This is a genomic window from Rahnella variigena, from assembly GCF_003610915.1.
GTDB classification, from domain to species: domain Bacteria; phylum Pseudomonadota; class Gammaproteobacteria; order Enterobacterales; family Enterobacteriaceae; genus Rahnella; species Rahnella variigena.
The window spans coordinates 2016550-2073566 of the sequence record NZ_NSDJ01000001.1 but is presented as its reverse complement, the minus strand read 5'-3'; the positions used below and the strand labels follow the sequence as shown (position 1 = coordinate 2073566).

At 52.6% G+C, this 57017-nt stretch carries 59 protein-coding genes and 1 tRNA gene (2 of these 60 only partly in view); 33 read left to right on the top strand and 27 right to left on the bottom strand.

Annotated elements, in window-relative coordinates; genetic code table 11:
- The 9 genes from rsfS to lipA all read left to right on the top strand — a co-directional run.
- Window positions 1-75, top strand: the end of a protein-coding gene (rsfS, locus tag CKQ54_RS09530; protein WP_015698163.1) for a ribosome silencing factor. Its footprint begins 243 nt before the window's first position; 75 of the gene's 318 nt are visible here — the last part of the coding sequence; its start codon lies beyond the left edge, outside the window; the stop codon is at window positions 73-75.
- Between the two features lie 3 nt (window positions 76-78).
- Window positions 79-549: a 23S rRNA (pseudouridine(1915)-N(3))-methyltransferase RlmH gene (rlmH, locus tag CKQ54_RS09525; protein ID WP_112287631.1), complete on the top strand. Its 471-nt coding sequence runs from the start codon at window positions 79-81 to the stop codon at window positions 547-549.
- A 38-nt stretch (window positions 550-587) separates the two neighbouring features.
- Window positions 588-2492 (top strand): peptidoglycan DD-transpeptidase MrdA, encoded by a 1905-nt coding sequence (mrdA, locus tag CKQ54_RS09520; RefSeq protein WP_113876061.1) that lies wholly within the window; start codon window positions 588-590, stop codon window positions 2490-2492.
- 6 nt (window positions 2493-2498) lie between these two features.
- Window positions 2499-3611, top strand: coding sequence for a peptidoglycan glycosyltransferase MrdB (mrdB, locus tag CKQ54_RS09515; protein WP_112287630.1), 1113 nt, complete (start codon window positions 2499-2501; stop codon window positions 3609-3611).
- A gap of 9 nt (window positions 3612-3620) precedes the next feature.
- Window positions 3621-4772, top strand: coding sequence for an endolytic peptidoglycan transglycosylase RlpA (rlpA, locus tag CKQ54_RS09510; RefSeq protein WP_120160334.1), 1152 nt, complete (start codon window positions 3621-3623; stop codon window positions 4770-4772).
- A 172-nt stretch (window positions 4773-4944) separates the two neighbouring features.
- Window positions 4945-6153 (top strand): D-alanyl-D-alanine carboxypeptidase DacA, encoded by a 1209-nt coding sequence (gene dacA / locus CKQ54_RS09505; RefSeq protein WP_112287628.1) that lies wholly within the window; start codon window positions 4945-4947, stop codon window positions 6151-6153.
- Window positions 6154-6277: 124 nt separating this feature from the next.
- Window positions 6278-6541: a DUF493 family protein YbeD gene (gene ybeD, locus CKQ54_RS09500; RefSeq protein WP_013576500.1), complete on the top strand. Its 264-nt coding sequence runs from the start codon at window positions 6278-6280 to the stop codon at window positions 6539-6541.
- Window positions 6542-6617: 76 nt separating this feature from the next.
- Window positions 6618-7301: a lipoyl(octanoyl) transferase LipB gene (gene lipB, locus CKQ54_RS09495; protein WP_120160332.1), complete on the top strand. Its 684-nt coding sequence runs from the start codon at window positions 6618-6620 to the stop codon at window positions 7299-7301.
- Window positions 7302-7635: 334 nt separating this feature from the next.
- Window positions 7636-8601, top strand: coding sequence for a lipoyl synthase (gene lipA, locus CKQ54_RS09490; RefSeq protein WP_095921145.1), 966 nt, complete (start codon window positions 7636-7638; stop codon window positions 8599-8601).
- A 121-nt stretch (window positions 8602-8722) separates the two neighbouring features.
- Here the strand turns inward: lipA and tatA are convergent, their stop codons facing one another.
- The 6 genes from tatA to CKQ54_RS09460 all read right to left on the bottom strand — a co-directional run bounded on the left by tatA (window position 8723) and on the right by CKQ54_RS09460 (window position 13976).
- Window positions 8723-8929 carry a Sec-independent protein translocase subunit TatA gene (gene tatA / locus CKQ54_RS09485; protein WP_112287626.1) on the bottom strand — a complete coding sequence of 69 codons (207 nt, stop codon included), beginning with the start codon at window positions 8927-8929 and terminating at the stop codon, window positions 8723-8725.
- Between the two features lie 336 nt (window positions 8930-9265).
- On the bottom strand, window positions 9266-10063 hold the full coding sequence (locus tag CKQ54_RS09480; protein ID WP_112287625.1) for an amino acid ABC transporter ATP-binding protein: 798 nt from the start codon (window positions 10061-10063) through the stop codon (window positions 9266-9268).
- Complete coding sequence (locus CKQ54_RS09475; RefSeq protein ID WP_120160330.1) at window positions 10060-11043, bottom strand: amino acid ABC transporter permease; 984 nt, start codon at window positions 11041-11043, stop codon at window positions 10060-10062. The genes CKQ54_RS09480 and CKQ54_RS09475 overlap by 4 nt, the downstream gene beginning before the upstream one ends.
- Window positions 11040-11948 (bottom strand): ABC transporter substrate-binding protein, encoded by a 909-nt coding sequence (locus tag CKQ54_RS09470; RefSeq protein ID WP_120160328.1) that lies wholly within the window; start codon window positions 11946-11948, stop codon window positions 11040-11042. Before CKQ54_RS09470 ends, CKQ54_RS09475 begins: the two co-directional genes overlap by 4 nt.
- Window positions 11949-12181: 233 nt before the next feature.
- Complete coding sequence (locus CKQ54_RS09465; RefSeq protein WP_120160326.1) at window positions 12182-12976, bottom strand: deaminated glutathione amidase; 795 nt, start codon at window positions 12974-12976, stop codon at window positions 12182-12184.
- 37 nt (window positions 12977-13013) lie between these two features.
- Window positions 13014-13976, bottom strand: a complete 963-nt coding sequence (locus tag CKQ54_RS09460; RefSeq protein WP_112287666.1) for a substrate-binding domain-containing protein — start codon at window positions 13974-13976, stop codon at window positions 13014-13016.
- Between the two features lie 210 nt (window positions 13977-14186).
- Between CKQ54_RS09460 and CKQ54_RS09455 the strand changes: the two genes are divergently transcribed.
- Complete coding sequence (locus CKQ54_RS09455; RefSeq protein WP_120160324.1) at window positions 14187-15533, top strand: aminotransferase class I/II-fold pyridoxal phosphate-dependent enzyme; 1347 nt, start codon at window positions 14187-14189, stop codon at window positions 15531-15533.
- Between the two features lie 4 nt (window positions 15534-15537).
- Here CKQ54_RS09455 and CKQ54_RS09450 read toward each other — a convergent pair whose 3' ends face one another.
- Window positions 15538-15960 (bottom strand): GNAT family N-acetyltransferase, encoded by a 423-nt coding sequence (locus tag CKQ54_RS09450; protein ID WP_120160322.1) that lies wholly within the window; start codon window positions 15958-15960, stop codon window positions 15538-15540.
- 114 nt (window positions 15961-16074) lie between these two features.
- Between CKQ54_RS09450 and crcB the strand changes: the two genes are divergently transcribed.
- The 3 genes from crcB to CKQ54_RS09435 all read left to right on the top strand — a co-directional run bounded on the left by crcB (window position 16075) and on the right by CKQ54_RS09435 (window position 18782).
- Window positions 16075-16458, top strand: coding sequence for a fluoride efflux transporter CrcB (crcB, locus tag CKQ54_RS09445; RefSeq protein WP_112287619.1), 384 nt, complete (start codon window positions 16075-16077; stop codon window positions 16456-16458).
- Window positions 16459-16928: 470 nt separating this feature from the next.
- A complete protein-coding gene (locus tag CKQ54_RS09440) occupies window positions 16929-17585 on the top strand; it encodes a TetR family transcriptional regulator (protein ID WP_120160320.1) in 657 nt (218 codons plus the stop codon).
- 9 nt (window positions 17586-17594) lie between these two features.
- A complete protein-coding gene (locus tag CKQ54_RS09435) occupies window positions 17595-18782 on the top strand; it encodes a multidrug effflux MFS transporter (RefSeq protein ID WP_120160319.1) in 1188 nt (395 codons plus the stop codon).
- Window positions 18783-18846: 64 nt separating this feature from the next.
- Here the strand turns inward: CKQ54_RS09435 and cspE are convergent, their stop codons facing one another.
- The 4 genes from cspE to CKQ54_RS09415 all read right to left on the bottom strand — a co-directional run bounded on the left by cspE (window position 18847) and on the right by CKQ54_RS09415 (window position 23617).
- Complete coding sequence (gene cspE / locus CKQ54_RS09430) at window positions 18847-19056, bottom strand: transcription antiterminator/RNA stability regulator CspE (protein WP_009636912.1); 210 nt, start codon at window positions 19054-19056, stop codon at window positions 18847-18849.
- 177 nt (window positions 19057-19233) lie between these two features.
- Window positions 19234-19977, bottom strand: coding sequence for a DUF2076 domain-containing protein (locus CKQ54_RS09425; RefSeq protein WP_120160317.1), 744 nt, complete (start codon window positions 19975-19977; stop codon window positions 19234-19236).
- Between the two features lie 215 nt (window positions 19978-20192).
- On the bottom strand, window positions 20193-21323 hold the full coding sequence (locus tag CKQ54_RS09420) for an ABC transporter substrate-binding protein (protein WP_120160315.1): 1131 nt from the start codon (window positions 21321-21323) through the stop codon (window positions 20193-20195).
- Window positions 21324-21526: 203 nt separating this feature from the next.
- Window positions 21527-23617, bottom strand: coding sequence for a prolyl oligopeptidase family serine peptidase (locus CKQ54_RS09415; RefSeq protein WP_120160314.1), 2091 nt, complete (start codon window positions 23615-23617; stop codon window positions 21527-21529).
- Between the two features lie 310 nt (window positions 23618-23927).
- Here CKQ54_RS09415 and CKQ54_RS09410 point away from each other — a divergent pair, with 310 nt between their 5' ends.
- A complete protein-coding gene (locus CKQ54_RS09410) occupies window positions 23928-24173 on the top strand; it encodes a hypothetical protein (protein ID WP_112287613.1) in 246 nt (81 codons plus the stop codon).
- Window positions 24174-24212: 39 nt separating this feature from the next.
- Here CKQ54_RS09410 and CKQ54_RS09405 read toward each other — a convergent pair whose 3' ends face one another.
- The 5 genes from CKQ54_RS09405 to CKQ54_RS09385 form a co-directional block, all read right to left on the bottom strand.
- Window positions 24213-24731, bottom strand: coding sequence for a cupin domain-containing protein (locus CKQ54_RS09405; RefSeq protein ID WP_120160312.1), 519 nt, complete (start codon window positions 24729-24731; stop codon window positions 24213-24215).
- Between the two features lie 24 nt (window positions 24732-24755).
- Window positions 24756-25109 (bottom strand): hypothetical protein, encoded by a 354-nt coding sequence (locus CKQ54_RS09400; RefSeq protein ID WP_120160310.1) that lies wholly within the window; start codon window positions 25107-25109, stop codon window positions 24756-24758.
- Window positions 25110-25177: 68 nt separating this feature from the next.
- Complete coding sequence (locus CKQ54_RS09395) at window positions 25178-26245, bottom strand: diguanylate cyclase (protein WP_120160308.1); 1068 nt, start codon at window positions 26243-26245, stop codon at window positions 25178-25180.
- Window positions 26246-26477: 232 nt separating this feature from the next.
- Window positions 26478-26873, bottom strand: a complete 396-nt coding sequence (locus CKQ54_RS09390) for a (R)-mandelonitrile lyase (protein ID WP_113876250.1) — start codon at window positions 26871-26873, stop codon at window positions 26478-26480.
- 209 nt (window positions 26874-27082) lie between these two features.
- Complete coding sequence (locus CKQ54_RS09385) at window positions 27083-27667, bottom strand: winged helix-turn-helix transcriptional regulator (RefSeq protein WP_120160306.1); 585 nt, start codon at window positions 27665-27667, stop codon at window positions 27083-27085.
- A gap of 440 nt (window positions 27668-28107) precedes the next feature.
- On the opposite strand from CKQ54_RS09385, the gene CKQ54_RS09380 reads away from it, so the two are divergent.
- The 6 genes from CKQ54_RS09380 to CKQ54_RS09355 all read left to right on the top strand — a co-directional run bounded on the left by CKQ54_RS09380 (window position 28108) and on the right by CKQ54_RS09355 (window position 34384).
- Window positions 28108-28635 carry a fimbrial protein gene (locus CKQ54_RS09380; RefSeq protein WP_112287608.1) on the top strand — a complete coding sequence of 176 codons (528 nt, stop codon included), beginning with the start codon at window positions 28108-28110 and terminating at the stop codon, window positions 28633-28635.
- 89 nt (window positions 28636-28724) lie between these two features.
- Window positions 28725-29402 carry a fimbrial biogenesis chaperone gene (locus CKQ54_RS09375; protein WP_120160304.1) on the top strand — a complete coding sequence of 226 codons (678 nt, stop codon included), beginning with the start codon at window positions 28725-28727 and terminating at the stop codon, window positions 29400-29402.
- A gap of 101 nt (window positions 29403-29503) precedes the next feature.
- Window positions 29504-32086 carry a fimbria/pilus outer membrane usher protein gene (locus CKQ54_RS09370; RefSeq protein ID WP_120160302.1) on the top strand — a complete coding sequence of 861 codons (2583 nt, stop codon included), beginning with the start codon at window positions 29504-29506 and terminating at the stop codon, window positions 32084-32086.
- Window positions 32087-32100: 14 nt separating this feature from the next.
- Entirely contained in the window at window positions 32101-33111 is a 1011-nt protein-coding gene (locus CKQ54_RS09365; RefSeq protein ID WP_244220190.1) for a fimbrial protein, read from the top strand.
- 95 nt (window positions 33112-33206) lie between these two features.
- The gene (locus tag CKQ54_RS09360; protein ID WP_147412479.1) at window positions 33207-33653 is read left to right on the top strand and encodes a fimbrial protein; all 447 of its coding nucleotides are present in this window, start codon (window positions 33207-33209) and stop codon (window positions 33651-33653) included.
- 23 nt (window positions 33654-33676) lie between these two features.
- Entirely contained in the window at window positions 33677-34384 is a 708-nt protein-coding gene (locus CKQ54_RS09355) for a helix-turn-helix domain-containing protein (RefSeq protein WP_232829824.1), read from the top strand.
- An 8-nt stretch (window positions 34385-34392) separates the two neighbouring features.
- Here CKQ54_RS09355 and CKQ54_RS09350 read toward each other — a convergent pair whose 3' ends face one another.
- The gene (locus tag CKQ54_RS09350) at window positions 34393-34956 is read right to left on the bottom strand and encodes a sugar O-acetyltransferase (RefSeq protein WP_120160296.1); all 564 of its coding nucleotides are present in this window, start codon (window positions 34954-34956) and stop codon (window positions 34393-34395) included.
- Between the two features lie 315 nt (window positions 34957-35271).
- On the opposite strand from CKQ54_RS09350, the gene CKQ54_RS09345 reads away from it, so the two are divergent.
- From CKQ54_RS09345 to CKQ54_RS09335, 3 genes are all read left to right on the top strand, one after another.
- Window positions 35272-35985, top strand: a complete 714-nt coding sequence (locus CKQ54_RS09345) for a DUF2461 domain-containing protein (RefSeq protein WP_120160294.1) — start codon at window positions 35272-35274, stop codon at window positions 35983-35985.
- 154 nt (window positions 35986-36139) lie between these two features.
- Entirely contained in the window at window positions 36140-36769 is a 630-nt protein-coding gene (locus CKQ54_RS09340; RefSeq protein WP_120160292.1) for an ECs1377 family protein, read from the top strand.
- 16 nt (window positions 36770-36785) lie between these two features.
- The gene (locus tag CKQ54_RS09335) at window positions 36786-37130 is read left to right on the top strand and encodes a DUF1294 domain-containing protein (RefSeq protein ID WP_120160290.1); all 345 of its coding nucleotides are present in this window, start codon (window positions 36786-36788) and stop codon (window positions 37128-37130) included.
- Window positions 37131-37132: 2 nt separating this feature from the next.
- Here the strand turns inward: CKQ54_RS09335 and CKQ54_RS09330 are convergent.
- Both CKQ54_RS09330 and CKQ54_RS09325 read right to left on the bottom strand, forming a co-directional pair.
- Window positions 37133-37209 (bottom strand) — tRNA-Arg (locus CKQ54_RS09330).
- A gap of 146 nt (window positions 37210-37355) precedes the next feature.
- The gene (locus CKQ54_RS09325) at window positions 37356-38267 is read right to left on the bottom strand and encodes an L-lactate dehydrogenase (protein WP_120160289.1); all 912 of its coding nucleotides are present in this window, start codon (window positions 38265-38267) and stop codon (window positions 37356-37358) included.
- Between the two features lie 197 nt (window positions 38268-38464).
- Here CKQ54_RS09325 and folD point away from each other — a divergent pair, with 197 nt between their 5' ends.
- Window positions 38465-39337, top strand: coding sequence for a bifunctional methylenetetrahydrofolate dehydrogenase/methenyltetrahydrofolate cyclohydrolase FolD (gene folD, locus CKQ54_RS09320; RefSeq protein WP_095925051.1), 873 nt, complete (start codon window positions 38465-38467; stop codon window positions 39335-39337).
- 31 nt (window positions 39338-39368) lie between these two features.
- On the top strand, window positions 39369-39587 hold the full coding sequence (gene ybcJ / locus CKQ54_RS09315; RefSeq protein ID WP_112287597.1) for a ribosome-associated protein YbcJ: 219 nt from the start codon (window positions 39369-39371) through the stop codon (window positions 39585-39587).
- Between the two features lie 87 nt (window positions 39588-39674).
- On the opposite strand, the gene CKQ54_RS09310 is transcribed toward ybcJ, so the two are convergent.
- Window positions 39675-40742 carry a DUF1176 domain-containing protein gene (locus CKQ54_RS09310; protein ID WP_120160287.1) on the bottom strand — a complete coding sequence of 356 codons (1068 nt, stop codon included), beginning with the start codon at window positions 40740-40742 and terminating at the stop codon, window positions 39675-39677.
- Window positions 40743-40997: 255 nt separating this feature from the next.
- On the opposite strand from CKQ54_RS09310, the gene CKQ54_RS09305 reads away from it, so the two are divergent.
- A complete protein-coding gene (locus CKQ54_RS09305) occupies window positions 40998-42173 on the top strand; it encodes a DUF3298 domain-containing protein (protein WP_120160285.1) in 1176 nt (391 codons plus the stop codon).
- Window positions 42174-42257: 84 nt separating this feature from the next.
- Here the strand turns inward: CKQ54_RS09305 and nudK are convergent, their stop codons facing one another.
- Both nudK and CKQ54_RS09295 read right to left on the bottom strand, forming a co-directional pair.
- Window positions 42258-42848 (bottom strand): GDP-mannose pyrophosphatase NudK, encoded by a 591-nt coding sequence (gene nudK / locus CKQ54_RS09300; RefSeq protein ID WP_120160283.1) that lies wholly within the window; start codon window positions 42846-42848, stop codon window positions 42258-42260.
- 72 nt (window positions 42849-42920) lie between these two features.
- The gene (locus CKQ54_RS09295; RefSeq protein ID WP_208644615.1) at window positions 42921-43205 is read right to left on the bottom strand and encodes a winged helix-turn-helix domain-containing protein; all 285 of its coding nucleotides are present in this window, start codon (window positions 43203-43205) and stop codon (window positions 42921-42923) included.
- Between the two features lie 351 nt (window positions 43206-43556).
- On the opposite strand from CKQ54_RS09295, the gene acrD reads away from it, so the two are divergent.
- The 7 genes from acrD (at window position 43557) to CKQ54_RS09260 (ending at window position 52053) form a co-directional block, all read left to right on the top strand.
- Entirely contained in the window at window positions 43557-46712 is a 3156-nt protein-coding gene (gene acrD / locus CKQ54_RS09290; protein ID WP_112287592.1) for a multidrug efflux RND transporter permease AcrD, read from the top strand.
- Between the two features lie 447 nt (window positions 46713-47159).
- A complete protein-coding gene (locus CKQ54_RS09285; RefSeq protein WP_120160279.1) occupies window positions 47160-47543 on the top strand; it encodes an ArsC family reductase in 384 nt (127 codons plus the stop codon).
- 1 nt (window position 47544) lies between these two features.
- The gene (gene dapE, locus CKQ54_RS09280; protein WP_120160277.1) at window positions 47545-48672 is read left to right on the top strand and encodes a succinyl-diaminopimelate desuccinylase; all 1128 of its coding nucleotides are present in this window, start codon (window positions 47545-47547) and stop codon (window positions 48670-48672) included.
- 11 nt (window positions 48673-48683) lie between these two features.
- Window positions 48684-49367: a M15 family metallopeptidase gene (locus CKQ54_RS09275; RefSeq protein ID WP_207914753.1), complete on the top strand. Its 684-nt coding sequence runs from the start codon at window positions 48684-48686 to the stop codon at window positions 49365-49367.
- Entirely contained in the window at window positions 49354-49539 is a 186-nt protein-coding gene (locus CKQ54_RS09270) for a YpfN family protein (protein WP_112287588.1), read from the top strand. The genes CKQ54_RS09275 and CKQ54_RS09270 overlap by 14 nt, the downstream gene beginning before the upstream one ends.
- Window positions 49540-49669: 130 nt before the next feature.
- Window positions 49670-50950, top strand: coding sequence for an ATP-grasp domain-containing protein (locus tag CKQ54_RS09265; protein ID WP_120160273.1), 1281 nt, complete (start codon window positions 49670-49672; stop codon window positions 50948-50950).
- A gap of 2 nt (window positions 50951-50952) precedes the next feature.
- Window positions 50953-52053, top strand: a complete 1101-nt coding sequence (locus CKQ54_RS09260) for a phosphoserine transaminase (protein WP_120160272.1) — start codon at window positions 50953-50955, stop codon at window positions 52051-52053.
- A gap of 77 nt (window positions 52054-52130) precedes the next feature.
- Here the strand turns inward: CKQ54_RS09260 and ypfH are convergent, their stop codons facing one another.
- From ypfH to purC, 5 genes are all read right to left on the bottom strand, one after another.
- The gene (ypfH, locus tag CKQ54_RS09255) at window positions 52131-52781 is read right to left on the bottom strand and encodes an esterase (protein WP_120160270.1); all 651 of its coding nucleotides are present in this window, start codon (window positions 52779-52781) and stop codon (window positions 52131-52133) included.
- Between the two features lie 108 nt (window positions 52782-52889).
- Complete coding sequence (locus CKQ54_RS09250; protein ID WP_120160268.1) at window positions 52890-54875, bottom strand: tRNA(Met) cytidine acetyltransferase TmcA; 1986 nt, start codon at window positions 54873-54875, stop codon at window positions 52890-52892.
- A gap of 1 nt (window position 54876) precedes the next feature.
- On the bottom strand, window positions 54877-55329 hold the full coding sequence (locus CKQ54_RS09245; RefSeq protein WP_112287584.1) for a DUF441 domain-containing protein: 453 nt from the start codon (window positions 55327-55329) through the stop codon (window positions 54877-54879).
- A 114-nt stretch (window positions 55330-55443) separates the two neighbouring features.
- The gene (gene ypfJ, locus CKQ54_RS09240; protein ID WP_120160266.1) at window positions 55444-56322 is read right to left on the bottom strand and encodes a KPN_02809 family neutral zinc metallopeptidase; all 879 of its coding nucleotides are present in this window, start codon (window positions 56320-56322) and stop codon (window positions 55444-55446) included.
- Window positions 56323-56541: 219 nt separating this feature from the next.
- Window positions 56542-57017 carry the 3' portion of a phosphoribosylaminoimidazolesuccinocarboxamide synthase gene (gene purC / locus CKQ54_RS09235; RefSeq protein WP_015698209.1) on the bottom strand. The gene runs 238 nt beyond the window's last position, so the window shows 476 of its 714 coding nt (coding positions 239-714); its start codon lies beyond the right edge, outside the window — the gene reads right to left on this strand; the stop codon is at window positions 56542-56544.

Genomic DNA, 57017 nt, shown 5'->3' with positions numbered 1-57017 from the left:
CTGGGCGAAGTGATCGTTCATGTTATGCAGGAAGAAAGCCGTCAGTTGTATGAGCTTGAGAAACTCTGGGGCTGATGCGTGAAGCTGCAACTTGTCGCCGTCGGCACTAAAATGCCTGACTGGGTACAAACCGGTTTTAACGATTATCTGCACCGCTTTCCTAAAGACATGCCGTTTGAACTGACTGAGGTTCCGGCAGGGAAGCGCGGGAAGAACGCAGATATCAAACGCATTCTTGAGAAAGAAGGCGAGCTGATGCTGGCCGCGGTCGGCAAAGGGAATCGCATCGTGACGCTGGATATTCCAGGGACACCGTGGGAAACCCCGCAACTGGCGCAGCAACTGGAACGCTGGAAACAGGACGGACGTAATGTCAGTCTGCTGATCGGCGGTCCGGAAGGGTTAGCTCCGGCCTGCAAGGCGGCGGCGGAACAGAGCTGGTCGCTCTCTCCGTTGACACTTCCTCACCCGCTGGTTCGGGTTCTGGTCGCGGAAAGTCTTTACCGTGCCTGGAGTATTACCACTAATCATCCATACCACCGCGAATAACGGGTGGTGAATGTCAGCAACATGAATTAAGTAGTGGGATGAAAATAGATCGTAACCCTTTTCGCGACTATACGGCTGAATCAGCCCTCTTTGTGCGCCGTGCACTGGTGGCGTTCATCGGCATTCTGCTACTTAGCGGTGTCCTGGCCTTCAATCTCTATAACCTGCAAATCGTCCGGTTTCAGGATTACCAAACCCGTTCCAACGATAACCGCATCAAGCTGGTGCCGATTGCGCCAAGCCGCGGGATTATCTATGACCGCAACGGCACCCCGCTGGCGCTGAACCGAACTATTTATCAGCTGGAACTGGTGCCGGAAAAGGTTGACGATTTGCAGGCTACGCTCGAAGGCCTCAGACCGATTGTTGATCTCACCGATGAAGATATCGAAAACTTCAAGAAAGAACGTCAGCGCTCGCGGCGTTTCACTTCAATTGCGGTAAAAACAGCCCTGACAGAAGTTCAGGTCGCGCGTTTCTCCGTGAACCAGTTCCATTTCCCCGGCGTTGAAGTCAAAGGCTATCAGCGTCGCTATTACCCTTACGGCTCTGCACTGACGCACGTGATCGGCTACGTGTCGAAAATTAACGACCGCGACGTAGAACGTCTGGATAAAGACGGCATTCTCGCCAACTACGCGGCGACGCACGACATTGGTAAGCTCGGCATTGAGCGTTATTACGAAGATACCCTGCACGGCAAAACCGGCTACGAAGAGGTAGAAGTTAATAACCGCGGCCGCGTTATCCGCCAGCTTCACGAAGAACCGCCTCAGGCGGGGAAAGATATTTACCTGACTATCGACCTGCCTTTGCAGCAATACATTGAAGTATTGCTGACCGGCAGCCGCGCCGCCGTGGTGGTGACCGATCCACGCGATGGGGCGATCCGCGCGCTGGTGTCCAACCCAAGTTATGATCCGAACCTGTTTGTAGATGGCATCTCCAGCAAGGATTACAGCGGTCTTCTTAACGACCCGAACAAACCGCTGATTAACCGTACCACGCAGGGTGTTTACCCGCCGGCCTCGACCGTGAAACCATACATTTCGGTTTCAGCACTGACCTCTGGCGTAATCACTAAAAACACGTCGTTGTTCGATCCGGGCTGGTGGCAGTTGCCGGGATCTGACAAGCGTTATCGCGACTGGAAACACTGGGGGCATGGTCGTCTGAATGTCACCAAAGCACTTGAGGAATCGGCTGATACCTTCTTCTATCAGGTGGCTTATGATATGGGGATCGACCGCCTTTCCGAGTGGATGGGTAAATTTGGTTACGGGCACTACAGCGGCATTGATTTATCGGAAGAACGCAGCGGTAATATGCCAAACCGTGACTGGAAGTTTAAACGCTTCAAAAAACCGTGGTATCAGGGCGACACCATTCCGGTCGGTATCGGTCAGGGCTACTGGACAGCAACTCCGGTTCAAATCATGAAGGCCATGACCACACTGATTAATGACGGCAATGTCAAAACACCGCATTTACTGCTGAGTACCAAAGTTGACGGGCAGCTCGTGCCTTATAAGCAACAGGAAACCACGCAAATTGGTGATATCCATTCCGGCTATTGGGAAATTGCCAAAGACGGGATGTACGGCGTAGCTAACCGTCCAAACGGGACTGCGCGCAAATATTTTGCTGATGCGCCTTACAAAGCAGCGGCCAAATCCGGGACAGCACAAGTTTACGGTTTGAAAGCCAATGAAATCTATAATGCGCATAAAATCGCTGAGCATCTGCGTGACCATAAGCTGATGACCTCTTTCGCACCGTACGATAAACCGACCGTGGCCGTGGCCGTGGTGCTGGAGAATGGCGGTGCAGGTCCGGCAGTGGGGACCATTTCCCGCCAGATACTCGACCATATTTTACTGGGCGACAATACGACACAATTACCGGCTGACGCGCCAGCGCCGCCGGGAACCGAAGGTGATTAACCGTCAATGACTGAGAACCAACAGAAAAGATCATTGTGGTCGAAAATGCATATCGACCTGACGATGTTGCTGATCATACTTGCGCTGCTGACATACAGTGCGTTTGTCATGTGGAGCGCCAGCGGTCAGGACATGGGCATGATGGAACGTAAAATCGGCCAGATCCTGATGGGTCTGGTGATCATGCTGGTCATGGCGCAAATCCCGCCGCGCGTTTATGAAAGCTGGGCGCCCTATCTTTATATCTTCTGCGTCTTCCTGTTAGTGCTGGTAGATGCGTTCGGCAGTATCAGTAAAGGTGCACAGCGCTGGCTGGATCTGGGGATTATCAAATTCCAGCCCTCGGAACTGGCGAAGATCGCCGTGCCGCTAATGGTCGCGCGCTTTATTAACCGCGACGTCTGTCCGCCGTCACTGAAAAATACCGCTATCGCACTGGCGCTGATCTTCATCCCTACCCTGCTGGTGGCCGCGCAGCCCGATCTCGGCACCTCGATTCTGATTGCCGCCTCAGGTCTGTTCGTGCTGTTTCTTTCCGGTATGAGCTGGAAACTGATCGCCGTCGCCGCCATTCTGGTTGCCGCGTTTATCCCGATTTTGTGGTTCTTCCTGATGCACGATTATCAGCGCGACCGCGTTATGATGCTCCTCGATCCGGAAAGCGATCCGCTGGGAGCCGGCTATCATATTATTCAGTCGAAAATTGCTATCGGTTCGGGCGGACTATCCGGTAAAGGCTGGCTGCACGGTACGCAGTCACAGCTGGAATTCCTGCCGGAACGACACACCGACTTTATCTTTGCCGTACTGGCCGAAGAACTGGGCCTGATTGGCGTGCTGGTGCTGCTGGGGCTGTACCTGTGCCTGATCATGCGTGGTCTGGTGATCGCCGCCAATGCGCAAACAACTTTCGGGCGTGTCATGTCCGGCGGACTGATGCTGATTCTGTTCGTTTATGTCTTTGTTAACATCGGCATGGTCAGTGGTATTGTCCCGGTAGTTGGGGTACCTTTGCCTCTGGTCAGCTATGGCGGGTCAGCACTCATCGTGCTAATGGCAGGGTTTGGTATCGTCATGTCGATACATACTCATCGAAAAATGTTGTCAAAAAATTTATAGAGGTGAGCAATGCGTAAGGAGTGGCTTGGAGCTGTCATTATCGGTTTGCTGTTAAGTGGTTGCGCCACTGAAGATACTCAGCAACAACAACCGGCACCGCAACAAGCCTATAACGGCCCTGTGGTGGAAATCGGCGGGGCTGATCCGCGTTACGAACCTTATAATCAGGGCACGATGCAGGATTATACCGTTAACGGTAAAACCTATAAGATCATCAAAGACCCGTCTAACTTCTCTCAGGTCGGTCAGGCTGCCTGGTACGGTCAGGAAAATGGCGGCAACACCACGGCAATCGGTGAAGAATTCGACCCGAGTGCCATGACCGCTGCGCACCCGACACTGCCGATCCCAAGCTATGTTCGCGTCACCAACATGGCAACAGGCCGTATGCTGGTTGTGCGTGTTAACGACCGTGGTCCTTATGTGCCGGGCAAAATCATTGACCTGTCACAGGCGGCCGCAGATCGCCTGAATCTGACCAACAGCACTAAAGTCCGTATCGATTTCATTAATGTGGCACAAGACGGCACATTGTCCGGACCGGGTACGATTGGTACGACTGTCGCTAAACAATCTTACGCCCTGCCGTCACGTCCAAGTTTAGGTGCCAGCAGCATGGGCACGCCAACGCTGAGCGCTCAACCGGTCGATACGTCAGATGTGCGTCCGATCAGCAACAGCACCCTGAGTAATCCGAATGCTGCGCCATTAACCAATGAAGAAGATAACAACGCCGCCGTAGCCTCTGCACCAGCAGCGACCACGATGTCCGGTAACAGCAGCGGCGGCGGATTTCTGAGTGCGCCAACACCTCTGCGTCAGGGAGTGTTAGAAGGCAGCGAACCGGTGGCAGCACCGGTTGCTGTCGCCAGTGCCGCGCCGGTAGCAGCAACTGCTGCCTCCGCAGCGCCTGCGCATACCACTGCCGTTCCTTCCTCGGGATTTATGGTACAGGTTGGCGCACTGAGTAATCCTCAGAATGCGCAACTGTGGCAAAAAAGCCTCAGCCAGCGTTTCTCTGTACCCGGTAAAGTCCAGGCCAATGGCAGCACCTATCGCGTGCAGCTTGGTCCGTTCAGCACCCGCCAGCAGGCCGAACAGCTGAAACAGCGACTGGCCAGCGAAGCCCAGCAGCAGTCTTTCGTCACTGCCAGTATGTAATTTAGAAATACGGGGCTGCGGCCCCGTTTTTATAAGTGCTCTGTCTAATAAGAGCTCTGTCTTATAAGTAAAAATCAGTAAGCGCCGGTAATCGAAGATGTCTGACTTATGACTCTTCTGCTATAGTGGCGCACGTTTATCACTTACTCCCACGGATGTTGTTGTCCCGATCATGAAACTTGTAAATACTTCACGTTTAGTCAAAAGCCTCGCATTTGGCACCGTAATCACTTTAAGTGCAGCGTCCGCCTATGCCGACGATGTTAATTTAAAAACAATGATCCCTGGCGTTCCGCAAATTGATGCTGAAGCCTATGTCCTGATCGACTACAACTCCGGTAAAGTTTTGGCAGAAATGAATGCCGACGCACGCCGCGACCCTGCCAGCCTGACAAAAATGATGACCAGTTATGTTATTGGTCAGTCTATTAAAGCCGGCAAAATCTCTCCAACCGATATCGTGACCGTCGGTCAGGACGCCTGGGCAACCGGCAATCCGGTGTTCAAAGGCTCTTCCCTGATGTTCTTAAAACCAGGCGATCGCGTGCCGGTTTCTGAACTGAACCGCGGTATTATCTTGCAATCAGGTAATGACGCCTGTGTGGCGATGGCCGACCATGTTGCCGGCAGCCAGGACGCTTTCGTCGCCATCATGAACAACTACGTGAACGCGCTGGGTCTGAAAAATACCCATTTCGGTACCGTTCATGGTCTTGATGCCGCCGGTCAGTACAGCTCTGCCCGTGATATGGCGCTGATTGGTCAGGCGCTGATCCGTGATGTGCCGGAAGAATACGCCACCTATAAAGAGAAAGAATTCACCTTCAACAATATCCGCCAGATGAACCGTAATGGTTTGCTGTGGGATAACAGTCTGAATGTTGACGGCATTAAAACCGGTCATACCGATTCAGCAGGTTACAACCTGGTGGCTTCCGCGACTGAAGGCCAGATGCGTCTGATCTCTGCCGTCATGGGCGGTCACACCTACAAAGGTCGTGAAGTTGAAAGTAAAAAGCTGCTGACCTGGGGCTTCCGCTTCTTCGAAACGGTTTCTCCGCTGAAAGCCGGGAAAGAGTTTGCCTCTGAGCCAGTCTGGTTTGGCGATACCGACCGTGTCGCGCTGGGTGTCGAAAAAGATGCATACCTGACCATCCCACGTGGCCGTATGAAAGACCTGAAAGCCAGCTACGTGCTGAACACTCCTGAACTGCACGCGCCGTTGCAGAAAAATCAGGTGGTTGGCTCAATCAACTTCCAGCTTGATGGTAAAACCATTGATGAGCGCCCTCTGGTGGTGATGAACGAAGTGAAAGAAGGCGGCTTCTTTGGTCGCATCGTGGATTACATCAAACTGATGTTCCACCACTGGTTCGGTTAAGTGGCTTCTTGAAAAAGTTTGCAACAATCCCCATATAACCGGTATAGATTATGGCTCCCGCTACGGCGGGAGTTATACTTTCAGAGACAAAACTTAATACGCTGTACAACACGCTGGAGTGCACATGAAAACCAAACTGAACGAACTGCTCGAATTCCCTTGTCCCTTTACTTACAAAGTAATGGGCCTGGCACAACCCGAGCTGGTGGACCAGGTTGTGGAAGTCGTGCAACGCCATGCGCCTGGTGACTACAATCCTCAGGTAAAACCGAGCAGTAAAGGGAATTATCACTCCGTTTCTATTACGATCACTGCCACCCACATCGATCAGGTCGAGACCCTGTACGATGAGCTGGGCAATATCGAAATTGTCCGCATGGTGCTGTAAGCCCTTTCTGACCGATACGCGCGGGAGCCACAACACTGTCGCGCGTTCTCCCCTTCCCTGACTGACGATAACTGCCGTGCAACCACATAACCCGCAAGAACGTATCGTACTGCGCCAGCTTGGCCTTCAGCCTTATGAGCCCGTTTCTCTGGCCATGCACCACTTCACTGAACACCGTAACGCTGACTCGCTTGACGAGATCTGGCTGGTTCAGCATCCGCGTGTCTTTACGCAGGGTCAGGCAGGCAAAGCTGAACATGTTCTGATGCCCGGCGATATTCCGGTTATCCAGAGTGATCGCGGCGGTCAGGTGACGTATCACGGTCCCGGCCAGCAGGTGATGTACGTGATGGTGGATCTCAAGCGCAAAAAGCTCGGCGTCCGTCAGCTGGTCACAGCTATCGAACAAACGGTAGTGGATACGCTGGCGCATTTCTCTATCGACGCTTATCCGCGTGCTGACGCGCCGGGTGTCTATGTCGATGGCAAGAAGATTTGTTCGCTTGGTTTGCGCATTCGCAAAGGCTGTTCGTTACACGGTCTGGCGCTGAATATTGATATGGATCTGGAGCCGTTCCACCGGATCAATCCCTGCGGATATGCCGGTCTCGAAATGACTCAGGCCAGTCTGGAAATGCCGGGATTAACAGTCGATCAGGTCATGCCTGTTCTGGTGAAATCCTTTAACTATCGCCTTGATTATCAGCAGGTTGATTATCTGCCGTGGCAGATTGAACACTATTCCTCTTCAGCGGAATGATTTTCATCGATTCAAAACTGCGTCATAAAACCTGCTGCGAAAAAATATTTACACACCATTAACACCCCCTCTCCGGCAGGGGGTGTTTGTAGAAAAAGTTAATATTTTCAATCCACTGGAATCATTACAGGGTTGGTTTTTCGAGAATTATTCTTGTTTAAGGTTAAATAATTGCAGCATTTAGCACTTCAGGCCATGACGAAGGGCTGAACGCAGGGATGCTTCAATGATATAATTTCCGCATTATTTCTACTTTTTTTGATGAATCAGCCAGTTCATTGAATGTCCTGAAAAAACTCGGGTAACGAGTGACAAACCTGGAAGCTGCGAGATTATGAGTAAACCGATTCAGATGGAACGCGGCGTCAAATACCGCGATGCAGACAAGATGGCGTTAATCCCGGTGAAAACCGTGGTCAGTGACCGGCAGGAAATGTTACGTAAGCCGGCATGGATGAAAATCAAATTACCTGCCGACTCAACGAAAATTCAGGGCATTAAATCAGCGCTGCGCAAGAACGGCCTGCATTCTGTCTGTGAAGAAGCGGCTTGTCCTAACCTTTCCGAATGCTTCAACCACGGCACCGCGACCTTCATGATCCTGGGCGCTATTTGTACCCGTCGCTGCCCGTTCTGCGACGTGGCACATGGTCGTCCGACCGCACCAGACACCAATGAGCCAGAAAAACTGGCGCAAACCATCTCGGATATGGGTCTGCGTTATGTGGTTATCACCTCTGTTGACCGTGATGATCTGCGCGACGGCGGTGCTCAGCACTTTGCTGATTGTATTACGGCAATCCGCGCGAAAAACCCGACAATCAAAATCGAAACGCTGGTACCGGATTTCCGTGGCCGTATGGATCGCGCACTGGACATTCTCAATGCCAGCCCGCCGGATGTGTTTAACCACAATCTGGAAAACGTGCCACGCGTTTACCGTCAGGTTCGTCCTGGCGCGAACTACGAATGGTCACTGACCTTGCTGCAACGCTTTAAAGAAGCGCACCCGGAAATCCCAACCAAATCTGGCCTGATGGTCGGTCTGGGTGAAACCAACGAAGAAATCATCGAAGTGATGCGCGACCTGCGTCGCCATGGTGTGACCATGCTGACGCTCGGCCAGTATTTACAGCCAAGCCGTCACCACCTGCCGGTACAGCGTTACGTGAGCCCGGAAGAGTTTGACCAGATGAAAGAAGCGGCGATGGAAATGGGCTTCACCCATGCAGCCTGCGGCCCGTTCGTGCGTTCTTCTTATCACGCCGATCTGCAAGCCAAAGGCTTAGAAGTTAAATAAAGTCTGACGTGGTGCTCCGGCACTGCGTTTAATATTTTGTTACTTCTTATCGCCGAAAACAAAAAAGGTTGTTCGTGAGAACAACCTTTTTTCATGCCCGGAAAACGTAATTGAGTCAGACTCAGTCTTTGTGCTCTACGCGTTCAGCCGGTTTAGCTTCTGCTGTTTTTTCAGCAGCTGCCGGAGCCGGATCATCATTCATGGCTTTCTTGAAGCCACGCAGTGCTGCACCCAGGTCGCCGCCCAGAGAACGCAGTTTGCTGGTACCGAACAACAGGACGATCAGCACGCCGACCACCAACAATTTAGTAATACTTAGACCTTCCATACATACCTTCTTTACACTGAGTGCTGGAAAACAGCAGTGACAATTTGTCGTTATTAATGGCCATTCGCGACGTTAATACAACCCGAAAATGTAACAGAACGGATCCAGAACTGTGCGCATTATGACCATAGTGAGGTATTATGAGCGTGAATAGCCTGCTCATAAAGTAATTCTGTCTTTATTTACAGCAAAACCACTTCGACTTTGATTTCGACCCGTTTTACACGCCCGATTAGCCCGCCCGACCATGTGGTGTTTGAGGCGAAGAAAAACGGGCGGAACCGGGTTGAAATAGCAGAGTAAAACTATCGCTTTCCCGTGTTCTGCCCGCCGTTATCAGATGAAGCGGCTCAGGAATGCCTGCGTGCGAGGATGCTGGGGATTCACCAGCACCTCATCTGCCGCGCCCTGCTCAACCACCACCCCGCGATCCATAAACACCACTCGGTCCGCTGCTTCTTTCGCAAAACCGATTTCATGGGTGACCACAATCATGGTCAGCCCCTGCTGCGCCAGATCGCGCATAGTCGCAAGCACCTCGCCCACCAGTTCAGGGTCAAGCGCTGAAGTCGGTTCATCAAACAACATCAGTTTAGGTTTCACTGCCAGCGCACGGGCAATCGCGACGCGCTGCTGTTGTCCGCCGGAAAGATGGCGCGGATACGCATCGGCCTTATCGCTCAGCCCGACCTTTTGCAGCAACTCACGTGCATATTTCTCTGCGTCCTGACGGCTTTCTTTATGCACGCCGACCGGGGCTTCAATAATGTTTTGCAGCACGGTCATGTGCGGATAAAGATTGAATTGCTGAAACACCATGCCGATATCCCGGCGCTGGCGCGCAATCGCCCGTTCAGGCAATTTATGCAAACGGTCGCCGCGCAGCTCATAACCGATTTGCTCACCGCCCACCATAATAGAGCCGCGATCGATATCTTCCAGATGATTAATACAGCGCAGGAATGTCGATTTACCTGAGCCTGACGGCCCGAGGATCACCACCACTTCGCTGGGTTTCACATCCAGATCAATGCCTTTCAGCACTTCATTATCGCCGTAACTTTTATGTACGTTACGGGCTGTCACCAGCGATGCCGGTTCGGATGACTGTGCGTCGGATAATAGTTGACTCATAAGTCCTCCTTTCGGGCCAGACCCGGCGAGTTAATGATCGGCGCGGTTTTTTCTTCCGCATTACTCTGACGTCGCTTCGCATTAGGCAACGTCCGGCGCGTACCCCGGGAATAATAGCGTTCTATCGCCGACTGTCCGAGATTGAGCAATGACGTGATAAACAGATACCAGATCACGGCCACCATCAGCATCGGTACCACTTCAAAGGTGCGGTTATAGATGGTTTGCACCGAATACAGCAAATCACCCATGGCGATAACACTGACCAGCGACGTCGCTTTAATCATGCTGATCAGCTGATTACCGGTCGGAGGGATAATCGAACGCATCGCCTGCGGAATGATGATCCGGCGCAACGCGCGACCACGGCTCATGCCGAACGCCTGCGCAGTTTCCGCCTGACCGTTATCCACCGATAACAAACCGGCGCGGATGATTTCCGCCATATACGCCGCTTCGTTCAGCGCCAGACCGGCAATCGCTGCCGTCAGCGGCGTGATCAGATCATTGGTATTCCAGCTCAAATATTGCGGACCAAACGGGATACCGATCACCACCCGAGGGAACAGCGTCGACATGTTGTACCAGAACAGCAATTGCACCAGCAGCGGCGTACCGCGGAAGAACCAGATGTACAACCCTGCCAATCTTCGCAGCAGCATGCTGTCGGACAATCGGGCAATCGCCAGCATCAGGCCGATGAAAACACCGAGCACCATTGAGACCACGGTAAGGCCGAGCGTGACGCCCAGGCCTTTGATGACTGTGCCTTCCGTAAACCACTGCGCCACCACATGCCATTCGAAATTGGGATTGTGAGAGACAGCCCAGAGAACATCCGCGGCAATCAGCACCACCACTATCCAGGCAATCCAGCGACCGTAATTCCGCGGTGCATGGGAAAACTCAACGTTACGTCGTGGATCCTGCGTATAGTCGTCCTTGACTGCCGGCTTTGAACTATACGGTTTATCAGTCATTTAGCCTGCGCCTTTGCCAGGTTGATGCCCGGTGCCGGGATCATATTGCCTTCCAGCCCCCATTTTTTCATGATGATGGCGTAAGTGCCGTTATCGAACAATTTCTGATAACCGGCAAGGATCGCATCACGCACTGGGGAATCTTTAGCCACCACAGTGCCTTGGAAGATATCGCCAAATCCGTTGGATTTACCGGTGCCGGTCAGCTCAAGCTGGCCGTTGGCTTTTTCGACGAAATACGTCAGCGGTGCCTGAGAAGAGAAGAACGCGTCGGAACGGTTTGAGCGCACAGCCAGAATTGACGTCGGCTGATCGCTGAAAGATTGCACCGTGACTGCCGGTTTACCGTCTTTCACACACACATCCGATTGCTTGCGGATAACCTGTTCAGCGGACCCGCCCGCCATGACAGCGATGCGTTTACCGCAGGTATCATCAAGAGAAGTGATCTTTTCCGGATTACCTTTGCGTACGCCGAACACCACGTATTCTTTCACAAAATCAATGAAATCATTTTTCGCCTGACGATCCGGATAGTCACCAATCGGGCCGATGCCCATCTGGTAACGACCTGCCGCCATACCGCTGAGGATGCCAGATAAACCGCTCACGGAAGCATGTTCAATTTTCACACCTAACACTTCGGCCAGCGCGTTTGCCAGATCGGCGCTTGCACCATCCAGACCGTTTGCGCCGGTGACGATTTCATACGGAGGGAATGACCCGTTATTCACCGACGTCATCACGCCTGACTTTTGAATATCCGCAGGTAATTTAGCGTGGATCGCCGGATCCATCGTCTGCGTCGGGATGGTCACATTTTCAGCAGCCAGGGCATTCATGGAAGATACGGAAAGTAATGCAGCAGTCAGAACAGCAGCCTGACGTAATTTTTTTGCCATCATTCTCTTATTTCCTCTGTCGAAAAGTCGGTCTGTGAGTTTATGAATGTTGTGTATTTATAGTGAGTGCCTTCCGTGGCGGGATTCCGGATGCTTCTTTTCGAAGCTTTTTCTATGGCTTTTACTATGGCTATTAAAAACAGCTTTAGCCTTTTATTTATAAAACAAACGCATTCCCTGGTGAGGGCGCTGTACTGCATGAAATCAGTGGCCGCCGTTGAGGACCGGCAGCGAAATCAGTCCTGACGCAATTGCGGTAAACCAAAGCGGCGGTTTGCCAGCACCGGTAACACCTTGCGGGCATGTGCCAGACGATCTTTGTCCAGTTCGGCAAACACCAGCGCCGGGGCTTCTGCTGCGCGGGCAATGGCCACACCCAGCGGATCGACCACCATACTGTTGCCGATATTACGCTCGCCACACTCGCCCACTGCCACCATATAAGTGGTGTTTTCCAGTGCGCGCGCCGTGACCAGCACTTCCCAATGCATTTCTTTCAGCGGGCCTTTCACCCACGCGGCAGGCAGAACCAGCACGTCTGCGCCATCCAGCACCAGACGACGCGCCAGTTCCGGGAAACGCACGTCATAACAGGTCATCAGGCCGACGTTAAAACCGGCGACATTGACCAGCGGCGGCACTTCATCGCCAGCCGTAACATTTTTCGATTCCTGCGATGAAAAGGCATCATAAAGATGCAGCTTCTGGTATTCAGAGATAATTTCGCCATTACGGATGGAAATCAGCACGTTATAGGCTCGACCATCCGGTGCGGGCGTGTGCACGCTCATCATGGTGGTCATCTGATTGCCACGGCTGGCGGCGACCAGCTGGCTGACAAACGGGCCATCCAGAGGCTGAGCCGCTTTCAAAACCAGATCCGGATCGGTGATGTCGCGCGCCAGAATGCCTTCCGGCAATACCAGTAAATCCGCGCCCGCTTCCAGCGATTTCGCCATCAGCGAAAGACAAGTTTCGACGTTCGCTTCCCATTCGCGGGAAACGGCAAACTGACCTAATGCAACTTTCATCTTTACTCCCCTGTCGCCTGAGAGTTCAGGCAAGTGGTTAGATAGTATTGGCAAATTGCGGGAACAACTCCTGCGGCGTCAGGCGCTTAGCCGTCAGCCCCTGAGCATGTAATTCATGAGCAAAATCGTCGATCATTTTCTCGTTGGCCGCGTAACCGTTTGCATTCCAGTTCGCGGGTAAATCGATGACCGTACGACGTAAATCGTCCAGCAACCACGGTGTGGTATCGGCATATTTAGCACGCTTATCCATCCAGACCTGATAAGAACGGTCGATAATTTCGCTCAGTGCCTGCGGTAACCACGGGTGTTCTTCGGCCAGTGCGGGTTTGATCGCCAGCAGGTGAATGCCAGGGATGTAACCGACGCGATTAAAATAGGCCAGTTCGGCGGCACGGAAATCCGGCTGGAACTGACGGAAACCGGAGTCAGGCTTGAAGAAACCGTCAGGCATGAAGGGCGTGAAAATCGCGTCCAGCCAGCCTTCCTGCAACAACTCCATCATCGGGCGCTCTTGCGGCACCGCTTCAATACGGCCTTCACGACCAAAACCGGCCAGACGATCCACAACCGGATGCGCTTCGGTCAGACGACCGACATACCAGTTCGCATCTTCAATGCCCACGCCTTCCAGCGCCAGCAACGTGCGGGTCCAGGTATTGCCGGAATCCTGCCAGCCGGTCAGTCCGATACGTTTACCTGCCAGCTGAGAAAGTTCGGTCAGCGGGCTGTCTTCGCGGGTGATAATGCAACGCTGGCGGAAACCGCGCATCAGGAAATGCGGTATTGCCAGCAAATCGGATTCGCCCCGCGCACGCCCTTGTGCGTAGCGGCTGAAAGAGACTTCACCCGCATCGTATTTATCGCTGCTGCCCAGATTATCGACCAGCGTACCCACGCGATCGATTTCAAGATTAAAGCCTTCCGGTTTGAGGTCGCCCAACGCCAGCGGCGTAAAATAATCCCAGTCACGAACTGCCAGCCTGATGGTAATCGTCACATCTGTCCCCTTAAGTGTCAGCATGGTTGATATGCAGAAAAACAACTGTGCGTTTACAAACCTTCCGGCAAACACACCAAATTCTTTTACGAAGGAGACCATCTTCATCGTAATGTGATTATTTTATCGCCTCCTCTGGCTAAGTTTGATACTAATGGCATAAATTAATATGTACAATAGATTCTTTGTTACTGAACAAAAGGCGAGAAAATGGCAGAAAACCCCCTCGAAAAAACGCTGGATGCACAATGGTTAGCGACGCAATTACAGGATCGTTCCATGCGGGGCATTGCAATTGAAACCGCGGCGATGATCCGCTCCGGCGTGATTGAAATCGGAACGCACCTGCCCGCCGTCCGCGAACTGGCACAGGCGCTGGGGGTCAGTCCGGCCACGGTATCCGCCGCCTGGGGGCAACTCCGCAGACAAAAAGTGATCGCCGGTCGCGGGCGTAACGGCGTCTGGGTGTGCGGGGACATGCTGTCGCCGAGACCGGCGCGGTTCGAGAAAATCGGCAATTTTGGCGAACATATCATTGCGGATCTGGCGCTGTCTTCGCCGGATCCTGAACTGCTGCCAAACCTGCTCGAAGCCATGCAACACGGCGTTGGCGCTGATAATCTCAACAGTTATCAGCGTGAGGCCATCGCGCCGTCTTTGCTTGAAGCGGCTAAACACGACTGGCCTTATGACGCGCCGGCGTTTATGTCTGCGGATGGGGGTTTTGACGGGATGAACCTGACGCTGCAAACCTTGCTGATGCAGGGTTCCGTGGTGGCTATCGAAGATCCGACCGCTACCCGTTTGCTGGATATGTTGGACAATCTGGGCGCACAGGTCATTGCAGTGAAATGTGATGAGTTCGGCCCGCTGCCGGAATCCCTGGTTCAGGCGCTGCTGAAAAATCCTTCCGCGTTTATTTATCAGCCCCGTACGCACTCACATTGCGGTCACGCCATCAATGCGGAGCGTTATGCTGCGCTGGCGGAAATTCTCAGCCAGAGCAATACGCTGATCATTGAAGATGACGGCATCGGACAATTGTCCTGTCATCCGCCGCTCAGTATGGGCAGTCGCCTGCCTGACCGGACGGTGCATGTCCGCTCTTATTCCAAAGCTTACGGGCCGGATTTGCGGCTGGCCGTTATTTCAGGATCGAAAGATTTAATCAAACAAATCAAATCATTCCGTAACTTTGGTGCCGGCTGGTCGAGCCGTATTTTACAGGAAGCACTGGCCTGGCTGATTAAAGATCCGAAAACGCAGGAAGGTATTTCGCACGCCAAGAGTGTGTATGCACAGCGCCGTAAAGCCATGTCCGATGCCTTACGCATACGCGGGATTAACATTCCCGAACGCGACGGGCTGGCGATGTGGATCCCGGTGCCATCGGAGCAGTTCGCACTGGTGACAATGGCTGCGCGGGGGATTGCCGTTCTGCCCGGCGAGCGCAGCCGCATCGGACCGGGGCAGTTTATCCGTATCAGTACCAGTCAGGTGAAACCGGAACAGGTTGATTTAATTGCCGATGCTTTGGTTCTGGCAATGGGTGCCTGATGACTTACCGTTTTTTTAGCAAATACTTCGGCGACTCTTCGTACTGCGCCCGCGCATAGAACTGGTGGGCGCGCACGCGGCGGGTATGGCTGTGAACTTCCATACGGTCACAGCCGCGCTCCGCCGCCAGCCGTTCTGCTTCATCCAGCAATTTCTGGCCGATACCGCCGCCACGACACTGGTCACTGACGCATAAATAGCTGATACGGCAGAATTCTCCGGCCAGGGCGATTTGCGGGATATAGTGCAACGAGATTAAACCCACCGCTTTGCCGTCTGCCTCAGCGACCAGCAGACAACTGTCCGGGTTCGTCGCCATTTTTACCACACGTTCTGCTATAGCTTCCGGCGTGTTGGGATAATCCAAATCGCCCAGCAATTGCGCCAGAATCTGCGCGTCTGAAACAACACCTTCTCTGATTAGCATGGCATTTTCCTGGTTACATACTGTTTCTGTATCGTGGCTACACAAGCCTCAGGACGCGAGGTAAACTTAGCGCCAGGCCCTTTCTGAATTCATCTGCTTTTTTAAGGCATTACTATGTTTAGCACCTTACTTGCAGTTTTTATTGGCGGTGGTATTGGCAGCGTGGTTCGCTGGTATGTCAGCCTCAAAATGAACGGGATGAGCCCGGTTCTGCCCGTGGGTACACTGACGGTGAATCTGGTCGGCGCTTTTATTATTGGTCTGTGTATCGCCCTTTTCACCCGTCTGACCCATATTGATCCGGTGTGGAAACTGCTGATCACCACCGGTTTTTGCGGCGGTTTAACCACCTTCTCCACCTTCTCACTGGAAGTCGTGTACATGTTACAGGATGGCCGTTTTGGTGCCGCCCTGCTTAATATGGCGCTCAATCTTGCCGGTTCCCTGGCCATGACGTTACTGGCCTTCATGCTGGTCAGCTGGTTCAGCGCGCACTGATACTATCTTCCGGCGATGCTTTTTTTATGACAAAAGGCATCGCTGCCCTAAATTTGTGACACAGGTTCTTATCCTTCCGACGTTTCTTAATGTTTCCTTCATCTTCTGTACCGATAATAGCGTCAGTTCACTCTGGTCTATTTTCGAGGTATGGCATGTTTTCTGTTCCAAAAACGTCTTCTGAGCTTCTGGTTGTTGCTCTCTGTATTCTGACTGTTGTCGCTTTTTTACAGGCATACTTTGCCTGAATAACAATGCCTTGCCCGTAGTGTTATCACTTCTCCCTTTTCCGTAAGCGGCGCATTCCTCTGGGTTGCGCCGTTTGCATTTCAGCGTCGTGCGTAATGGCGCTGAAACTAAACGTCACTTTTCATTCCATTCATAATACAAATATTTACCTGTTCCTCCTTATTGCCTATACTTGAGAATGATCGTTCACAGTCACTGTCCGCAAAATTCTCAGGTAAATCATGCTTCACCCACAACAATGCAGTAAAGACGCGCGCATCAGCGCACGGCGCGACCAGATTATTGCCGCAGCACGCCTGTGTTTTCGCAAGCACGGCTTTCACGGTGCCGGCATGGCTGAAATCGCTAAAACTTCACTGCTCAGCGTGGGACAGATTTACCGCTATTTCGCGAATAAAGACGCCATCATCGAAGAGATTGTGCGCCGCATCGTGATGAAAAAAATCAGTCTGATGACCGGCAATGCCCATAATCTGCAGCAGGTGGCACACAATCTGGCCTACCGCCGGATTGGCAATCTCAGCGCGCCTTATAAAGAAGAACTGTGCGTGGTTCAGCAAGAACAGGCAGAAATTGACCACGCATTAATGCTGGAAGTGGCCGCAGAAGCCACACGCAATCCTGTCGTGGAAAAAATCTGGCGCGACTCTGAAAAACAATTGTTCAACGAAGCAAAGTCTCTGCTCAGTGCCACTTTCCCGCAATTTTCAGAAGCTGAAATGACGGCCAAAGTGGAAACTTTAGCAGTGATTTGTGAGGGCACCGCATTTCGTCGACTGACGACAATTCACGCCGACGCGGAGCTTCTGGAAGCCATCTACCATCGCTACTTTCAGAGCCTCTTCGAAACGGATTTAATCACCAGCAAACCGGAATAAACCTTTACCATGAGCGCTCATCTGCAAGAAAAACGCCTCGGTTATGCCCTGGTGCTAGGCTCCCTCGCCGCACTGGGTCCCTTATGCACCGATTTATACCTTCCCGCTCTGCCAGAAATGGCAGGCGATCTGAATACCACAACCGCCAGCGCGCAACTTAGTCTGACCGCCGGTTTACTCGGCCTCGGTTTCGGCCAGTTACTGTTTGGCCCGCTGAGTGACCGCTATGGCCGTATGCGACCTTTATTATGGTCACTGGCTTTATTGCTGGCCGCGTCAGTCTGGTGCGCCGTGGCGCAGGATATCAGTCAGCTGATTGTCGCCCGTCTTTTACAAGGGATCGCCGGTGCCGGAGGTGCCGTGTTGTCACGCGCAGTCGCGAGGGATTTATATAACGGACATGAGCTGACACGTTTTTTTGCGTTGCTGATGCTGGTCAACGGGCTGGCACCGATTATCGCGCCGGTACTTGGCGGCGCCTTACTGAACTGGGTGAACTGGCGGGGAATATTCGGCGTACTGGCGTTCATTGCCATCTTACTGTTCAGCTTCTCATCGCTGAAACTGCATGAAACCTTAGCCCCCGAACGCCGTTCGCAGGGCGGCATTTTCAGCATGTTAGGCTCGGTATTTGGACTGCTGAAACACCGTCCGTTTATGGGTTTGTGCCTGACACAGGGCTTTATCATGGCAGGAATGTTTGCGTATATCGGCGCATCACCGTTTGTGCTGCAACAGATTTACCATCTCAGCCCGCAGATGTTCAGCCTGTGCTTTGCGATAAACGGCATCGGGCTGGTGATTTCTGCCCAGGTGTCTACCCGCCTGAGCCGTCGTTTTGGTGAACTGGCTCTGGTGAAAGCCGGTTTATGTATCGCCGCTGTGGCATCCGTTGCACTGGTCATCGCTGCAAGCCTTAACGCGCCGCTGGTGATGCTGCTGATCCCGCTGTTCTTCTCGGTGATGGTGATAGGAATTATCGGCCCGAATGCCGGATCACTGGCGATGCAAAGTCAGGGGAAAAACGCAGGCAGCGCTTCTGCACTGCTCGGGGTTTGTATGTTTGCGCTTGGCGCACTGGCGGTGCCGGTGACCGGTTTTGGCAGCCAGCCCGCGCTGTCGATGGGGCTGACCATTCTTGGCTGCTACGCGATTGCTATCCTGATGTTCGTGCTGCTGGTCCGAAAACCGGCGTAAACATTTCACGAATGACAGGCAAAAAAAAACCCGCTTCGGCGGGTTTTTTAGAATTCGGCTAAAGTCAGATAGCGATAACGTTAGCAGCCGACGGGCCTTTGGCACCATTGGTGATTTCGAACTCTACGCGCTGGCCTTCAGCAAGGGTCTTGAAACCGTTGCTGGAAATAGCAGAGAAATGAACGAAAACATCTTTGCTGCCATCTTCAGGGGTAATGAAACCAAAACCTTTAGATTCATTGAACCACTTAACGCTACCTTTAATCTTAGACATCAAACTTACCTTTACGTGAATGTTGGACACAAAATGTGTGTCAAATACAGTACAGCAACAGATTTCACTTTTGTCCAGAATTCTGATGGTAATAAGCGATAAAGCTCTCACTCCTGGCTTTCTGTTGCTTTGTTCTGCTGTCAAAAAGGCCTTTAATCGCCTTATGACATCAACCGGTTAGAAGAATGAGTCGTCATCATTGTTGAAATCGTCAGTGTCGAAATCATCATTTCCAAAACCCAAATCCGAATTATCATTGCGCAGCGAGGCATCTTCCCAGGAAGGCTGACCGCTATCAAAACTCTGATTATTGTCGAGGAAACTGCTGTCAGCCGGATTGAGATCCTGCACTGGCGGCTCTTCGATAATATTGACGATTTCCTGCGGCTGGCTGTGATGGAACATGCCGGTCAGCATATCCGCCAGCACCACACCGCCCGCGACACCGGCGGCTGTGCGCAGTGCGCTGCCTAAAAAGCCCGGCTGCTGAGGTGCGGCCTGAGCCGGAGCCTGCTGCTGCGGCTGTGCAGCATATTGTTGTTGCTGAGGCTGACTGCCCCACCCTTGCGTACCGGGAATAGGCTGGCTGCCCTGCGACGCCTGGCGCTGTGGCGCAGCCTGGGAGGAGCCGCCGCCAAACAAACCAGCCAGAAAACCGCTGCTTTGCGGTTTTGCGGTTTGCGCCTGCTGTTGCAGCTGTTCATTCTGCTGTTGCAGTTCCTGCACCTGCGCATTGAGCTTGGTCAGCGCCGCTTCCTGAATAATCATCGCCTGCGCCATGTAATACGGGGCAGACGGTTGCTGACGAATATGGGCCTGAATCACACGCTCAGCTTCCGCATCACGCGGTGCTGTATTGGACTCAGCCTGTTGTAAGCGACTAAAAAGCCCGTCAATTAAACGCTGTTCTTCAGATTGCATAAATTCACCTTGTTGATGTTTCGCACGACGCCTTATACGGTATTCACCGGCGTGATAACTCTACAGTAATACAGTTACATTTTTGTATGAATTAACGGAGTGTCAACAAATGTGACGGAGGTAAAGTTGGTGCAGAAAACATGCGGAGGGATTGAAAATCCGCCTGCGGGACCACAGGCGGAATCATCAGACCTGAGAAGGAAAGATGTCAGTCGTTACTTTTTCGGCGTCCAGCCCAGAATGAAATCCTGATCCGGCAGGTTAGTGAAGTTACGCACGATGTCGTGATACGTCTTCGCCGGATCCAAATCTTTGAACTGTTCCGGATAGATAAATTTCGCCAGATATTCCATGCCGACAATGTTGTACGGATGGTTATAGAACTGGTGATAAACGCCATACACATGGTTGGCGCTTACCGCCGGGATCTGCGCAACGCCGGTACGGGAGAGCAACACTTTGGCTTGTTTATCCACATCAGCTTCATTCGCGCCATAACCGAATGGCAAAATGTGCGTCACAGAACCGGAAGCCGGACGCGCAGAACCGGTCATAATGTAAACGTCCGGTTTCATGCTGATGACTTGTTCCAGAGAAACCGTGCCTGATGCGCCCGGCAGCAGTTTAGAACCAATATTATTGGCATCAACGGCCTGGATCAGTTTACCCCAGCCAGCATTTCCGTGGGTAAAGCAGCAGGAATCGTCACGTCCGGCAATCGGCTCGATAAACACATTAGGCCTGGTTTTAATCGCAGCGACAGCCTTTTGAATAGCCTGGAAGTGCTCATTATAAAACGCCGTATAGGCGCGGGCATTGTCTTCCTGGTTCATCACTTTACCCAGCAGCTCAATGCTCGGCGCGGTATTTTTGGCCGGATCCAGTTCGTAATCCACGAACAGCACCGGAATATGCAACGCAGCCAGTTTTTCCAGCACGCCAGCCTGCGCCAACGAGTCTTTGGCACGCGTCTGGGCAATCATCAGATCCGGTTTTTTGGCGATCACCGTTTCCAGATCCACTTGCCCCTTATCGCTGAATCCCATATCAAGGATGTTTGCTGAGTCAGGCCATTTGCTTTTCAGCATGTCCCAGGTGCCGCTGTCCGTTTTCTTCAGCAGATTATTCCACGCCACCACGTGCTGGAACGGGTTGGCTTTATCCAGTACGGCCAGCGCCAGCAAATCACGCCCGTCCTGCAAAATCACACGCTGCGGCGCTTTATCAATTGTGACCTTTTGCCCGGCCATATCGGTCACGGTCAGCGGATAGGTGGTAGCAAAAACGGAGAATGAGGCAGCCATCAGACCTGCGACAGACAGCACGCGAGCGGTGTTCTTTAACATGCGATTACCCGAAGATGAGAATGAATAAGAAATGATTTTGATAATTGTTATCAAGTGAAGCCGAAATAATAAACATGGAAGGATTGGCGGGGCAATGTTTTTAGGATGAATATTGGCGGTTAAAACATGTCGAAATATTAACGGGATACCGTAATGGTATCCCGTTTGGCTTAAGTCACCGAATCACTGCATCGGCTTTCTTTCTATACTTTACGTCCAATGAAGTGCAACAAAAACTCACTCACCATCACGCGCTTAAACGCAGACTGCGCCTTGTCTGCCGCCGCACTGTGGCCCCCGTCGGTATTCTCATAAAAATACACATCCGGGATGCCCATTGCCTGCATTTTGGCGGCCATTTTTCGTGCATGGTCAGGTCCCACGCGATCATCGCTGGTGGCAGTGGTTATCAGCACCGGCGGATATTTTTTCGTCGCATCAAGATTATGATACGGCGAAAACTCGCGGATAAATGCCCACTCTTCTGGCTTTTGCGGGTCGCCGTATTCGGCAATCCACGAAGCGCCTGCCGAAATTTGCGTATAACGGTACATATCCAGCAGCGCAACTTCACAAACAATCGCCCCGAATAGCTCCGGATAACGCGTCAGCATATTGCCGACCAGCAAACCGCCGTTGCTGCCACCCTGCGCCGCCAGATGTGCCGGAGAGGTGATGTTGCTGGCGATGAGCGCTTTGGCGACTGAGGCGAAATCCTCATACGCCCGCAGACGTTTTTCTTTCAGTGCCGCTTTATGCCATTCCGGCCCGTATTCACCGCCGCCACGGATATTGGCGACCACAAAGACGCCGCCGCGATCCAGCCACGACACGCCGCTGACGCCGAGATAATACGGATCCAGCGAGACTTCAAAGCCGCCGTAACCATAAAGGAGCGTCGGATTTTGCCCGTCGTACACCACGTCTTTGCGACAGATAACAAAATACGGCACGCGTGTGCCGTCATCAGATTGCGCGAAATGCTGACTGACCTGATAACGCGATGCATCAAAATGCGACGGATCCTGTTTCAGCAGTTCAGCCTCCGCCTCCACGCCGTTATCCAGATTACCGAGTGATAAACTCGCCGGTTGCAGGAACCCGCTGACCGTCACGAAATATTCGTTGGTGTCGTCATCCACGCCCCAGGCATGGATTTTGCTCAGCTCCGGCACCTTGCCGAACGGTTCACGCCGCCATTCACCGTTTTCCGGCGTCAGCACTTCGAGGCGGTTGACCACATCATGCGTGATACTGAGGATAATGTGATCGCTGGTGAAGGAATAACCGTTTAGCTGGTCGCGGGTTGCCGTCACACCGCTGAGAGACGAATGCGCCCCCGGCATAAACAGCGGTTTCAGTGCGCGTTCCCCGGCCAGAAACGCCTCAAAGTTTACGGTCAGCAGTGAGCCGGAAGGCCATGTTTCACCGTTAATCTGCCATTCGCTGGAAGGCTGGATCAGCAGCCAGTCGCGCCAGGTACTGAATTTGGCATCCGTTGGCAAATCAATCCGGGTCAGCTCTTTTTGTGCATTGAGCACAAAGGCCTCACGGTGATAAAAGTCGATAACGCGCACCACAAAATCGCGTTCAAACCCTTTAAAACTGTCGTGATAACCGGCCGCCAGCATGTCTTTCTTATCTGCGCTGAATACCGTTTTGGCTTCTGAGAGCGGTGTGCCGCGCTGCCAGATTTTTACAATGCGCGGATAACCGGAATTGGTCAGCGAGTCTTCGCCAAAGTCTGTGGCGACAAACAGATGGTCATGATCAATCCAGCCGGTACGGCTTTTGGCGACCGGCAGGAAAAATCCGTCAGAGACAAATTCCAGCGTCCGCAAATCAAACTCACGCACTTCAGAAGCATCGCCGCCATCCGGTGACAGAAAAATCAGCGCCCGGTTGAAATCGGGCTTCAGCGCAAAGACGCCGTGATATACCCAGTCTTTTCCTTCTGCTTTGCCCAGTGCATCGATGTCCAGCACGGTTTCCCACTTCGGCTGCGGTTTACGAAACTCGTCGAGTGTGGTTCTGCGCAGTAATCCTTTGGGATTCTGCGCATCCTGCCAGAAGTTGTACCAGTCATTGCCGCACTTTGAGACGACCGGGATCTGCTCCGGAGAGTTCAGCCCTTGCAGCACTTTTTCGCGCAGAGGCGTAAATTCGCTGCCTTGTGTGAAAGCCGCCAGCGTAATGGCATTTTGTTCGTGCGCCCATTCGAGCGCTTTTTCGTTACGCAATCCTTCCAGCCAGATGAAATCATCCTTCGGCACAGATAATGAATCAGTTGTCATGATGTTCAGCCCTGAAAATCAGAAAGGATTCAGAAATACCTGTTTTATCGTTGTCATTTCAAGTCTTTTTGCTTTCGTTTTCATTTCCAAAGTCCGTTCCGAATAAATGCATTTTGTCCTAATTAATCCATTATGCGATCTGTGAAAGTTCTTCCTGCCTCTTTTGTGAGTCAGTTCAAGCATTGAACCTATCGGAACGCCTATAAAGAAATCATTACTTTGTGATGACAAAACATGACGGACTTATGAGTTAAAAAAGAGGCAGAAAGACTCACGAGAAATCAGACAGAAACACGAAAGGAGTGAGAATATGGAATGGAAAATCATAGATATCCTGAGCATCCCTCAGACGGGACTGAAGTATATCTGCATTCAGGCGTTCAGAAATCTGAAGCTGATCCTGTCTGTGGATAACGATTTTACCCTGAAAGCCGGTGATACTTTAGAGATCACGCCGGAGGGTTATTCCCTCAATCATCATCAGGCGCAAAGTCTGAAGATCCACAAGATGATGCCTTATTGTCAGCAACGCTGGCAGTCGCTTTCCATCCAGTAATTATTGAGAAATTAATGGAAAGTACAGAAAGACCGGTTTCTACACCGGTTTTTTTATTTGCTGTCTTCTTACATCGGAAAGACCATCGTGCCCGCCAAATTCCTGCTGCGGAACATCCTGCCAGCGGTCTTTGCGCGTCGCCTCATATTCCTGATTGAGCGGATAATAAATCCGGTTTTCCGGTTTATTGGCTTCACCCACGACCAGCAACCGCACTTCCTCATCCGTGTTATTGATGAAGGTATGGCAAATCCCCGTACCGTGCGGAAACGCTACCGCATCACCTGCGTTCAGCCGGTGCAATGTGCCGTTGATCCAGGCGTCAGGATGCCCTTCCAGCACATACACAAATTCATCTTCTGCACTTTCAGCATGGGCGTAACAGGTACGACGGCCAGGCAACAGGCGTTCATGATGAATGCCAATGCGCGTCAGTCCGAGCGTTTTGCCGAGCGGCGCGCCAATCGACATCAGCTCGTCATCGCCAGGATAATTGCCGTCGTCAGCGCCTTCGAGCTCAGTCCAGTGACGGATAAAATCAGGTCTTTCCTTGCTCATAAAACCTCCGAGTCAGTTTTAAACTCAGTAAAGTGAAGGAGACTTCTGCTGTATTGAATAAGAACTTTGGGTCTGAACCGTTTCTTTTGGCAAGCAGGCGAAGCGGATATGCATCTTTTCGCCGTCGTCACTTTCGCCCAGCGTCTGGAATTTGCCGCTGCAGAATTCGAAGATCTTCTTGTAAGTATCCGCGCGACGCTGGCGTTCAAGTATCGAAAACACTGACGTGGTATAGCTCGCCTCGCCCTGTGCAAATGATGCATCGTAATTCGCAGGCCGGTAAGTTTCAGCGCCAACGGGTTTATCTATTGATGAGCATCCTGCCAGAACACCCGTCACTGCAACTGCTGCCACCATCATTATTTTAATATTTTTCATTTTTCATCCGGGAAAATATTTGTTCATTCGTGTATGTCGTTATGTCGCTAATAGTGTATTCAGTATAGTCAGGCGACGGCTTCTGCCCTGCCCGCGCTGCCAATACTGTTTTTACCATTACGTTTTACATTCATCAGCGCACGTTCCGCTGTCGCCAGCCACTGATGATAATCCTCATGATGTTTTGATGTCGCCACACCAATACTCAATGAACACTGAAACCCTTCATCCTGCGATAAACGAATTTCAGAGGTTTTCAGTAATAACCGGTAACCGACGGCATAAGCTTCTTCCTCCGAAACGCCCGGCAGAATAACCACAAATTCATCGCCACCCAGAATAGCTGGAAAATCATTCAGCCCCGTTTCCTGACGCAAAATAGCGGAAACCGATCGCAACACATAATCGCCCGCTTCGCGCCCGAACAGATCATTCACCATTTTCAGATCGTCCACGCCCAGCACCATCAGACAGGCCAGGTCATGTTTAGAACGTTCAAATTCCAGCATCAGTCGCCGGTCAAGTAACCTTCTGTTGGGCAAACCGAGAAAAGGATCCATCAGCGCCGATTTCTCCAGCTCATGCTGTTTATCGCGCAGCTTTCTTGAGATGGAATAATTGGCTGCGCTGAACGCAATAATGTAAATCGTCGAAAGAGGCAATGTCAGCCATAACGTCCGGTCAGTGACGGTGGTATAGAAGGTCATCCCGGTGAACGGCCAGCAAACAATAAATCCGATGCAGTAAAACAGCGCAGCGCGGCGCAGTAACTGCCAGCCTCCGGCAGAGAACCGGTCAGCAATGAGTATTGAGGTGATCACCGCCGAGGGCAGCAAACAAACCCCCATCTGCGCCACCCACGCGCCACCGGCAATCGCATCAAACGCCAGATTTCGAAATTCAGCCTGATTGGGGTGTTTAGACCGCTGGGAAATCATCATCGCGACATGTGGCCAGACAAAGGCATTCAGCGTCAGCAAAAAGATCGCAATCCAGGAAGCCCCCCGTTCCAGAAGAACGGAAAGGATCGGCAAAAAGCACAGGAACGTGCCCAGCATGCGCATAAAGTACATTCGGCGTAAGAAGCGATCTGAACGCTCGCGAACAAGGCTTTCACCGGGAGAATAATATGGCATACCTGAAGCGACTCTTAAGTTGATGTCTATTTATAGTAGTCGAGTTGCTTATGAGAGAGCTACAGAAAGCATGGGTTTCAATAGCCCGAACAGCGGGGTTTTTAGGCGTAAATCGGAGGGATTGATCGTTAATGCGCGAATTTAGGTTAAACAACGAAATCCTGACCAGCAATACCGGACAGGATTTGAGTGAACGCAGCCAAAAAACTGCGTCCTGAGGCAGGGTGGAAAATTATTTTGAGTACTGAGCGTCAGTCACTTTTTCCATCCACTCAACCGGGCTGCCGTTCAGAGATTCGGCAATCGCGATGTGGGTCATGGCATTTTCAGGAGTAGCACCGTGCCAGTGTTTTACGCCTTCCGGGATCCACACGATATCGCCGACATTCATCTCACGGATTTCACCGCCTTCTTCCTGCAACCAGCCACGCCCCTGCGTGATAATCAGCGTCTGACCCAGCGGATGCGTATGCCATGCGGTACGCGCACCCGGTTCGAAAGTCACTGTTGCACCGCCGACGCGGGCGGATTCCGTGCCGCTGAAAGGCGAATCGATACGCACCTTACCGGTGAAATAATTCTCCGGCCCTTTTTGTGAAGGCACAGAACCGCTTTTGGTGATTTTCATTTTATCAGTCATTTCATTCTCCACTTCGGCACAGACTGTCGCTGGCCGTTTGATTGTCAGGTAACAATATCGCCCTTAGCGGGCAGCCACCAGAGGGCTAATCAGAATGGTGTTATGAATTTTATTCATGAATGACTTACGTAAAATTCCGCAGGGATGACTTTGCTTCTTTTAGCAAAAATAAACGCGGAGATAATCAGAGCAAGCACTTAATATCGTGAAGGAATACGGTTAATCGTTTTTAAAATGCCTTTCTCCATAGCGATATAACCCCCGGTTTTCAGTTGCGCGAGGATTTTCATGATGGTACTTCGCGAAAGAAAGGTACGGTTCATCACATAGGAAACAACGGTGATATTATTCCTGACCTCCTCCGGTTCATACATCAACTCATACAGCTGATAACAAATAATTTCATACGAGGACAGCGCAGAAATCTTGGCGCAGTGATCATAAACCCGTGTGGCGGTATAAATTAATAACTGCGCCAGACTGCGCCATAAATTGTTTGTCGATACAATCTGATTCGCCAGCTCGACAGGCAGTAAGCTGACCTGCGAATGTTCATGGATGCGGATAAAAAGATAATCCGGATCAGTATATTGGGTACTTATTCCAAATACATACGGCGCGGATTCAGAATTTAATACCATGCCATCGATTTTACGGTGCAGCATCACGTTGCCGCTGTGTAATAAGAAGCAATTCTTTTGTTTATCAGCGGAATAACTCAGCGAGTCCCTGACATTCGTTTCGAGAATGTGTGAGACCGGAGAAAGATGTTCGATTAACATTTCAATTTCTTTCAGGGGCTTTTTGTCTCTGACACTGCAATTATCTGTAAAAAAAGGTTTTATATCTCGTTGCACGTGATTCCCTCCACGATTTTCCAGTACTACCAGGACTTTTCTTGCGCAGGGATTATGCGAAAACCCGTTAAATTATAAAGTTATTTGTGGGTGTAAAATTACACTCATAAATATCTTGTATAGATCCTCAAACTTCAATCAAAATCGCCGCCAGCAACCGCAGTCATAAGTATTTCCGCATCGGTTTATATCTGAGCGTTTTAGTAAGTTATTTAACTTTCAGCGGAGATTGCTTGAGGCTGCCGGCACTGCAAAAAAAACATAACACATCATGGACACTTTGAATTTCAAAGTGATGGGATTTATTTACCCTAAATCCAGCACTTTATTTTCTTAGTCAGATTCATTCATTTAAAGGAATTATTATGAAAAAGAATTTAATCAGTCTCGCTGTTATTACTACCGCTATTTTTTGGGGTGCTTCAGCGATGGCGGCAGGCGGTCAGGTGAACTTTACGGGTGAAATTATCGATGCCGGTTGCGACATCGTGAATACCCCAAGCTCTCCGCTGAATGTCGTCATGGGTCAGGTGGCAAAAAGTGAATTTACCGGGGCCGGTTCTACCGCTGCACCGACCAAATTCACCCTGGTGCTGACCAACTGCCCGGCAACTGTCTCTACGGCAAAGATTAAATTTGACGGTTCCAGTGTGAATGGCGATACCAGCCTGCTCGCACTGACTCAGCAAGCAGGCGTAGCGCAAAACGTGGCGATTCAGCTGACCGATGACACCAATACTCTGGTGCCACTGTTCACTGAAACCAAAGCGTATCCGCTGACCAGCACCCAGGACAACAATCTGGAGTTCATAGCACGTTACATCGCTACGTCCGACACTGTTAACCCAGGCCCTGCTAACTCCGTCGCGAATTTCTCTGTGATTTACAACTGATCCTTCGTCGCCCTTCACCGGGCGACTGAGTTTTATTTCTGGCCGTCAGACTCTGCCGGCCAGTATTTCTACGTTATCGGAAATACATTATGAAAATGTTCCCATGCACATTACTGGCCGTGACGCTGGTCTGCGCCACATCCGCACAGGCCGGGGTTGTCGTCGGTGGTACGCGTCTGATCTATGACGGCGGCAAGAAGGAGTCTTCACTGAGCGTCAGTAATCCGGACAAAAAACCTTACCTGATCCAGACCTGGGTAGAGGCCGCCGGAACGGGCGCTGAGAAAGCTCCTTTTATGGTCACACCGCCGCTGTTCCGCCTCAACAGCGGACAACAGAACGTGCTTCGCGTCGTTCAGGCCGGTGGCAATCTGCCGTCTGACAAAGAATCCCTGTACTGGATGAATATCAAATCCATTCCTGCGGCGGAAAGTAATGATCATCAAAACACATTACAGATTGCGGTGAAAACCCGCATCAAGCTGATTTACCGGCCAAAAGGCGTGACGGGTGTACCGGAACCCGTCACTGAAAAACTTCACTGGCAGCGCAACGGGAATACCTTGCAGGTGAGCAATCCGACGCCGTTTTACATGAACTTTATGCAGGTGAAAGTGGGCGGGAAAGACGTGAAGGATGTGACGTTCGTCGCCCCCGGTGGCACTGCCAGTTTCGCTCTGCCCGCTGGCGAGAATGCAGGTAGCGTCAGCTGGAAAATCATCAGTGATTACGGCGGTATCGGGGATGAACATACCGCTGCCCTGTGATTCACTTTTGCAAAACCCGTCAGCACAAAACACCTGCGCCCAAACATAAATATGAAGCCAGAAGGCGGCGTTCTCAGCCCTTCCGGCAGGGGAATACACGGATGAATCGCCACAAACAACAGGGAAAGTCCCCATTTTTTCAGCCTTTGAACAGCCTCGCCTGTCTGATCGCCAGCCAGCTGGCCCTTTACGCAGGGACCTCTTTTGCCGTTCAGGCAGGTGAGACCTTTAACCCGGCATTGCTTGAGATTGAAAGCCCGGGTCAGGGCAGCACCGACCTGTCGGTATTTGAAACAAACTCAGGTCAGTTGCCCGGTACCTATCGCGTTGATATTTATCTCAACAATGAATTGCAGGATACCCGGGACGTGGAGTTCCATACGCAGAAAATGGCCGACGACTCCACGGTTCTGGCGCCCTGCCTGACCCTCGCACAACTGGAAGACATGGGCATCAAAACGCCGTTGTTTCCTGAGCTGGGCAACGCGCAGACGCCCTGCGTCAATCTGGATGCCATCCCGCAGGGGAAAGCCGAATTTCGCTTCAGTGCGCAGCAACTGTTACTCAGCGTACCGCAGGCGGCGATAACGCAGAAAGCCCGCGGAAATGTACCTGAAACTCAGTGGGATAACGGCATCACTGCCGCTTTGCTCAATTACAACCTGAGCGGCGCGGACAATTCTGCCCGCAGCCACACCGGCACCAACAGCAGTACGCAATACGCCAATTTGCGCCCCGGTCTTAATATCGGCCCCTGGCGGCTGCGTAATTACACCACCTGGGAGCATGACGGCAGCGGCAAAGATAAATGGGATACCGTTTATACCTACGCCACGCGCAGCCTTATTTCGCTGAAAAGTCAGATGACGATCGGGGACAGTTCTTCGCCCGGTGACATCTTTGACAGCGTGCCGTTTCGCGGCGTGCAGCTGGCATCCGACGATGACATGCTGCCAGAAAGTATGAAGGGATATGCGCCGGTAGTGCGGGGGATTGCGCGCACCAATGCGCAGGTCATCGTGCGCCAGAACGGCTACGTCATCTACCAAAGTTACGTTTCCCCCGGGGCATTTGAAATCGCGGATATGTTCCCGACCGGTGGCTCCGGCGATTTATACGTGACCATTAAAGAAGCCGATGGCAGCGAGCAGTTGCTGGTGGTGCCCTTCGCCTCATTGCCGGTGTTACAACGTGAGGGCCGCCTGAAATACAGTCTGACCGGCGGACAGTATCGCGCGTATGACAACAATGTTGACGCGACACCTTTTGGTCAGGGGACAGCTATTTATGGTCTGCCTCATGGCCTGACGGCCTACGGCGGCAGCCAGTTTTCCAGTCATTATCAGTCGGTGACGCTGGGCATGGGCAAGAATCTGGGCGACTTCGGCGCCTTTTCTTCTGATCTGACGCACGCGTGGTCAGCGATGGAAAATCAGCCCCATGTCAGCGGTCAGTCCCTGCGGGTGCGCTACAGCAAAAACATCGTACAGACCGGCACTAACTTCGCGATTGCAGGTTACCGATACTCCACTGACGGTTATTACAACCTGCAGGAAGTGATGGATACCTGGCGGGATCAGAATGCTGAACTGCCTGCCGGACGACGCCGTAACCGCAGCGAAATGACCATGAGTCAAAACCTGTGGCAGGGTGCCGGGTCGTTTTCCCTGAGCTGGATTAGCGAGAATTACTGGAACAGCGGGCGTTCAATGCGCTCAGTCGGGGTCGGCTACAACAACAGCTGGCGCGGGATCAGTTACGGGCTCAATTACAGCTATAACGAAAATGCCAGCAGCAACAGTCACGATGGCACCGACGGAAAACGTGTTTACGACCGGGATCAAATCATCGGTTTCAACATCAGCGTGCCGTTAAGTTTATTCGATGCCCCGGTGTACGCCACTTACAGCTACAACACCAGCAAACAAGGAAATACCACGCATACCGTCGGGCTCAACGGTTCAGCGCTTGCTGCCAATAACCTTAACTGGAATGTGCAGGAAGGCTATGGCAGTCAGGGCACGGGAAACAGCGGCAATATGAACGCCGATTACCGGGGTACCTACGGCGAAATGACTGCGGGTTATGCCTATGACCAGAACCGTCGCCGCCTGAACTATGGCATTCAGGGCGGCATTTTGGCTCATGAAAACGGCATCACGCTCGGTCAGCCGATGGGCGAAACCCTTGCGCTGGTTCAGGCTTCCGGTGCCAGCGGTGTCAGCATCAGCAATCAGCCTGGCGTAAAAACCGACTGGCGCGGTTATGCCATCGTTCCCTACAGCAGTCCGTACCGTAAGAATCTGGTGCAACTGGACACTGAAACATTGCCTGACGATGTTGAACTGCCCCAGACCACGCAGACGGTGATCCCGACCCGCGGCGCGGTCGTGCGTGCCCGTTTTGCGGCAAGCGTGGGCCTGCGCATGATGATGACATTGCAGCGCCAGAATGGCTCACCGGTACCTTTCGGTGCCACGGTCAGTGATACGGCGCAGAAAACCGCGCAGGGCTTTATTGTCGGCGACGCCGGACAGGTCTATCTGACCGGCATGGCAGAAAGCGGTTCGCTGCTGGCGAAATGGGGAAACACCCCGGCGGAACAGTGTGCCGTGCATTACAGCCTGGCAAAACCATCGACAGACTCAACAGGCGTTCAGGTGCTGAACGCGCAATGCAGGTAAGGGAAAGGATACCGATGATGAAAATAATCAAAAAAATAGTGATGCTGGCCGGTTTACTCGCCGGACTGAGTTTTCTTTCACCCGCTGCGCTGGCGGCCAATACCGGTTGCACCAGCTCGCCAAATATTCCGGGTGTCGCAACGCTCGGTAGTATCGCGGTGGATGCCAGTTTACCCGTTGGATCGACCATTCCCGGCACGGAGAAAGTGTTCGCTTTTGCCGGTAACTGCGCGGCAATCAGCGGCGTCCCTCAGGGCGCGGTGATCATCACCTGTTATTACGGTAGCGGGACAGAAATCAGCGGTATGCCCGGCGTTTATAATACCGGCGTCAGCGGCATTGGCATTACGCTGGTCAATTCCGCCGGACAACGTGTCGTGGGGGCGGGCACGAGCTGTGATACCCGCAACACGCCGCTGGGATATATTTCCAATACGCCCGGAAAAACATTTTCTGTCAGCATGACTCTGGCGCTGGTTAAAACGTCTGCCACCATCGGCACCGGCTCGCTTAACCAGTCGCAGACTAAATTCGGTATCGGCATGTATAACACCGGCTGGGGTCTGGGCAGTTCGACCGACAGCTCCGTTTCTTACGCGGGGAATATTATCTATCGAAGCGTTTCCTGCTCAACGGGAAGTACTGTCCCCGTTCCGCTGGGCGATATCCCGGTGAATGCCTTTACCGGCCCGGGTTCTACTGCAGGCGACAGAAACTTCCTCATTCCGGTGACCTGCGATAATCCGGTCAATATCACAATGAGCATGAGTTCCCCTGCCTATGCGTCTAAACCAGACGGCGTGATGGCTATCACCAGCGGCACCAACAATGCGACAGGCATTGGCGTACAAATGCTTTTCAATAATATGCCGGTGACGTTTGATAATTATTTTCAGGCTGGCGCTGTTTCAAATTCAGGTGGCACGCTGAACGCGGCATTCACTGCCCGCTATTATCAGGTCTCAGATGCGGTGATCCCGGGACAAGCCAACGCCTCCGCCACTGTCACACTGGCGTATCAATAATGAAAATGAACCTGCAAAGATTTAAAATCTTATTCGCATCCGGCTGTGCATTACCCGTAATTCTGTTTTCAAATCAGGTAAGGGCTACCGATCTCGTGAATATCAACGTCACAGGGAATATCGTTGCCGCGCCCTGCTCTGTCGATACCGGTTCGGTCAGCCGGACGGTAAACTTCGGGCAATTAATCGGAACAGATTTACGTACTGCGGGTGCCGCTTCGGACTGGAAGCCCTTTCAGGTCAGACTGAACAATTGTCCCGCGACCACCGTGAGTGCAACCGCCACCTTTAGCGGCGCAGTGTATCCGGGCGATCCTGCGCTCTTTCTTAACAGCGGCTCTGCCGCCAATGTGGCGATTCAGGTGGTGGATGACGCCACAAAATCCAGCGTAAAAGGCAGCGGCAGTACAATGACGGTCGGTATTGATCCGGTTCAGCACAACGCCATTTTCGCCCTGGCCGGACGGGTTATCGCCCCCGCGGGCAGTGCCGGTTCCGGGGATATTAACAGCGTGATGCTCATGACGTTTACTTATCAGTAACGGTTAAATCCACTGGAGCCGTGGTGCCCGACCTGCAGAGAATTGTGCTAAATTTAAAAGAATTCTCTGTCACCCTGGCACTTGCAATGAAAGACCCTACGACGCTGAAAAGTGAACACGATACAAGCCTGCTCTATGCAACGGCTGCACTGTTTGAGAAACTCAGCCCGTATCTGGAATTCAATATAGTTCCTGCGCAGACGCGCTTTGATTTATTCAAAAACGGTACGTCATATTGTTATTTCGTCCGCAATGGCTGGTTCAGCATTCATCACAGTGCCGATCCTGTTTTACTTGGCACATTACAGTTACCGGGCATTATCGGTATAGGCGGTGCGATACCGGAATCAGCGGGTTTGTATATTGAATCGAAGGTAGAATCAGAAGTGGCGATGACTACCGTTCCAGAAATGCACGCGTTAATTAATGAGCTTGATTTATGGGAGATGTTATCCAAACATATTTTCAGAATGACCGGCAGTATATTCACCAAAGGTGTATTGCTCACCGGTAATTCATCTTATGAAATCATTCGTTTTCATCTGATAGAACTGATGAATGAACCTGAGGAAATTCGTAATATTACCGTCGCCGTAACCTATGTTCAGCAAAAGACACGTCTTTCCCGCAGTACTATCATGAAAATGCTCGCCCAGTTAAAACAAGGTGGCTATGTCACCCTGGAAAACGGCATTCTCAAAAAAGTACATAAGCTGCCCCTGAAATACTGAACAGTCAGTCAGCCTCCCTGCGCATTATCACGGATTATCCGGCATGGGTTGCCACAGGCGACTGCGCCCGCAGGCACAGAGCGGGTCACCACACTGCCAGCGCCAACCGTGCAACCATCACCCAGCGTCACGCCAGGCAAAATTATGCAACCGCCGCCAATCCAGACATCATTCCCGATACTCACCGGCTGTGCGCTGCCAATATGTTCACGCCGCAGATCAATATCCAGCGGATGTTGTGCGGTATAAATCTGCACGTCAGGCCCGATGAAAACGTTATTTCCTATCGTGACCGGTGCGCAATCGAGCAGAACAAAATTGAAATTGATGAAAACATTATTGCCGAGCGTGGTATTGATACCGTAATCAATGCGCATGCCTTTTTCGAAATGTACATTGCTGCCCACCTCACTGAAAATCGTTCTTATCAGCGCATCTTTCTCAGGCGCCTGGCGGGCACTCAGCGCATTAAACTCATCAACTTTATCGCGGGTCTGATAACGAATTTCACGTAATTCCGCATCATTGATTTGGTAATCCAAACCTTGGATCATTTTTTCTAATTCACGCATTTATCACTCCCTGACCATACTGATACCCACAATGAATATCAGGTTAATTTGCTGCCTGATATTACGCATTTTTTCCCGGATAGGGGATTTCTTTCGATGAGTTATGACGATAACCGGAAGTGTCCGGCGGGGTGAGGCAAGGAAAGGCACATATATACACCATCCTGCTGCGCCGGATTTTTTGTGATCGGGATCACCCCGGACAAATGAGCCTTATTAAAGGGAAAATATTTTACTTTTCAGTTTGCACTGAGTCCGGTCTGGCGTCAGGATTTACCCTGATTCCCCATTGGCAGTGATAAAGGCTTATCGATAATGACGACTCAGACACCTAAAACGCCGGTTGCGGCAGGGACAATTTTTAGCGCCGCCGGTCTGCAATTTCTGAATAAACTCGCGCAGAACAACACCCGTGACTGGTTTAAGGCTAATCAGGACGAATACGAGAACACGCTGAGAACCCCGGCGCTGCACTTTATCGAACAGATGCAGCCTGAGATTGTTGCTATTTCTCCAAGGCTGACTGCCGTCGCCAAGAAAGTCGGTGGCAGCCTGATGCGCCCGCAGCGCGACAGCCGGTTCAGCAAAGATAAAACGCCTTACAAAACCAATGTCGGCATTCAGTTTCGTCACTTTCAGGGCAAAGACGTTCACGCGCCCGGCCTCTATCTGCACATCGCCGAAGACGGCTGTTTTATTGCAGCGGGGATCTGGCATCCGGAATCAAAAGCCTTAAACGCCATTCGGGCTTGCATTGATGAGAACCCGAATGCCTATCAAAAAGCCCTTAAGACATTGCACGATAACGGGTTTGCGATGGATGGCGACAGCCTGGTCCGTCCGCCAAGAGGCTACGACAATAACCACCCGCTGTTAGCTGAATTAAAACGCAAAGATTATATCGCGATCAAAAATATCGCCTTTGAAGACTTGTGCAAACCAGATGTTGTCGATTTTTGTGCAGAACAGTTCAGGCATTGTGCGCCACTGATGGCCTATTTATGTTTTGCGCTGGAACTCGATTTCTAAGGCAGTATTTCTAAGCCAGCAGGAAATGGCGTGATGCGTTCCGGAGACATATTCTGTCCTCGCAGTGAGGCCTTCGTGAAGGCTTCCGGTGATGACCTGTCGCTGGTATAAAGTAATCAACCGATACTTAAATGTGACCAGAAGGGAATTTGGTGTGACCGGACGCATTGATTACCAGATTGAAAAATACCATTTTTCTGAAGCGGCAGAATCCCCTCGCCTTATCCAGCAATGGAAAGATGTGATTGCCGAATGTCAGGAAAATAAGGCGGGCGCCGCAGAGCGCCTGCGTATCGCCCTGCTCAATGTGGACTATGTCACCAGCTTTGAGCTGCCTTTCCGGCTTTTGCTTACCCGCGCGCCCCAGCTCATTGACAGCGTGCGCGATGAATTGCAACTCAGTCAGAAAAATGTCCTGTTTAATGGCAAACGCTTCGGCTGCGTCTACAGTCTCAAAATGGATCTGGGCGGGATACCCGATGAGTTTCAATACCGTCTTACGACCCGTATCCGGCGCATCGATGCGACAGGAACAACGGAAGCCACTTACCGGGAAATCGCGCAACAAACCAAAGTGCCACGCGATCGTCTCCGGTTAGCACTGGAAGCCGGGCTGGAGGTCAATCCGCTGGACGGACTGTTCTGGTTCGGACTTCAGCGTATTGCGGCTGATGTTTTACGGCTGAGAAAAACGGGAATGGCGATAGCCACGGCTGAAGTCGAGGTATTTGATACGCTGACCGGGACGACAAGGCGCATTCCGGCGTACAGGCTGAAGGCGTAGTTATGCAGTCAACACTATGAATTTCAAATATTTAAGCTATCTGTTGCTGATAGCCGCAGCGGCTGGCAGCGCCTGTTTCCCCCACCCTTTTGTGATGTGGTTCTTAATCGTCAATCTGCTGACGCTGGTCTTCTACGGTGTGGACAAACGAGCCGCCTGTCACTCGACGAGCAGAGTTCCTGAATTCACCTTGCTGCTGCTTGGTTTTGCCGGTGGCTGGATTGGAGCGATTTTTGGCCAGCAGCTTTTTCGACATAAAACGAAAAAACAGCCTTTTAAAACCTGGTTCGCCATCAGTGTGATAGTGAATCTGGTGGTTGTGGCAGGTGTGAGCTGGCTGATGAAAGATTTATTTCTTTGAAATGGTACGCCCTACAGGGCTCGAACCTGTGACCTACGGCTTAGAAGGCCGTTGCTCTATCCAACTGAGCTAAGGGCGCATTGCTTGTCCCTTTCGGGAGCGTTGCGGGTTCGGATTATACGGGCAGACCGGGACGAGTCAATGGCTTTCGAACTCTCTGCTTAATGCCTGAACAATTTGCAGATATTCCCGGACCGCCTTGCAACGTTATGTGACGGGTGTTGGCTATTTTTCAGATTTCAGCGCTGCCGCGATAACACGGGCGGAAGCGTGATACGCCACACCTTCGTAAGCAGTCAGTTCCGGTTGCAGCGTTTGCACAATACCTTTTTTGCCGATGACCGCGGGCTGGCCGATATAAACACCCAGTTCTTCGTCCCAGGCCGAAACCGGCCAGACGCTGTGCGCATCGGACAAAATCGCATCCACCAGTCGCGCCGTTGCTGTCGCGATACCAAAACTGGTCCAGCCCTTCCCTTGCAGGATTTCCCAGCCACCGCCGCGCACGGCATCGTTCATTTTTGCCCAGTCGACGTCACGATCGCCCGCCAGTTCCGCCACCGGACGGCCGCCGAGTGTCACGGTGCTCCAGGCGACAAACTGCGATTCGCCGTGTTCCCCCATGACATAGCCGGTCACGCTTTTCGGATCGATGCCAAAGAACTCGCCGACCACGCGTTTCATGCGCGCGGTATCCAGTGACGTGCCGGTGCCAAACACCTGCGTGTCCGGGAAGCCGCTGGTCTGCTGAATAATTTGCGTAATGACATCGCACGGGTTAGTGATGTTCAGGATAACGCCGCCGAAACCGCTGGCAATCACGCGCGGGATAACTTCACGCACGGCGGCGCGGGTCTCCGCGAGTTCTTCCAGACGATCTTCACGCAGTAAGGTTTTCGGGCCGACTGCGATGACTAAAACGTCGGCATCACGCAGTTCGCTGTAATCGTTGGCGATGACCTGCACGCGTGAAGCGGTCAGCGACGCCATATCACGCAACTCCAGCGCCTGACTGGCCGCTTTAGGTCCGTTCTCATCGAGCAAGACAATCACGTCACACAACCCCTGCGTGACCAGAGAGAATGCAACATCAGCGCCCACATGACCGGCACCGATGATCCCCACTTTGCGTGTCATTTGTTTCTTTCCTTATGATTTAAAAAGAGTCATATCTAAAATAGACACTTTTTTCGCCACTGTCTCAGGTTAAATTCTCGCCCGCAATTCTCACCCGTTTAAACAAGTTATTCGCATTCAACGCCTGACAGCGCCCGCCGCTTCTGACAAAATAGGCGCATCCCCCTGCATTTATTAATTGATGGATTTATTCCCTGATGGCAGCAAAGATTATTGACGGTAAAACGATTGCGCAGCAAGTCAGAAGCGAAGTTGCGGCGCGTGTTCAACAACGACTGGCCGAAGGAAAACGTGCGCCGGGTCTGGCTGTGGTGCTGGTAGGTGAAAACCCGGCCTCGCAGATTTATGTCGCCAGCAAGCGCCGTTCGTGTGAAGAGGTCGGGTTCATCTCTCGGTCTTACGATTTGCCTGCAACCACTACCGAAGGCGAATTGCTGGATCTGATTGAAAAGCTCAATAATGACAGCGAAATCGACGGTATTCTGGTGCAGCTTCCTCTGCCCGCCGGTATCGATAACATTAAAGTGCTGGAACGCATTCATCCGGACAAAGACGTCGACGGTTTCCATCCGTATAACGTCGGCCGTCTGTGCCAGCGTGCGCCAACGCTGCGCCCTTGTACGCCGCGTGGCATCGTGACGCTGCTCGAGCGTTACGGTATCGATACCTTCGGTCTGAACGCGGTGGTGATCGGCGCTTCCAACATTGTTGGCCGTCCGATGAGCATGGAATTACTGCTGGCCGGTTGCACCACCACCGTTACGCACCGTTTCACCAAAAATTTGCGACATCATGTTGAGAATGCCGATCTGGTGGTGGTTGCGGTCGGTAAACCAGGCTTTATTCCCGGCGAATGGATTAAACCGGGCGCGATTGTCATTGATGTCGGTATTAACCGCCTGGAAAGTGGTAAAGTTGTCGGCGATGTGGAATATGATGCCGCCGCCGAGCGCGCTTCCTTTATCACACCGGTGCCGGGCGGCGTTGGCCCGATGACGGTCGCGACGCTGATTCAGAATACCTTGCAGGCGTGCGAGGAATATCACGACATCAGCGCCAGTAAGCCTTAAACAATTCGCACTACATAAAAGTCAGGAACACATGGAAACTTTCTTTCTCGAAAAACACCCGCACGTAGAACTGTGCGATCTGCTCAAATTTATGGGCTGGTGTGACAGCGGCGGTACTGCGAAAGCAGTGATTGCTGAAGGCCAGGTTATGGTCAACGGCAAAGTCGAAACCCGTAAGCGCTGCAAAATCGTTGCTGATATGAACGTTGAGTTCGCCAGCAACAAAGTCGTGGTGAAAGCGTCCGAATAAACTTTCCGGCGACGTAACACTGCAAAAGAAAATGCCCTGCAAGCGAAAGCTCACAGGGCATTTTTTTATTCTCAGTTTGTGCCGGGATTACGGTTGAGTCACCCAAAGTACCGGCCATTCTCCGCCGCTGCTGTACCCGTCGCAGCTGGGTTCAGAAGCAAACGCCGCCAGCCGGAACGCTTTACCATCAAATATCCAGCGCGATGAAACACCACAATCCCCGATACCCCGCCCTTTGTCATAGGTCGAAAGCGTGCCGGTTTTAGGATCGAAATCCGCATTGATCAGCTCAGGTGACTCCTCATCCTCGCCCAGTTTAAACGGCATATTCAGCGCCAGATCGTCCATCTTATAAGGCGCCTGCCGGTTCACCAGAAAACCCAGTGCGAAGAGGTTATACGCACCCATATCGCAATTGACGGTCATCAGGGCCTTGTCGCTGCTCAAGGCAAAAATATGCACTTCACGTTCAGAAGGATCCAGGCTGCAATCGTTATTCTCAATCGTGGTCGCCGCGTTTTGCGTGATGGCTGAGATTTCAGATTCGGTTAACGCCTGCGGTTCACTGAAATGCGGCAGAACCGGCGCGGCCGGGATCGGCGGTACGGTATTTACCGGTTTTGTGCCGCGGTTAGCCCACGCCGTTTTAGTACCGACGCGCCCCTGCTGGGCATCGATCGCCAGTAATGCGGCTTTTATGCCTTTCAGGGAAATCACCGGAGGCACCGGTTGTGCCGGATCCGCTTTACCCGCCAGCGAAATTGCGCTGCCTTCGCGAATGGCGGCGATAAAATCATTCACTACCAGACGATTATTTGTGGAAAGATGTTTTTTACTGACATCCCATTCACGGTGATTAAAGCTCAGGGTTTTGCCGTTCATTTGCAGGCGTCCGGCAACCGGCGCATCTGCACTTTGTTCATCGCTGTTACGCTGATAATCAATGCTGACGGAGGATTTTCCTTCCGGTCCGGCTTCACGACTGATTTTCATCACCAGTTCCTGGCCGTCCTGAGAATTGCGCGCGACACAGTGGTTAAGGTTGTCACAACTGACCTGCCAGTCGCTATAAATGGCCTGTAACGGCTCAGCCTGCGTGCTAAAAGCCAGCAGGGTGCCCAGCAGGCATAAAGGGGCGGTTATCCATCTGCACATTATGAGTTTCAGCTCTGTTTGGATTTATCTTTCTGATAATAGCGTAACACCCGGCAAGAGACTGCCAACAATGCAGCATTTTTTATTCGAAATAAGAAAGAGATACCCCGCCCGATCGGGCTTTTACAGAGGATAATTTTTCGCCGGATATGAAATCACGTAATGGTGACGTAACGAAACATTCAGTACACTGGCAAAGCCAATAACGAAAAATAATGGCGTAAAGGATGACTTTCATTTCTCCGGGAGATTCAGATGAAGTTATGGATTTGGCTGATAGCCGTGTTTTCACTGCCTGCGCTGGCTGAAGAGCCGCCGGTGGTGTACTCCGGCACGCTGGGTAAAACCAGCATTGTGCTCGAACTGGATTTAAATAAACCAGACGAAGTCACTGGCCGGTATTTCTATCAGAAATATCATTTAGATTTACCCCTCAACGGTGCGCTGGATGGTCAGGAACTGAAACTTCAGGAAGGTCTGGACGATTTTGACGATACCCCGCGTCCTGAGCTGACCCTGACGAAAGATGAGAATGGCGGCTGGCAAGGCAACTGGACCAATCCGCAAGGAAAAACATTGCCGGTGAAGCTGCAACCGGTGCAAATGCCCGCAGCAGCCACGGACGACGGCTACCTGAGCGCGCTTATTCATACCGATCCTTACGAGTATCTGCGGTTATCTGCGCTGCAACTCAAAGCGGGTAAAAACGAGAATTTCATGGGCTACCAGCTGCAATGGTGGACGGAGCCGCAGTCGAAAATCAGCTTCTTTGAAATTGTGTCAGGCTATCCGGAAACGGAAATGCAGGCGATTAACCAGAAATTGCGTACCCGCTTGTGGCAGGAAGTCAGCGGCTGGCATGCCTGTATGCTGGGCGCGAGCCGGTTTGGTCAGGGTGAATATCAGCAGACCGTCACACCGGAATACCTGAGTGATGAAATCGTCAGTGTCAGCGTGTTTACCTCGTATGATTGTGGCGGTGCGCATCCTGATTTCGGCGAATCGCCGGTCAACCTCAATGCCAAAACCGCAGAAACACTGACGCTGGAAGATGTGGTATGGGTTGGCGAAGGCGCGCCTTTCCATTATCTGAATGCGGAAGACCGTACCCTGACGGGCAAAAATGACGTGGATTTTGATACGTTTGCGGATTATCGCGATAAGAAATGGGCGCCGTGGCTGGTGAAGCAGCTGACGGCGGCGTATCCGGAGCAAATGAAAAAGCCGACCGAAGAAAGTGATGATGATTGTGATTACTCGGATACTTCTGTCTGGCAATTCCCGGCGTGGTATTTCACGAAGAAAGGACTGTATTTTGACCCGACGTTCGCCCGCGTTTTACGTTCGTGCGAGGGCCCTGAATGGTCGGTTCTGCCGTGGTCTGCGATGAAAAGTCATGCGGGTAGCGTCGCTATCAGTCAGGAACACTAAAAGACGAAAGGCACCGTCGGGTGCCTTTTTTATTGAAGCTCATTTCATTGAAGCTCATTTCATTGAAGTTCAGAGGCGGAAACGTTATGCCAGCCAGCCCTGAATTTGCGCATGTTGTAACAGCATAATGGTTTTGCCGTCTTTAATGCGGCCATCTTTGATCATCGCCAGTGCGTCGGTGAACGGCACTTCGAGCACATCGATATCTTCATCTTCCACACCGCCACCGGCGTTCTGACGCTGCGACTCATCGTATTCTGCGGCAAAAAAGTGAACAATCTCCGTCACACTTCCCGGCGACATATAGGCTTCAAACAGTTTATCTACCTTGCCCACCGCAAAACCGGTTTCTTCAATCGCTTCTTTACGGATGCAGTCTTCAGGCGAATCGTTGTCGAGTAAACCGGCGCAGGTTTCCAGCAGCATACCGGTCGGATTGCCATTGACATAGGTCGGCATACGAAACTGTTTGATCAGCAGGACGGTTTTTTTAGGCCGGTTATAAAGCAGGATTGTCGCCCCATTTCCCCGGTCATACACTTCGCGGGACTGCGGCTGGCGTTCGCCATTGCGCTTGATTAAGTCGTAGGTGTATTTGCGAAGAACATACCAGTTATCAGAGAGTAACTGGTTCCGGACGTTTTCGATTCTGGATGACTTGTCATGAGATGACATATTGCGTGCCCCCGCTCAGAAGTTGTGAGAGAAGCCAGGCAGCATAGCCGGATTCATCGGCTGCCGCTACCGTCAACCGTGCTCAATCGCGGCCAGAAGTTGCTCGCTATGACGTTCAATCCATTGGGGATCTAACGGCCCCCAGCTCGAGAGCTGATAATAACCGTCATTGTTGCGCACGCCCTGCTGTACAAACTCCAGCCCGACGCCCATTCCGGGCAGAGCTTTCAGCACATCCTGCAAAGTGCGCCGTGGCCAGCCGGTGATTTCCATCAGCTTTGGCACATTCGGTTTTTGTTCATTCTCGATCAACCAGCAAAGATATAAACGACGGGCAAAGACGGAATTTATTAGCAAACTCATCTGGACAGCTCCTGCCGGGATGTCATAAAAATGAAGATAGCCAAAGAGTAGACTGTTTCAGCGAATATCGCTGAGAGATAACCCTGTGTACGGGGAGGATTTTTTACATTATCTCCTTTATTTCTCCACGTTTTATGCCATATGAACAGGTAAAGTGCTTAGGCGTAGAACACCACTCTAACACTCGCTCCGTCCCGCCGGGACAGTACCGCCTCTGAGACCTCTTCTGAAAAGACAATTTCTACGAAGACAATGCTCAGGGGATTTTTTTGTCAGATTACTGGCATTGTGTTTGTTTGCTGATGTTAGTCACTCACGCCAGAGTGACAACGAGGTTCCTGAAGCATGGCTAACTTTTTCATCGATCGCCCGATTTTTGCCTGGGTTTTAGCGATCATCATTTCCCTGACCGGCGCACTCGCGATCTATTTTCTTCCGGTTGAGCAGTACCCTGATCTGGCTCCGCCAAACGTCAGGATCTCTGCAACGTATCCCGGCGCATCAGCACAAACATTAGAAAATACCGTTACCCAGATTATCGAACAAAACATGACGGGCCTCGATAATCTGATGTACATGTCTTCGCAAAGCAGTAACGACGGTAAGTCTCAGATAACCCTGAGCTTTACTGCCGGTACAGATCCGAACGAAGCGCTCCAGCAGGTGCAAAACCAGCTGCAACAGGCGCTGAAACGTCTGCCACAGGACGTGCAGACGCAAGGCGTGACCGTCTCAAAGACCGGTGATACCAACCTGATGATGGTGGCGTTTGTTTCCACAGACGGCAGCATGGATAAGCAGGATATCGCCGACTATGTGGCGTCTAATATTCAGGATCCGCTGAGCCGCGTGCCCGGCGTCGGCAGCATTGATGCGTACGGTTCGCAGTACGCCATGCGTATCTGGCTCGACCCGGACAAGCTGAATAATTATCAGCTCACTACCGCCGATGTGGTCACCGCGATTAAAGCGCAAAACAGTCAGGTGGCCGTCGGTCAGCTCGGCGGTGCGCCTTCTGTAGATTTTCAGGCGCTGAATGCCACCATTAACGCGCAGTCTCAGTTACAGACGCCTGAACAGTTCCGCCAGATCACCTTGAAAGTGAATCAGGACGGTTCGCAGGTCAAACTTGGTGATGTCTCAACCATCGGCCTTGGCGCGGAAAACTACGCCCTGCTCAGCCGGTATAACGGACAGGCCGCATCCGGTATGGGTGTGAAACTGGCGTCCGGTGCCAACGAACTGCAAACGGACAAGGCCGTCCGTGCGCGTCTTGAAGAGCTTTCTCATTATTATCCGCACGGGCTGAAAGCCGAAATCGCCTACGAAACCACGCCATTCGTCAAAGCGGCGATCACCGACGTAGTGAAAACGCTGTTTGAAGCGATCGTGCTGGTGTTCCTGGTTATGTATCTGTTCCTGCAAAACTTCCGTGCGACGCTTATCCCGACCATTGCCGTGCCGGTGGTATTGCTGGGGACATTCGCTGTACTGCATCAGTTCGGTTACAGCATCAATACCCTGACGATGTTCGCGATGGTGCTCGCCATCGGCCTGCTGGTGGATGACGCCATCGTGGTAGTGGAAAACGTCGAGCGCGTGATGAGCGAAGAAGGCCTCAGCCCCAGAGAGGCGACGCGAAAATCGATGGGACAAATTCAGAGTGCGCTGGTCGGTATCACCATGGTGCTGTCGGCAGTATTCGTGCCGATGGCCTTCTTCGGCGGCACTACCGGCGCAATTTACCGTCAGTTCTCCATTACGATTGTTTCCGCGATGGTGTTGTCAGTGTTCGTCGCCCTGACGCTGACACCGGCGCTGTGCTCCACCATTCTCAAGCCTATCGCGCAGGGACATCATCACGGTAAACGCGGCTTCTTCGGCTGGTTTAACCGGATGTTCGACCGCAATGCCCGTCGCTACGAAAACGGCGTGGCGCGCGTTCTGCGTAACAGTGTGCGCTACATGCTCGGTTATGCGGCGCTGGTCGCCTTGCTGGCCGTCATGTTTATCAAACTGCCAACCTCATTCCTGCCGATGGAAGACCGCGGTGTATTCACCGTGCAGATCCAGTTGCCGCCGGGTTCGACGTTGCAGCAGACGCAAAAAGTAGTGGAAAAGGTCGAGAAGTATTTCCTGCAAGAAGATAAGAAAGACGTGCTTTCGGTATTCTCGACCATCGGCGCAGGCCCCGGCGGTAACGGGCAGAACGTGGCCCGTATGTTCGTGCGACTGACGCCGTGGGATGCACGCACCGGTGAAGACGATTCTTCTTTTGCTCTGATTGAACGGGCGACCAAAGCGTTTAACAAGATAACCGAAGCCCGCGTTATCGCCAGCAGCCCGCCCGCCATCAACGGTCTCGGCAGCGCGACCGGCTTTGATATGGAACTTCAGGATCACGCCGGGCTGGGTCACGCCGCGCTGATGGCAGCACGCGACCAGTTACTTGAAATGACGTCGAAAGACAGTAACCTGACCCGCGTTCGTCACAACGGTCTGGATGACAGTCCGCAATTGCAGATCGACATCGATCAGGTGAAAGCACAGGCGCTGGGCGTGGCGATCGCTGATATCAACAGCACGTTGAGTACCGCGTGGGGCTCAACCTACGTCAATGACTTCGTGGATCGTGGCCGCGTTAAGAAAGTCTATGTGCAGGCCGGAGCGCAATACCGCATGTTGCCGGACGATATCAACCGCTGGTACGTGCGAAATTCTGCCGGAACCATGGTGCCCTTCTCGGCTTTCGCCACTTCAAAATGGCTGACCGGTTCACCGCGTCTGGAACGTTACAACGGTTATTCCGCACTGGAAATTGTGGGTGAACCGGCAACGGGCATCAGCAGTGGTACGGCGATGGATGACATGGAAAAACTGGTCGCGAAATTGCCGGTAGGTATTGGCCTCGAATGGACAGGTCTGTCGTATCAGGAAAGATTGTCAGGTTCGCAGGCTCCGGCGCTGTATGCCATTTCTCTGCTGGTGGTGTTCCTGTGTCTGGCCGCGTTGTATGAGAGCTGGTCCATTCCGTTCTCGGTGATGCTGGTCGTTCCGCTCGGCGTACTCGGCGCGGTGATTGCCACCTGGATGCGCGGGCTGGAAAACGATGTGTACTTCCAGGTCGGGATGCTGACCATCATCGGCCTGTCGGCGAAAAACGCTATTCTGATTGTCGAGTTTGCCAATGACCTGAATGTTCGCGGCAAGGAATTGCTGGAGGCCACGCTTGAAGCATCGAGAATGCGTCTGCGTCCGATACTGATGACGTCGCTGGCATTTGTGTTTGGTGTTCTGCCGATGGCGACCAGCATGGGCGCAGGTTCAGGCAGCCAGCACGCGGTCGGTACCGGCGTCATCGGCGGGATGATTTCCGCAACTATCCTGGCCATCTTCTTCGTGCCGCTGTTCTTTGTGCTGATCCGCCGCCGGTTTCCCGGGAAAACCGCGCATCCCGTGATTGCCGATATCGCTGAGACAGTGCCCGCAGATCACAAATAACGGCGCTGAATTTCAGGCAACAAAAAAGGCGTTAATGTGAATTAACGCCTTTTTTATTAATGATTTACTGGCTGTGAGAATCGTCGCTAAATCGGACGTAATGGTCTTCCTGAACAAACGTTTTTTATAATGACGTACTGCACTGAGAATAAATCTTTTCTTTGCTTTAACGGTAACGATGCGGGCAATTACGCTTTCAACATACGGTCGATAAAGTCTTTCCAGTGACCTAACTCTTGCTCTAACATTTTACTCCCCTTGATTGGACGGACGGATTATACGTCTATTTTTTGAGCATGTAAAAAGGCCTTCATTATTTTTTAAGCGCGATCACAATCCCGCCCCGTCTGGATCCTGCGGCCGTTTTGCCTCATTATGTGTTCCATCCTTACGTCCGTTTTTATGCGGGTAAAAAGTTCTTATTTTACTGACAGGTTACGTTTTTCTATGGCAAAGACTTCCGCTCCAACCTCTTTTATTCTCTACGGCATAAAAAATTGCGATACCGTGAAAAAAGCCCGCCGCTGGCTGGAAGAAAACGGAGTTGAATACCAGTTTCATGATTACCGTGTCGAAGGGCTGGATGATACGTTGTTGCAGAACCTGCTGGATAAGCAAGGCTGGGAAGCCATGCTCAATACGCGCGGAACGACCTGGCGCAAACTTGATGAAGCCACGCGCGCAGCCTGTGATAACGAAGCCAGCGCCAAAGCGGTGATGCTCGAACAGCCTGCGGTGATCAAACGCCCATTTTTGCTGGCCGCCGACGGTCAGTCCCTGCTGGGATTCAAACCAGAAACCTATCAGCAATTTCTCGCACAGGTGAAGTAACATGAGTTGTCCGGTTCTCGATTTAGCCCAACAGTTAATCCGCCGCCCTTCCCTCAGCCCGGATGACGCTGGCTGTCAGGAAATTATGATTGCCCGCCTCGAAGCCGCTGGCTTTCACGTGGAACCCATGCATTTTGGCGATACCCTGAATTTCTGGGCCACTCGCGGCGAAGGTAAAACGCTGGCCTTTGCCGGTCATACGGATGTCGTACCGACCGGCGATCATAAGCTGTGGGTGACCGGTCCGTTCGAGCCTACGCTGCGCGACGGAATGTTATATGGTCGCGGTGCGGCAGACATGAAAGGTTCGCTGGCGGCGATGGTGGTCGCGGCGGAACGTTTCGTTGCCGCAAACCCGAATCATCAGGGTCGTCTGGCGTTTCTTATCACCTCAGATGAAGAAGCCAGCGCCGTAAACGGCACCGTAAAAGTGGTCAACGCGCTGATGGAACGCAATGAGCGCCTCGATTACTGCTTAGTCGGCGAGCCTTCCAGCACCACGCGCGTCGGCGATATTGTGAAAAATGGCCGCCGCGGTTCGATGACCGCTAATCTTCACGTACACGGCGTTCAGGGACATGTCGCCTATCCGCATCTGGCGGACAATCCGGTGCATCGCGCCATGCCTGCGCTGAATGAACTGGTCGCCACCGTGTGGGATAACGGCAACGAATTTTTCCCGCCGACCAGCATGCAGATCGCCAATATCAACGCCGGTACCGGCAGCAATAACGTCATTCCCGGTGAACTGTATGTGCAGTTCAATTTCCGTTTCAGCACCGAACTGACTGACGCCATCATCAAACAGCGCGTGGCAGAACTGCTGGACAGGCATAACCTGCAATACACCCTGCACTGGGTGGTTTCCGGTCAGCCGTTCCTGACATCACGCGGTGCGCTGGTCGATGCGGTGGTTAACGCCGTGCGTCACTACAGTGAAATCACGCCGGAACTGCAAACCACCGGCGGCACCTCTGACGGGCGTTTCATCGCGCTGATGGGCGCGCAGGTTGTCGAACTCGGGCCGGTCAACGCCACCATCCACAAAATTAATGAATGCGTTCACGCGGCAGATTTGCAGGTTCTGAGCCGCATGTATCAGCGCATCATGGAACAGTTAGTCGCATGATCAGCCATGAAATGCTGACCGGCCGCTCCGCTGAGCATCTGGTGACGCTGGGCGAAGGCCCGCACCGGTTGCAGAAAGAGGCAGCGCAGGCATTTGAAAAAATGCGCCAGGCCGCCAGTGTTGCCGGTTTTGATCTGCAACCGGCCAGCACTTTTCGTGATTTCAGTCGCCAGCTGGCGATCTGGAATGGCAAATTTCGCGGCGAGCGACCAGTATTAGATAAGAACAGCCAGCCGGTGGATATCAGTAAGTTAACCACAGCGGAACGTTGTGAGCTGATTTTACGCTGGTCGGCGCTGCCGGGTGCCAGCCGCCATCACTGGGGCAGTGATCTGGATGTGTACGATCCTTCTCTGTTACCGGCTGATAAAAAGTTGCAGCTGGAGCCGTGGGAATACGAGGAAGGCGGTTATTTTTATCCGCTGAATCAGTGGCTTTCAGCACATATGGCGGAATTTGGTTTTTATCGACCGTACGCAGAAGATACCGGTGGTGTCGCCGTTGAACCCTGGCATCTGAGTTACCGTCCGCTGGCGCAGGAGTGCGAGAAACTGCTTACACCGCACGTTCTCATCAGCGCCTGGACAGGACAGGAAGTGGCCGCCGCAGACTGGTTAGCCGGTCAGATGACGGAAATATTTCCGCGATTTATCGCCCTCTCACCCCTTAAAGGAGCACACCATGGAGTGGCTTAAAGATTACTGGTGGATCGTTCTGATCATACTGGTCGGGATGTTAATCAGCGGGATCAAAGAGCTGAACCGCGTGGATGTTAAGAAGTTTTTGAAAGACAAACCGGAGATCCCACCGCACCGCGACAACAATGCGGAATGGGATAAAGATGACGAGTGGCCGAAGAAAAAGTAATTTCCATCCGGTAGCCCTTCATCTTTAATCAATATTAGTCGGCGGATAATCTAGCGATTCTCCGCCGATTGACTTTCTCCCCTGCCGGTAACATGCAACGTGAAACCGATGCACGGAGAGAACACGTCCTTTGCAAACACTACCTATTTCCCACCCTGTTCAGGCTGCGTCTGAGCATTTCGACGCCACGCAATTTCTGGGACTGGCTCCGTTTTTACGTATGAGCATCGCCGGTGATGAGTGTACTGACATCGCACAGGAGCTGGTGACCCGCGCGCAGCAAAACCCTGATGACGCCGTGCTGTGGATGAACCTGTCCACCGTCATGTTGTGCCTGCAGCGCACCGATCTCGGGCTGACTATTCAGGATCAGGCGCTGGCTATGCAGCAGGTTTATACCCTGAATGCCGCACAACGACCGGCAAAAATGCGCCTGCTGATGCTGATGGTTCCCGGCACGTTATCGGCCAATGTGCCGCTGGATTGCCTGCTGGAAAACAGCGATATCGAGCTGATTTATTACTACATCACGCCCGAAGCGCCGTTTGAAGCGCCGATCCCTGAGCATGATGTGCTGATGGTCGCCATCAGCGCCACCACTGAAAACCTGTTCCTGTTACAGCAGCTGGAAAGTATCACCCGCCAATGGCCGGTGCCGGTCATCAATGCGCCGCAACATATCCCCAACTCCGAGCGTCATAACGCCAGCACGTTGTTGCAAAATCAGCCGGGATTAACCATTGCGCAGGCGCATCCGGTGACATTCTCGGCTTTATCTGCGGTAGCGGAAGGGAACATCTCCCTGAGCAGCGCATTGCCCGGCAGTGATTTTCCGGTGATCCTGCGACCAGCCGGTTCGCACGGCGGTCATGGTCTGGAAAAAATAACCAGTCCGGATGAACTGGCCGGTTATCTGACCCGTGTGCAGGTGGAAGATTATTTCCTTTCGCAGTTCATTGATTACAGCAACGCTGATGGTCAGTTCCGTAAATACCGTATTTCGCTGATCGACGGCGTGCCTTATGCCTGTCATATGGCGATTTCGTCGCACTGGATGGTGCATTACGTCAACGCCTTCATGTATGAAGATCAGAAAAAACGTGAAGAAGAAGCCGCGTTCCTGAATAACTTCCATGAATTCGTTGCCCGTCATCAGCAGGCGCTGAAGGCTATTTTTGAGACCACGCAGCTCGATTATCTGGGCATTGATTGCAGCGAAACGCCGGACGGCAGTTTGCTGGTCTTTGAAATCGATCCGGCGATGGTCGTCCACGCGATGGATCTGGAAGTGATGTTCCCGCACAAACAAATCCATATGAATAAAGTTAAAACAGCATGCCGAGAGTTGCTGTTATCCCGTGCCTTTGCGCACAGCGGTGCATCGGCTGATGCGCCAGAAGGAAAAGAATAATCATGATTTCACGTAACGCCCTTAATTTCTCCGGTGGTCCCGGCGCATTGCCGGAAGTCGTACTCGCACAAGTTGAAGCGGCGATCAAAGAAGTGCCGGAAGTCGGCCTGTCGATCCTCGGTATCAGCCACCGTTCCGACTGGTTTGCTTCCATTGTTGAAGAAACCGAAAACAACATCCGCACCCTGCTCGGCTTGTCGAAAGATTTCCACATTCTGTTCCTGCAGGGCGGCGCAACGCAGCAATTCTCGATGGTACCGATGACGCTGTTACGCGGTCAGAAACATGCCGCAGAATATCTGGATACCGGTTACTGGAGCAGCAAAGTCGTCACCGAAGCGCGTCGCGAAGGGCCGGTGAAAGTGCTGTGGAGCGGTGAATCTTGCGGGTTTAACCGCCTGCCCGCGGATGAAGAACTGGCGTTTTCGCCTGACGCGCCGTATCTGCATTACGTTTCCAACGAAACGGTGGAAGGCTTACAGTTCCAGCGCGTTCTGGGACGTGACGATGTACCGCGTGTCTGCGATATGTCCTCTGATTTCCTGTCCAAACCCTGCGATGCCAATAAATTCTCAGTGATCTATGCCCACGCGCAGAAAAACATCGGCCCGGCGGGCGTCACTATCGTGCTGGTGCACGACACCGTGGTGAAAGCGTCGTCTGACGAATTGCCATCGTTCCTGAATTATCGCCGTCAGGTGGAATCCCATTCCAACCTCAACACGCCGCCGGTATTCGCGATTTATGTGGTACTGCTGGTCACGCGCTGGTTGCTCAATGATGTCGGCGGTCTGGACAATATGGAACAGACCAACCGCCACAAAGCGGAACTGCTGTACGCGATGCTCGATAACAGCGACGGTTTCTATAACGGCTGGAGCAGCAAAGCGGACCGTTCACAAATGAACGTGGCATTTAAACTGCCGGATGAGGTGCTGGAGAAGAAATTCCTGGCGGAAAGCCATGAAGCAGGTTTCTCGGGTCTGTCAGGCCACCGCGCCATCGGTGGTATCCGTGCGTCTATCTATAACGCCCTTTCACTGCCAGCGGCGGAAAAGCTGACTAACTTTATGGATGATTTCATGCGTAAAAACCGCAAATAATCGCCATCAGGCAGACATAAAAAACGCCCCCGGTTGTCATGCAGCCGGGGGCGTTTCTTTTTTAAATCTCGGCAAAATCAGCGCTGGTGCGATTTCGGCTCATAATTCTGTAAATGAGCAATGGCGGTGTTGATCATATGCGAATCCAGTCCGTGGGCCATACCGGCCTGCAAATCCAGAGTACAGTCACAGCCCAGAGACTTCAGACGTTCTGCCGCACTTTTCGACTGGAACGGGTTGATCACCGGATCCTGCTCGCCGTGAATGAAATGTACCACCGTACCGGCGGCAATCGGCTGTTCCGGCAAAGACGAGAAACGTCCGCTGAAGGCGATAATGCGCGACGCCAGATGCTCTTCGACTTTGGTCGATTCCAGCGCCATGATGGTGCCCTGGGAGAAGCCCACCAGCGTGGTGTGCTCCGGCGTGACACCGGTTTTCTGCTGCCAGTCACGGACAATCTGTACGAAAGCCGGCATTGCGGCATCCACACGCGGCTGACGGTTTTGTTCGGTCACGCCTTGCACGGAAAACCACTGGAAACCGCGGCCAAAATCACAAATGTCAGGACTGCCGACGCTGATCACCTGCGCCTGCGGGAATGAAACAGCGAAAAACTTACCGATTTCGCCCATTGAAATCGGGTTATCACCCACGCCATGAAACAATAAAATCAGCTGGTTAGCTATTTCTTCCGGCTGCTGGACGATAATCTGTTCTGAGCTCATTGCTCTCTCCCGTTGTCGATTAATGGGTTCACTATACGCCGCCTGCCGGTCAGTGAAATCGGGTTTTATTGAACGAGTCTTTCCATTTTTTGCAATAAAACCGGTGACTTATTCCGCAGTTCCCGCGTCTTTCAGTGCCTGTTGTGTTTCCTGACGCCAGCGGGTCAGCAAGGCTTTACGGCCGGAAAGTTTCAGCGCCGTGACGATTTGAGCCACGCTCTGCCCCTGTTGCAGATAAGCGCGCAGCGCGGTCAGCGGCAAAGCACTGTGTAAAAGCAGGCGATTGAGCGCCGGTAAACTGCTTTCCAGCGGACGATGAGCAAAAGCGAATCCGTTCAGTTCGCGCCAGTCCGCGTCGTCAGGCTGCGTGTCTGCCGGGCTGTTTAGCGGTAACACCAGATCCATCAGCGGCGCCAGCCAGCGCCAGTCACGGTTAAGCTGAGATTCTGCACTCTCTGCCAGCGCCTGCCCTGCCGCACTGAGCGGTAATATCGCCATCGCGGCATAACATCCGCTGCTGGCTTCTTTCTGCATACTGATACGCACCAGCCGGAATCCGGCCTGCTGCCATAATGACGCCAGACCTGACGTGTAGCCAAAACTCACCGACAGGAAATCCAGCCCCGCCTGCTGCGCACGCTGTTGCTGTTCCGCCAGCAAATCACGGGCAATACCCCGACGGCGAAACGCGGGATGTACCGCAATGCGGCTGACGCGCCGTGAACGTAATACGGCGGCTTCGGGGAAACCCGCGTGAGCTGCGAGTGATTGTGCGACCAGATTGCCCCGCGGACGTCGCCTGCCCGCCCAGACGTCCTGCGCCAGTTCCGCACTCAGTCCGCCCTCATCCACCAGCCATAACGCCCCCGTCAGCGTGTTGTGCATCCGCGATGCGCTGAAGGTCATGCCCGGCGCATCCAGCAGACGACGCAAATCCAGCGGTGACGTACGGTAATGCGCGCTGGTGAGCAGGCCGTAGAAATCCTGCAACAGCGCCGGTTCACTCAGCCAGTCTCCGGCATTAACCGGGACTATTTCTGATGTGCCGCCCGTCTGTTCAGCAACCGGCAGATGCTCATCAAACAGCAATAAATCGCTGATGAACGGTTCGAGGGTATCGGCAGCTGACCAGCGGACCGGCGCATTGAGACGCAGGTCATGCCACTGCGGCAAAGACGCACAGAATTTGAGTAAGAACCCGCGCCCCGTGCCTTCATATCCCTGAACCGTAGTGGTCAGCAACACACGCGGGAAAGCCGCAACCAGCTCTGAAAGCATCGGTGCCGGAATAGCAGCAGCTTCGTCGATAATCAGCCAGTCAGCGCCGGTTACAGCGCCTTCGCGGCATAACGCCAGCAGCGCATCAGGCGCGATAAAATGAGCAGATTCAGCTGGCTGATTAAGTATCTGGCTGGCCGACGCTTTGGCCGGTGCGGTCACGCAACAGCTGCCCGGCCACCGACGGATCAACATGCCCGCCAGCGTCGATTTACCCCGACCACGCGGCGCGGTCAGCACCCACACGCCGGACTGAGCCTGCATCAGTTGTTGTAAAATTTGCGATTGCTCAGCGGTGGGCTGACCGTCGGGTGGCAGCCAGTCTGCTGCAACGGGCAACGGCGCGAGCTCAAAAGGCTGATTCTGCCGCCAAACCGTGACGCTGCGGTCTTGTTCAAGCAAAGACTGGAAACGACGGATAAAGCGCGGCGTGGGGATCGCCTGCGGCTGTTCGCTCCAGCGCAGGCTATCGGCATCCGGCGTGTCGGCCCAGGCGCTCCATTCCGGCACCAGTAAAATCAGCCAGCTTCCGGCTTTCAATGCGCCGGAAAATGCCGCCAGCGCCTCGACATTCAGGCTATGGCGGGCATCAAACACGCCGTGAAAAACATCCTGCCCCAGCAGCGTATGTGCCGCTGACGGCGAACAGGCGTTCACGTCGTCACGCGCGGAATCACTGAGCCAGAGCCAGTCACCGGCACTCTGTGCGCAGAACTGAATGGCCTGTTGTTCACACCACAGCGCGTCGCCACTGAACACCAGCAAACGCCGGACGCCCAGCCGCTGCATCTGTTGCTGTGGCAAAGTGACTGACATGTCAGGTTTTCCCGACAATCATCGATAACAGACCGGCAGCGATCAGCGGCCCGACCGGCACACCTTTAAACATCGCCACGCCCAGCACGGTGCCTACCAGCAAACCCGCCACCAGATGCGGCTGTGTACCCATCAGCGTCAGGCCGCGTCCGCCAAGCCAGGACACCAGCACGCCCACCAGAATGGCGACAATGGATTTCCAGTGGAAGAAAGAATGCACCACGGTGCTGGCGCTGATTTTTCCGCTGGCTATCGGCGCCATCACGCCAATGGTCAGAATAATAATGCCGATGGTCAGACCGTATTTTTCAATCCACGGGAAAAAGTTGTTCAGCGGCGTAATGCGTACCGTAAGAAGGAAGAACATTGCGATGGTGACGGCGCTGTTGTGGCTGATGATGCCCAGACCGGCGAAGACAAGTAAAATCAAAAGGGTTGGATCGAGAAAAGCCATGGCATTCCCAGCGGTTCAACATGAGGAAAAAAGAGAGGCTCACTGAGCCTCTCTGGATCGGTCATTGATTATTGAACAGTTTTTGGCAGCAGACCAGCGCTTATTGCCTGTTAATCAGCGGCTGGCGAAGGTGTTGCACTGGTCAGGATTACCGGTATCAAATCCGCGTTTGAACCAGGTATAACGCTGTTCAGACGTACCGTGTGTGAAGCTGTCCGGCACAACGCGTCCCTGACTTTGCTGCTGTAAACGGTCATCGCCGATGGCACGCGCAGCATCCAGCGCTTCTTTCAGGTCTCCCTCTTCGAGAACGTTTTGCTGTTGCATGGCGTGTCCCCAGACACCGGCGTAGCAGTCAGCCTGCAATTCCATTTTCACCGACAGCTGATTCACCACCGTCTGCGATGCGCCCTGCTGCATCTCGCGAACCTTACGCTCAGTACCCAGCAAGTTCTGCACATGGTGACCGACTTCGTGCGCGACCACATAGCCCTGCGCAAAATCACCGCCCGCGCCGAGTTTGTTCTGCAATTCCTGATAGAAAGACAAATCGATATACACCGTGCTGTCCGCCGGGCAGTAGAACGGGCCCATCACCGACTGGCCGGTACCGCAACCGGTACGGGTTGCGCCGCGATACACCACCAGTTTCGGCTCACGGTAAGTCATGCCCTGCTTCTGGAAAATCTCTTTCCAGGTGTCTTCCGTTGAGGCGAGGATCACCGAGGTGAATTTTGCCTGCTCATCATCTTTCGGGCTGATGGATTGTGACTGTGTCTGTTGCTGCATACCGCCGGACTGTCCGCCGTCAATCAGCGGAGTGAGGTCGATACCGTAATAACCGGCAACCAGCACCACAATGATAATAACAATGCCGCTTTTGCCACGGATAGGCAGACGCATCCCCCCGCCACCTAAACCGCCGCCGCCGTTAGATCCCTGTCCGCGTCTGTCTTCTACATTGTCGCTTTCGCGACGCCCTTGCCAACGCATAGATACCTCCAACCTGTTTTTTTAAGACTAGCCAGCACACGCAGTTAATACCATCTGCGAAAGGACGTAATTTTAGTGACGAAGGGATTAAATGAAAGGAATCAGTGTGAAAACAGGAAAATTAAATGCAGGGAAGAGAACGGGTGACGGAGACCATCACCCGTTAAGTGTGCACCGCGTAAACGATTGCGCAGTCTGGCTAAAAAAATAACGCGCCGCTTAGTCCAGTTTCACACCAATACGGTGAGCCACTTCTTCATAGGCTTCAATCAGGCCACCGAGGCTCTGGCGATAACGGTCTTTGTCCATCTTGTTCAGGGTTTCTTTATCCCACAGGCGGCTGCCGTCTGGTGAGAACTCATCACCCAGCACCACTTCACCATTGAACAGACCGAATTCCAGTTTGAAATCGACCAGGATCAGACCGGCATCATCAAACAGTTTGCTCAGCACGTCGTTGGCTTTGTAGCTCAGCTCTTTCATGCGTGCGAGGTTTTCTTCGTTCACCCAGCCAAACGTTTTGCAGTAAGACTCGTTGACCATCGGATCGTGCATCGCATCGTTTTTCAGGAACAGGTCGAACAACGGCGGGTTCAGTTCCAGACCTTCTTCAATGCCCAGACGTTTTACCAGCGAACCAGCAGCACGGTTACGGATAACGCATTCAACCGGGACCATATCCAGTTTTTTCACCA

Excerpts from the sequence above, each read along its gene's own strand:
- ybeD (WP_013576500.1), top strand. The coding sequence starts at position 6,278 with ATGAAAACCAAACTGAACGAACTGCTCGAATTCCCTTGTCCCTTTACT.
- CKQ54_RS09480 (WP_112287625.1), bottom strand. The coding sequence starts at position 10,063 with ATGAGTCAACTATTATCCGACGCACAGTCATCCGAACCGGCATCGCTG.
- CKQ54_RS09250 (WP_120160268.1), bottom strand. The coding sequence starts at position 54,875 with ATGTCAGTCACTTTGCCACAGCAACAGATGCAGCGGCTGGGCGTCCGG.
- mrdA (WP_113876061.1), top strand. The coding sequence starts at position 588 with ATGAAAATAGATCGTAACCCTTTTCGCGACTATACGGCTGAATCAGCC.
- CKQ54_RS09345 (WP_120160294.1), top strand. The coding sequence starts at position 35,272 with ATGACGACTCAGACACCTAAAACGCCGGTTGCGGCAGGGACAATTTTT.
- CKQ54_RS09470 (WP_120160328.1), bottom strand. The coding sequence starts at position 11,948 with ATGATGGCAAAAAAATTACGTCAGGCTGCTGTTCTGACTGCTGCATTA.
- rlpA (WP_120160334.1), top strand. The coding sequence starts at position 3,621 with ATGCGTAAGGAGTGGCTTGGAGCTGTCATTATCGGTTTGCTGTTAAGT.
- CKQ54_RS09390 (WP_113876250.1), bottom strand. The coding sequence starts at position 26,873 with ATGAAAATCACCAAAAGCGGTTCTGTGCCTTCACAAAAAGGGCCGGAG.
- ypfJ (WP_120160266.1), bottom strand. The coding sequence starts at position 56,322 with ATGCGTTGGCAAGGGCGTCGCGAAAGCGACAATGTAGAAGACAGACGC.
- dapE (WP_120160277.1), top strand. The coding sequence starts at position 47,545 with ATGAGTTGTCCGGTTCTCGATTTAGCCCAACAGTTAATCCGCCGCCCT.
- mrdB (WP_112287630.1), top strand. The coding sequence starts at position 2,499 with ATGACTGAGAACCAACAGAAAAGATCATTGTGGTCGAAAATGCATATC.
- CKQ54_RS09245 (WP_112287584.1), bottom strand. The coding sequence starts at position 55,329 with ATGGCTTTTCTCGATCCAACCCTTTTGATTTTACTTGTCTTCGCCGGT.
- CKQ54_RS09435 (WP_120160319.1), top strand. The coding sequence starts at position 17,595 with ATGAGCGCTCATCTGCAAGAAAAACGCCTCGGTTATGCCCTGGTGCTA.
- CKQ54_RS09380 (WP_112287608.1), top strand. The coding sequence starts at position 28,108 with ATGAAAAAGAATTTAATCAGTCTCGCTGTTATTACTACCGCTATTTTT.
- CKQ54_RS09385 (WP_120160306.1), bottom strand. The coding sequence starts at position 27,667 with ATGTTAATCGAACATCTTTCTCCGGTCTCACACATTCTCGAAACGAAT.
- CKQ54_RS09465 (WP_120160326.1), bottom strand. The coding sequence starts at position 12,976 with ATGAAAGTTGCATTAGGTCAGTTTGCCGTTTCCCGCGAATGGGAAGCG.
- folD (WP_095925051.1), top strand. The coding sequence starts at position 38,465 with ATGGCAGCAAAGATTATTGACGGTAAAACGATTGCGCAGCAAGTCAGA.
- ybcJ (WP_112287597.1), top strand. The coding sequence starts at position 39,369 with ATGGAAACTTTCTTTCTCGAAAAACACCCGCACGTAGAACTGTGCGAT.
- nudK (WP_120160283.1), bottom strand. The coding sequence starts at position 42,848 with ATGTCATCTCATGACAAGTCATCCAGAATCGAAAACGTCCGGAACCAG.
- CKQ54_RS09455 (WP_120160324.1), top strand. The coding sequence starts at position 14,187 with ATGGCAGAAAACCCCCTCGAAAAAACGCTGGATGCACAATGGTTAGCG.
- cspE (WP_009636912.1), bottom strand. The coding sequence starts at position 19,056 with ATGTCTAAGATTAAAGGTAGCGTTAAGTGGTTCAATGAATCTAAAGGT.
- CKQ54_RS09375 (WP_120160304.1), top strand. The coding sequence starts at position 28,725 with ATGAAAATGTTCCCATGCACATTACTGGCCGTGACGCTGGTCTGCGCC.
- CKQ54_RS09350 (WP_120160296.1), bottom strand. The coding sequence starts at position 34,956 with ATGCGTGAATTAGAAAAAATGATCCAAGGTTTGGATTACCAAATCAAT.
- CKQ54_RS09270 (WP_112287588.1), top strand. The coding sequence starts at position 49,354 with ATGGAGTGGCTTAAAGATTACTGGTGGATCGTTCTGATCATACTGGTC.
- CKQ54_RS09325 (WP_120160289.1), bottom strand. The coding sequence starts at position 38,267 with ATGACACGCAAAGTGGGGATCATCGGTGCCGGTCATGTGGGCGCTGAT.
- CKQ54_RS09410 (WP_112287613.1), top strand. The coding sequence starts at position 23,928 with ATGGAATGGAAAATCATAGATATCCTGAGCATCCCTCAGACGGGACTG.
- CKQ54_RS09440 (WP_120160320.1), top strand. The coding sequence starts at position 16,929 with ATGCTTCACCCACAACAATGCAGTAAAGACGCGCGCATCAGCGCACGG.
- CKQ54_RS09310 (WP_120160287.1), bottom strand. The coding sequence starts at position 40,742 with ATGTGCAGATGGATAACCGCCCCTTTATGCCTGCTGGGCACCCTGCTG.
- acrD (WP_112287592.1), top strand. The coding sequence starts at position 43,557 with ATGGCTAACTTTTTCATCGATCGCCCGATTTTTGCCTGGGTTTTAGCG.
- CKQ54_RS09365 (WP_244220190.1), top strand. The coding sequence starts at position 32,101 with ATGATGAAAATAATCAAAAAAATAGTGATGCTGGCCGGTTTACTCGCC.
- dacA (WP_112287628.1), top strand. The coding sequence starts at position 4,945 with ATGAAACTTGTAAATACTTCACGTTTAGTCAAAAGCCTCGCATTTGGC.
- CKQ54_RS09415 (WP_120160314.1), bottom strand. The coding sequence starts at position 23,617 with ATGACAACTGATTCATTATCTGTGCCGAAGGATGATTTCATCTGGCTG.
- CKQ54_RS09395 (WP_120160308.1), bottom strand. The coding sequence starts at position 26,245 with ATGCCATATTATTCTCCCGGTGAAAGCCTTGTTCGCGAGCGTTCAGAT.
- CKQ54_RS09400 (WP_120160310.1), bottom strand. The coding sequence starts at position 25,109 with ATGAAAAATATTAAAATAATGATGGTGGCAGCAGTTGCAGTGACGGGT.
- CKQ54_RS09475 (WP_120160330.1), bottom strand. The coding sequence starts at position 11,043 with ATGACTGATAAACCGTATAGTTCAAAGCCGGCAGTCAAGGACGACTAT.
- CKQ54_RS09450 (WP_120160322.1), bottom strand. The coding sequence starts at position 15,960 with ATGCTAATCAGAGAAGGTGTTGTTTCAGACGCGCAGATTCTGGCGCAA.
- CKQ54_RS09285 (WP_120160279.1), top strand. The coding sequence starts at position 47,160 with ATGGCAAAGACTTCCGCTCCAACCTCTTTTATTCTCTACGGCATAAAA.
- CKQ54_RS09260 (WP_120160272.1), top strand. The coding sequence starts at position 50,953 with ATGATTTCACGTAACGCCCTTAATTTCTCCGGTGGTCCCGGCGCATTG.
- CKQ54_RS09405 (WP_120160312.1), bottom strand. The coding sequence starts at position 24,731 with ATGAGCAAGGAAAGACCTGATTTTATCCGTCACTGGACTGAGCTCGAA.
- tatA (WP_112287626.1), bottom strand. The coding sequence starts at position 8,929 with ATGGAAGGTCTAAGTATTACTAAATTGTTGGTGGTCGGCGTGCTGATC.
- CKQ54_RS09420 (WP_120160315.1), bottom strand. The coding sequence starts at position 21,323 with ATGTTAAAGAACACCGCTCGCGTGCTGTCTGTCGCAGGTCTGATGGCT.
- ypfH (WP_120160270.1), bottom strand. The coding sequence starts at position 52,781 with ATGAGCTCAGAACAGATTATCGTCCAGCAGCCGGAAGAAATAGCTAAC.
- lipA (WP_095921145.1), top strand. The coding sequence starts at position 7,636 with ATGAGTAAACCGATTCAGATGGAACGCGGCGTCAAATACCGCGATGCA.
- CKQ54_RS09425 (WP_120160317.1), bottom strand. The coding sequence starts at position 19,977 with ATGCAATCTGAAGAACAGCGTTTAATTGACGGGCTTTTTAGTCGCTTA.
- crcB (WP_112287619.1), top strand. The coding sequence starts at position 16,075 with ATGTTTAGCACCTTACTTGCAGTTTTTATTGGCGGTGGTATTGGCAGC.
- CKQ54_RS09335 (WP_120160290.1), top strand. The coding sequence starts at position 36,786 with ATGAATTTCAAATATTTAAGCTATCTGTTGCTGATAGCCGCAGCGGCT.
- CKQ54_RS09370 (WP_120160302.1), top strand. The coding sequence starts at position 29,504 with ATGAATCGCCACAAACAACAGGGAAAGTCCCCATTTTTTCAGCCTTTG.
- CKQ54_RS09305 (WP_120160285.1), top strand. The coding sequence starts at position 40,998 with ATGAAGTTATGGATTTGGCTGATAGCCGTGTTTTCACTGCCTGCGCTG.
- CKQ54_RS09275 (WP_207914753.1), top strand. The coding sequence starts at position 48,684 with ATGCTGACCGGCCGCTCCGCTGAGCATCTGGTGACGCTGGGCGAAGGC.